General features: G+C 34.4%; 50 protein-coding genes and 7 pseudogenes (2 of these 57 running past the window's edge). 30 read left to right on the top strand and 27 right to left on the bottom strand.

Annotated elements, in window-relative coordinates; translation table 11 throughout:
- Both OPR58_RS02290 and OPR58_RS11250 read right to left on the bottom strand, forming a co-directional pair.
- Nucleotides 1–161, bottom strand: partial view of an ankyrin repeat domain-containing protein gene (locus OPR58_RS02290; RefSeq protein ID WP_320109898.1) — the 5' portion only. The gene continues 517 nt to the left of window position 1, outside the view; the window shows 161 of its 678 coding nt (coding positions 1–161); the start codon lies at nt 159–161; its stop codon lies off the left edge, out of view.
- A 9-nt stretch (nt 162–170) separates the two neighbouring features.
- Nucleotides 171–275, bottom strand: a pseudogene (locus OPR58_RS11250) (ankyrin repeat domain-containing protein); the annotation flags it as partial.
- On the opposite strand from OPR58_RS11250, the pseudogene OPR58_RS02285 reads away from it, so the two are divergent.
- The 3 genes and pseudogenes from OPR58_RS02285 to tnpC (OPR58_RS02275) all read left to right on the top strand — a co-directional run.
- Nucleotides 256–887: pseudogene (locus OPR58_RS02285) on the top strand (IS256 family transposase); the annotation flags it as partial. The pseudogenes OPR58_RS11250 and OPR58_RS02285 overlap by 20 nt on opposite strands.
- A 113-nt stretch (nt 888–1,000) precedes the next feature.
- Nucleotides 1,001–2,344 (top strand): IS66 family transposase, encoded by a 1,344-nt coding sequence (tnpC, locus tag OPR58_RS02280; protein ID WP_265022247.1) that lies wholly within the window; start codon nt 1,001–1,003, stop codon nt 2,342–2,344.
- Nucleotides 2,345–2,482: 138 nt separating this feature from the next.
- On the top strand, nt 2,483–3,442 hold the full coding sequence (gene tnpC / locus OPR58_RS02275) for an IS66 family transposase (protein ID WP_320109902.1): 960 nt from the start codon (nt 2,483–2,485) through the stop codon (nt 3,440–3,442).
- 44 nt (nt 3,443–3,486) lie between these two features.
- Here tnpC (OPR58_RS02275) and OPR58_RS02270 read toward each other — a convergent pair whose 3' ends face one another.
- The gene (locus tag OPR58_RS02270) at nt 3,487–4,728 is read right to left on the bottom strand and encodes an ankyrin repeat domain-containing protein (protein WP_265022911.1); all 1,242 of its coding nucleotides are present in this window, start codon (nt 4,726–4,728) and stop codon (nt 3,487–3,489) included.
- A 132-nt stretch (nt 4,729–4,860) separates the two neighbouring features.
- On the opposite strand from OPR58_RS02270, the gene aspS reads away from it, so the two are divergent.
- Nucleotides 4,861–6,663, top strand: a complete 1,803-nt coding sequence (gene aspS / locus OPR58_RS02265; protein WP_265022910.1) for an aspartate--tRNA ligase — start codon at nt 4,861–4,863, stop codon at nt 6,661–6,663.
- 35 nt (nt 6,664–6,698) lie between these two features.
- On the top strand, nt 6,699–7,961 hold the full coding sequence (locus OPR58_RS02260; RefSeq protein WP_265022909.1) for an MFS transporter: 1,263 nt from the start codon (nt 6,699–6,701) through the stop codon (nt 7,959–7,961).
- Nucleotides 7,962–7,968: 7 nt separating this feature from the next.
- On the opposite strand, the gene OPR58_RS02255 is transcribed toward OPR58_RS02260, so the two are convergent.
- From OPR58_RS02255 to OPR58_RS02245, 3 genes are all read right to left on the bottom strand, one after another.
- On the bottom strand, nt 7,969–8,892 hold the full coding sequence (locus OPR58_RS02255) for an RluA family pseudouridine synthase (protein WP_064085499.1): 924 nt from the start codon (nt 8,890–8,892) through the stop codon (nt 7,969–7,971).
- Nucleotides 8,893–9,000: 108 nt separating this feature from the next.
- Complete coding sequence (locus tag OPR58_RS02250; RefSeq protein ID WP_265022908.1) at nt 9,001–10,938, bottom strand: ankyrin repeat domain-containing protein; 1,938 nt, start codon at nt 10,936–10,938, stop codon at nt 9,001–9,003.
- Nucleotides 10,901–11,350, bottom strand: a complete 450-nt coding sequence (locus OPR58_RS02245) for a hypothetical protein (protein ID WP_246038533.1) — start codon at nt 11,348–11,350, stop codon at nt 10,901–10,903. The genes OPR58_RS02250 and OPR58_RS02245 overlap by 38 nt, the downstream gene beginning before the upstream one ends.
- A 173-nt stretch (nt 11,351–11,523) precedes the next feature.
- Between OPR58_RS02245 and OPR58_RS02240 the strand changes: the two genes are divergently transcribed.
- Nucleotides 11,524–12,810 (top strand): Na+/H+ antiporter NhaC family protein, encoded by a 1,287-nt coding sequence (locus tag OPR58_RS02240; protein WP_265022907.1) that lies wholly within the window; start codon nt 11,524–11,526, stop codon nt 12,808–12,810.
- 84 nt (nt 12,811–12,894) lie between these two features.
- Here OPR58_RS02240 and tnpC (OPR58_RS02235) read toward each other — a convergent pair whose 3' ends face one another.
- Nucleotides 12,895–13,833 (bottom strand): IS66 family transposase, encoded by a 939-nt coding sequence (gene tnpC / locus OPR58_RS02235; protein ID WP_265023147.1) that lies wholly within the window; start codon nt 13,831–13,833, stop codon nt 12,895–12,897.
- 123 nt (nt 13,834–13,956) lie between these two features.
- Here tnpC (OPR58_RS02235) and OPR58_RS02230 point away from each other — a divergent pair, with 123 nt between their 5' ends.
- Both OPR58_RS02230 and OPR58_RS02225 read left to right on the top strand, forming a co-directional pair.
- Nucleotides 13,957–14,916 (top strand): IS5 family transposase, encoded by a 960-nt coding sequence (locus OPR58_RS02230; RefSeq protein WP_265022212.1) that lies wholly within the window; start codon nt 13,957–13,959, stop codon nt 14,914–14,916.
- A gap of 270 nt (nt 14,917–15,186) precedes the next feature.
- The gene (locus tag OPR58_RS02225; RefSeq protein ID WP_265022277.1) at nt 15,187–16,152 is read left to right on the top strand and encodes an IS110 family RNA-guided transposase; all 966 of its coding nucleotides are present in this window, start codon (nt 15,187–15,189) and stop codon (nt 16,150–16,152) included.
- 70 nt (nt 16,153–16,222) lie between these two features.
- On the opposite strand, the gene OPR58_RS02220 is transcribed toward OPR58_RS02225, so the two are convergent.
- The 3 genes from OPR58_RS02220 to prfB form a co-directional block, all read right to left on the bottom strand.
- On the bottom strand, nt 16,223–16,399 hold the full coding sequence (locus OPR58_RS02220; RefSeq protein WP_406846499.1) for an IS66 family transposase zinc-finger binding domain-containing protein: 177 nt from the start codon (nt 16,397–16,399) through the stop codon (nt 16,223–16,225).
- A complete protein-coding gene (locus OPR58_RS02215; RefSeq protein ID WP_265022250.1) occupies nt 16,399–16,647 on the bottom strand; it encodes a DUF6444 domain-containing protein in 249 nt (82 codons plus the stop codon). The genes OPR58_RS02220 and OPR58_RS02215 overlap by 1 nt, the downstream gene beginning before the upstream one ends.
- A gap of 217 nt (nt 16,648–16,864) precedes the next feature.
- Nucleotides 16,865–17,966, bottom strand: a protein-coding gene (gene prfB / locus OPR58_RS02210; RefSeq protein ID WP_265022906.1) for a peptide chain release factor 2 whose coding sequence is annotated in 2 segments (ribosomal slippage) — nt 16,865–17,899 and nt 17,901–17,966 — 1,101 coding nt in all. Because the reading frame shifts where the segments join, the coding sequence is not laid out codon by codon here.
- Between the two features lie 155 nt (nt 17,967–18,121).
- On the opposite strand from prfB, the gene mgtE reads away from it, so the two are divergent.
- From mgtE to OPR58_RS02185, 5 genes are all read left to right on the top strand, one after another.
- Entirely contained in the window at nt 18,122–19,492 is a 1,371-nt protein-coding gene (mgtE, locus tag OPR58_RS02205) for a magnesium transporter (protein WP_265022905.1), read from the top strand.
- Between the two features lie 487 nt (nt 19,493–19,979).
- Nucleotides 19,980–21,158, top strand: coding sequence for a hypothetical protein (locus tag OPR58_RS02200; RefSeq protein ID WP_265022904.1), 1,179 nt, complete (start codon nt 19,980–19,982; stop codon nt 21,156–21,158).
- A complete protein-coding gene (locus OPR58_RS02195; protein WP_265022903.1) occupies nt 21,131–23,203 on the top strand; it encodes an ankyrin repeat domain-containing protein in 2,073 nt (690 codons plus the stop codon). Before OPR58_RS02200 ends, OPR58_RS02195 begins: the two co-directional genes overlap by 28 nt.
- Before the next feature lie 405 nt (nt 23,204–23,608).
- A complete protein-coding gene (locus OPR58_RS02190; protein ID WP_265022902.1) occupies nt 23,609–24,778 on the top strand; it encodes a hypothetical protein in 1,170 nt (389 codons plus the stop codon).
- A 78-nt stretch (nt 24,779–24,856) separates the two neighbouring features.
- A complete protein-coding gene (locus OPR58_RS02185; protein ID WP_265022212.1) occupies nt 24,857–25,816 on the top strand; it encodes an IS5 family transposase in 960 nt (319 codons plus the stop codon).
- 12 nt (nt 25,817–25,828) lie between these two features.
- Here the strand turns inward: OPR58_RS02185 and OPR58_RS02180 are convergent, their stop codons facing one another.
- From OPR58_RS02180 to OPR58_RS02170, 3 genes are all read right to left on the bottom strand, one after another.
- A complete protein-coding gene (locus OPR58_RS02180) occupies nt 25,829–26,209 on the bottom strand; it encodes a recombinase family protein (protein WP_265022244.1) in 381 nt (126 codons plus the stop codon).
- Nucleotides 26,203–26,391 carry a hypothetical protein gene (locus tag OPR58_RS02175; RefSeq protein ID WP_038249248.1) on the bottom strand — a complete coding sequence of 63 codons (189 nt, stop codon included), beginning with the start codon at nt 26,389–26,391 and terminating at the stop codon, nt 26,203–26,205. The genes OPR58_RS02180 and OPR58_RS02175 overlap by 7 nt, the downstream gene beginning before the upstream one ends.
- 232 nt (nt 26,392–26,623) lie before the next feature.
- The gene (locus OPR58_RS02170) at nt 26,624–28,399 is read right to left on the bottom strand and encodes a DUF4815 domain-containing protein (RefSeq protein WP_265022901.1); all 1,776 of its coding nucleotides are present in this window, start codon (nt 28,397–28,399) and stop codon (nt 26,624–26,626) included.
- Between the two features lie 399 nt (nt 28,400–28,798).
- Here OPR58_RS02170 and OPR58_RS02165 point away from each other — a divergent pair, with 399 nt between their 5' ends.
- Nucleotides 28,799–30,217 carry an AAA family ATPase gene (locus tag OPR58_RS02165; protein WP_265022900.1) on the top strand — a complete coding sequence of 473 codons (1,419 nt, stop codon included), beginning with the start codon at nt 28,799–28,801 and terminating at the stop codon, nt 30,215–30,217.
- A gap of 596 nt (nt 30,218–30,813) precedes the next feature.
- Here OPR58_RS02165 and OPR58_RS02160 read toward each other — a convergent pair.
- The 5 genes from OPR58_RS02160 to OPR58_RS02140 form a co-directional block, all read right to left on the bottom strand.
- Nucleotides 30,814–31,020: a hypothetical protein gene (locus OPR58_RS02160; protein ID WP_265022899.1), complete on the bottom strand. Its 207-nt coding sequence runs from the start codon at nt 31,018–31,020 to the stop codon at nt 30,814–30,816.
- Between the two features lie 31 nt (nt 31,021–31,051).
- On the bottom strand, nt 31,052–32,011 hold the full coding sequence (locus tag OPR58_RS02155) for an IS5 family transposase (protein WP_265022212.1): 960 nt from the start codon (nt 32,009–32,011) through the stop codon (nt 31,052–31,054).
- Between the two features lie 143 nt (nt 32,012–32,154).
- Nucleotides 32,155–32,940 (bottom strand): hypothetical protein, encoded by a 786-nt coding sequence (locus OPR58_RS02150; protein ID WP_265022898.1) that lies wholly within the window; start codon nt 32,938–32,940, stop codon nt 32,155–32,157.
- 64 nt (nt 32,941–33,004) lie between these two features.
- Nucleotides 33,005–33,262 carry a hypothetical protein gene (locus tag OPR58_RS02145; protein WP_265022897.1) on the bottom strand — a complete coding sequence of 86 codons (258 nt, stop codon included), beginning with the start codon at nt 33,260–33,262 and terminating at the stop codon, nt 33,005–33,007.
- A 129-nt stretch (nt 33,263–33,391) separates the two neighbouring features.
- On the bottom strand, nt 33,392–34,237 hold the full coding sequence (locus tag OPR58_RS02140; protein ID WP_265022896.1) for a hypothetical protein: 846 nt from the start codon (nt 34,235–34,237) through the stop codon (nt 33,392–33,394).
- A 225-nt stretch (nt 34,238–34,462) separates the two neighbouring features.
- On the opposite strand from OPR58_RS02140, the gene OPR58_RS02135 reads away from it, so the two are divergent.
- The 6 genes and pseudogenes from OPR58_RS02135 to OPR58_RS02110 form a co-directional block, all read left to right on the top strand.
- Nucleotides 34,463–34,930 carry a crossover junction endodeoxyribonuclease RuvC gene (locus OPR58_RS02135; protein WP_265022895.1) on the top strand — a complete coding sequence of 156 codons (468 nt, stop codon included), beginning with the start codon at nt 34,463–34,465 and terminating at the stop codon, nt 34,928–34,930.
- Nucleotides 34,931–35,033: 103 nt separating this feature from the next.
- A complete protein-coding gene (locus tag OPR58_RS02130; RefSeq protein WP_265022894.1) occupies nt 35,034–36,254 on the top strand; it encodes a DNA modification methylase in 1,221 nt (406 codons plus the stop codon).
- Between the two features lie 16 nt (nt 36,255–36,270).
- On the top strand, nt 36,271–36,756 hold the full coding sequence (locus tag OPR58_RS02125) for a hypothetical protein (protein ID WP_265022893.1): 486 nt from the start codon (nt 36,271–36,273) through the stop codon (nt 36,754–36,756).
- A 19-nt stretch (nt 36,757–36,775) separates the two neighbouring features.
- Nucleotides 36,776–38,251 (top strand): annotated as a pseudogene (locus OPR58_RS02120) (ankyrin repeat domain-containing protein).
- A pseudogene (locus OPR58_RS02115) lies at nt 38,248–38,652 on the top strand (phage terminase large subunit family protein); the annotation flags it as partial. The pseudogenes OPR58_RS02120 and OPR58_RS02115, both read left to right, overlap by 4 nt.
- 115 nt (nt 38,653–38,767) lie before the next feature.
- Nucleotides 38,768–39,675, top strand: a pseudogene (locus tag OPR58_RS02110) (terminase gpA endonuclease subunit); the annotation flags it as partial.
- A gap of 42 nt (nt 39,676–39,717) precedes the next feature.
- Here the strand turns inward: OPR58_RS02110 and OPR58_RS02105 are convergent.
- On the bottom strand, nt 39,718–40,677 hold the full coding sequence (locus OPR58_RS02105; protein WP_265022212.1) for an IS5 family transposase: 960 nt from the start codon (nt 40,675–40,677) through the stop codon (nt 39,718–39,720).
- A gap of 109 nt (nt 40,678–40,786) precedes the next feature.
- On the opposite strand from OPR58_RS02105, the pseudogene OPR58_RS02100 reads away from it, so the two are divergent.
- From OPR58_RS02100 to OPR58_RS02080, 5 genes and pseudogenes are all read left to right on the top strand, one after another.
- Nucleotides 40,787–41,314, top strand: a pseudogene (locus tag OPR58_RS02100) (terminase gpA endonuclease subunit); the annotation flags it as partial.
- A complete protein-coding gene (locus OPR58_RS02095; protein ID WP_265022892.1) occupies nt 41,307–41,540 on the top strand; it encodes a gpW family protein in 234 nt (77 codons plus the stop codon). The pseudogene OPR58_RS02100 and the gene OPR58_RS02095, both read left to right, overlap by 8 nt.
- Before the next feature lie 39 nt (nt 41,541–41,579).
- Nucleotides 41,580–41,867, top strand: a complete 288-nt coding sequence (locus OPR58_RS02090) for a hypothetical protein (protein WP_265022891.1) — start codon at nt 41,580–41,582, stop codon at nt 41,865–41,867.
- Nucleotides 41,868–42,311: 444 nt separating this feature from the next.
- Nucleotides 42,312–42,752: pseudogene (locus tag OPR58_RS02085) on the top strand (recombinase family protein); the annotation flags it as partial.
- Nucleotides 42,753–43,009: 257 nt separating this feature from the next.
- On the top strand, nt 43,010–44,365 hold the full coding sequence (locus OPR58_RS02080) for a recombinase family protein (RefSeq protein ID WP_265022284.1): 1,356 nt from the start codon (nt 43,010–43,012) through the stop codon (nt 44,363–44,365).
- A 5-nt stretch (nt 44,366–44,370) separates the two neighbouring features.
- On the opposite strand, the gene OPR58_RS02075 is transcribed toward OPR58_RS02080, so the two are convergent.
- A complete protein-coding gene (locus OPR58_RS02075) occupies nt 44,371–44,757 on the bottom strand; it encodes an ankyrin repeat domain-containing protein (protein ID WP_265022890.1) in 387 nt (128 codons plus the stop codon).
- Between the two features lie 113 nt (nt 44,758–44,870).
- On the opposite strand from OPR58_RS02075, the gene mutS reads away from it, so the two are divergent.
- Together mutS and OPR58_RS02065 are read left to right on the top strand one after the other, a co-directional pair.
- Nucleotides 44,871–47,372, top strand: a complete 2,502-nt coding sequence (gene mutS / locus OPR58_RS02070) for a DNA mismatch repair protein MutS (RefSeq protein WP_265022889.1) — start codon at nt 44,871–44,873, stop codon at nt 47,370–47,372.
- Between the two features lie 143 nt (nt 47,373–47,515).
- Nucleotides 47,516–47,938: a DUF6444 domain-containing protein gene (locus tag OPR58_RS02065; protein ID WP_265022563.1), complete on the top strand. Its 423-nt coding sequence runs from the start codon at nt 47,516–47,518 to the stop codon at nt 47,936–47,938.
- Nucleotides 47,939–48,008: 70 nt separating this feature from the next.
- On the opposite strand, the gene OPR58_RS02060 is transcribed toward OPR58_RS02065, so the two are convergent.
- Nucleotides 48,009–48,974, bottom strand: coding sequence for an IS110 family RNA-guided transposase (locus OPR58_RS02060; RefSeq protein ID WP_265022277.1), 966 nt, complete (start codon nt 48,972–48,974; stop codon nt 48,009–48,011).
- A gap of 279 nt (nt 48,975–49,253) precedes the next feature.
- Here OPR58_RS02060 and tnpC (OPR58_RS02055) point away from each other — a divergent pair, with 279 nt between their 5' ends.
- Nucleotides 49,254–50,597, top strand: a complete 1,344-nt coding sequence (tnpC, locus tag OPR58_RS02055; RefSeq protein ID WP_265022247.1) for an IS66 family transposase — start codon at nt 49,254–49,256, stop codon at nt 50,595–50,597.
- 101 nt (nt 50,598–50,698) lie between these two features.
- Here the strand turns inward: tnpC (OPR58_RS02055) and tnpC (OPR58_RS02050) are convergent, their stop codons facing one another.
- The gene (tnpC, locus tag OPR58_RS02050; RefSeq protein WP_265023147.1) at nt 50,699–51,637 is read right to left on the bottom strand and encodes an IS66 family transposase; all 939 of its coding nucleotides are present in this window, start codon (nt 51,635–51,637) and stop codon (nt 50,699–50,701) included.
- A gap of 234 nt (nt 51,638–51,871) precedes the next feature.
- Between tnpC (OPR58_RS02050) and OPR58_RS02045 the strand changes: the two genes are divergently transcribed.
- The gene (locus tag OPR58_RS02045) at nt 51,872–52,837 is read left to right on the top strand and encodes an IS110 family RNA-guided transposase (RefSeq protein ID WP_265022277.1); all 966 of its coding nucleotides are present in this window, start codon (nt 51,872–51,874) and stop codon (nt 52,835–52,837) included.
- A 70-nt stretch (nt 52,838–52,907) separates the two neighbouring features.
- Here the strand turns inward: OPR58_RS02045 and OPR58_RS02040 are convergent, their stop codons facing one another.
- Both OPR58_RS02040 and OPR58_RS02035 read right to left on the bottom strand, forming a co-directional pair.
- Nucleotides 52,908–53,084: an IS66 family transposase zinc-finger binding domain-containing protein gene (locus OPR58_RS02040; protein WP_406846499.1), complete on the bottom strand. Its 177-nt coding sequence runs from the start codon at nt 53,082–53,084 to the stop codon at nt 52,908–52,910.
- Nucleotides 53,084–53,332 carry a DUF6444 domain-containing protein gene (locus OPR58_RS02035; RefSeq protein ID WP_265022250.1) on the bottom strand — a complete coding sequence of 83 codons (249 nt, stop codon included), beginning with the start codon at nt 53,330–53,332 and terminating at the stop codon, nt 53,084–53,086. Before OPR58_RS02035 ends, OPR58_RS02040 begins: the two co-directional genes overlap by 1 nt.
- A gap of 392 nt (nt 53,333–53,724) precedes the next feature.
- Between OPR58_RS02035 and OPR58_RS02030 the strand changes: the two genes are divergently transcribed.
- Nucleotides 53,725–54,633: a hypothetical protein gene (locus OPR58_RS02030; protein WP_265022888.1), complete on the top strand. Its 909-nt coding sequence runs from the start codon at nt 53,725–53,727 to the stop codon at nt 54,631–54,633.
- A gap of 8 nt (nt 54,634–54,641) precedes the next feature.
- On the opposite strand, the gene OPR58_RS02025 is transcribed toward OPR58_RS02030, so the two are convergent.
- From OPR58_RS02025 to OPR58_RS02015, 3 genes are all read right to left on the bottom strand, one after another.
- Nucleotides 54,642–55,424 (bottom strand): exodeoxyribonuclease III, encoded by a 783-nt coding sequence (locus tag OPR58_RS02025; protein ID WP_017532452.1) that lies wholly within the window; start codon nt 55,422–55,424, stop codon nt 54,642–54,644.
- Nucleotides 55,424–56,131 (bottom strand): uroporphyrinogen-III synthase, encoded by a 708-nt coding sequence (locus OPR58_RS02020; protein WP_265022887.1) that lies wholly within the window; start codon nt 56,129–56,131, stop codon nt 55,424–55,426. Before OPR58_RS02020 ends, OPR58_RS02025 begins: the two co-directional genes overlap by 1 nt.
- Before the next feature lie 233 nt (nt 56,132–56,364).
- A protein-coding gene (locus OPR58_RS02015) for an actin-bundling T4SS effector WalE1 family protein (RefSeq protein ID WP_265022886.1) crosses the window boundary here: on the bottom strand, nt 56,365–57,671 show its 3' portion. The gene runs 223 nt beyond the window's last position; only the last 1,307 of its 1,530 coding nucleotides appear in the window; the start codon falls outside the window, past its right edge; it ends in the stop codon at nt 56,365–56,367.

Raw genomic sequence — 57,671 nt, 5'->3', positions numbered from 1 at the left:
TGTAAAGATGTCCATTTATCATCATCAGCATCATCAACTCCTATTCCTTTACTAAGAAAAAATTCCACTATATCTTTATAACCTGCTTTAGCAGCAGCATGTATAGGCTTTTTATTATCACCATTAGCTTTAGCATTAATATTAGCTTCTTTTTCATTCACAAGAAATTCAACAATTTCTTTACGGCCTTTCCATGCAGCATAGTGTAAAAGTGTCCATCCATCATCGTCTTTAGCTTCTATGTTAGCACGTTGATCAAAATGTATGTATAACATATTAGCAAAATGGCAGAAAAGAAGTTTTGGGTTTTTATTTGGCTGAAAGTGAAGTTCTGGTTGGGAGTACTAAATGACCTAAAGGAGAGAGGAGTAGATGATATTCTGATAGCTTGTGTTAAAAAGCTTTCCTACAGCTATAAATAGCGTATTTCCTAAAGCAGAAATGTATAGTACATCAGATAAGAAATTCACTGAAATATGTATCGAGCAAAAGTTTTCATGAATGATTTGAAAAAAACATATCAAGTAGAGAAATAGCCGAAAATTATTTGCTTGAGCTAGAGGAAAAATGGGAAGAAAAATATACTTTAGTTTTGGCAGAATAATTGGGAAAATTTGTCTAGTTATTTAAAATATTCTGGCCCTGTAAGAAAGTTAATTTATACCACAAATCCTATTGAGGGACTACATAGACAGATCAGAAAATTTACTAAAACCAAGGGCTCATTTACTAGCACAAATGCCTTGTATAAACAGGTATATTGTGCTATGAAGAAGGCAGGAGAGAAATGGACTATGCCTATACATGATTGGGCTTTAACTATCTCTCAACGTAACCGTTCACGCAATGGCGTCAACTTAAGAGCCTTCATTAGCAGACTCTCCTAAAGACATGATGGCGTTTAGGCTTATCAACTTTGTCCATTCACGGTATAAGAAAGTAGTTTACAAAAATTGCATAATTAGTATAAAAAACAATAAACTAGATAGATGAGGGGTTGATGATAGAGGTGCTACAAGAAAAGATTGTGGTATTGGAGTCAGAAGTTGGTACTCTGAAAGCAGAGAATGATAAGTTAAGGACAAAAATAATTGAGCTAGAGGATAAGCTGGGTTTAAATTCAAAAAATTCATCGCTGCCACCATCGCAAGATGTATATCGCAAAAAGACAAAAAAGAAGAGCGATAAAAAACCAGGCGGGCAGCCAGGACATGAAGCGCACAAGCGGGAATTGATGGTAGCAGATGAGGTGGTAAAATGTTCAATTGATACAATTTGCATGTGTGGAAGCCAAGTTATTTTAGAAGAAGAAACTGTGCATCAAAAGGTTGAATTGCCAAAAATTAAACCGATAGTGACTGAATATAGGCTACAAAAAGGCTACTGTAAGGCGTGTAAGAAAAGGATCTCAGCTAGTCTGCCTGAAGGTGTGACAAGGGATCTTTTAGGAGCTAATGCAAAAGCAGTAATTAGCAGTTTTAGTGGATTTTTTATCAATTCAAAAAGGGAAGTACAGCAAATTTTGAGCAGCATATTTAATCTGAATATAAGCCTAGGTTTGGTATCAAAGACCGAGGGTAGAGTATCAGAAAAATGTATATCTGAATACGAAAAAATAAGAGAAGAGCTACGGAAAAGCAAGTATTTACATATAGATGAAACAAGCCATAGGAACCAGGGAAAGAAAGGTTGGAGTTGGGTAGTAACGAATAAAACAGCAACACTTATGAAGTTAGTTGGATCTCGCGGAAAGAAGATATTAAAAGGGCTATTGCCAGAGTATGATGGAATAGTTATAAGCGATAGGTATGCTGCGTATAATTACTTTAATCGTGAAAACAGACAGATATGCTGGGCCCATTTAGCAAGGGACTTTGAAAGGTTTTTTTACAGTAAAAATGTTGAAGTGAGCAGAATTGGCGCAGCATTAAAATCGCTGAGCAACAGGGTATTTGTGGTAGATAGAGCACGTAAACAAAACCTGATAGACAATTTAAGATTTTTCCGGTTAATGAGGAAGATTCGAAAAAGGGTGAAACATTTTTTGCGAGAGATAACAAGGGTTGCAAAAGGAACTCAGGCCTCGAGAATGGCTGCCAATATACTACGTTCTGAAGATATGATGTGGAGATTCGTGCGCAATCCTGATCTGATCGAGACAACCAATAACCTTGCAGAACGTCAGGCTAGACGGTACGTCATTTATCGTAAAAATAGTTTTTTCACTTGGTCAGAACGTGGAGAAAAGTTCATTGAAAGAATGCTTTCGATATTTTTGACTGCACGTTTGAATGATCAGAATCCTGTCCAGAAACTACAGAATTTAGTCGCTATTCCTGCCTAATTGGGAATATTCCGTGAACGGTTACAGGAGAACCTTGCTGCAAAACGGTCCTTATGACCAAGAGTATGTACGGTTCCTCCTCTCTGCGTGTCTTTATACCGCCATTTCGTGACATTTATAAAGACTTGTTTTTAACATATAAGAGTATGTAATAAAAGAATTACAGCAAATTTACCCGAAGGTGTTGCAAGAGATTTTCTAGGACCCAATGCTAAAACAGTTATAAGCAGCCTTAGCGGCTTTTTTATTAACTCAAAAAGAGAGGTACAGCAAATTTTGGGCAGTATTTTTAATCTAAATATAAGCCTTGGTTTAGTCTCAAATACTGAACGCAGGGTATCGAAGAAGTGTGCATCTGAATATGAGAAAATGAAGGAAGAGTTGCAAGGAAGCGAGTATTTGCATATAGACGAAACAGGGCACAGAAATCAAGGAAAGAGAGGCTGGAGTTGGGTAATAACAAACAAAGCGTTGACACTTCTGAAGGTAAGCGAGTCTCGTGGTAAGAAGGTGTTGAAGAGTTTACTGCCAGAATATGATGGTATAGTTGTGAGCGATAGATACGCTGTATACAATTACTTCAATCGTGAAAATAGACAGATATGTTGGGCACATCTGGCAAGAGATTTTGAGAGATTTGCCCATAGTAAAAATGTTGAAGTGAGCAAAATTGGCCAAGCACTAAAATCGCTCAGCAATAAGGTGTTTGTAGTAGATAAGGCAAAAAAACAAAATTTGATAGATAATTTGAGATTTTATCGACTGGTGCGAAAAATTCGGAAAAGGGTAAAACATTTTTTACGTAAAATGACGAGGGTTGCAAATAGCACTCAAGCTTCAAGAATGGCCGCTAAGATGTTACGATCTGAGGATATGATGTGGAAGTTTTTAAGAAAACCTGAAGTGATAGAAACAACTAATAACCTTGCAGAACGGCAAATTAGACGGTACGTAATTTATCGTAAAAACAGCTTTTTCACCTGGTCAGAACGTGGAGAAAGATTCGTGGAAAGAATGTTGTCGATATTTTTGACATCACGTCTAAATGGCCAGAACCCCTTTCAAAAGCTACAGAATCTAGTAGCTGTCACTGCTTAGTTCTTTAATTCATTCTCACAATCCGTGAACGGTTACCTTTAATTTTAGTCAGCTTGCTGAGTAGCTGAATTAACGTAGCATTGATCTATTGCCACATTGGTCAAGATTCCAATTCCACCACCTACAACTGCACCTACAGCTCCTAATGCTAGTTGAGTACCAATTCCAGCAGAAGACCCAATGATTAATGGAGCAAGAAAATATAATGCTAAAGCACAAGATATTGCAGCTACGCTTATAACAGCCAGTTTTCTTGGGCAAAAATCTTCTGATGCATTAACTTGAGCTTTATATTCGTCCCAGTAGACTGATAACTCTTCTTGATTATTAAGAAGATCTAGTTTATTTGACCGTGAGTTATGTTCCAAAATATATCGAATTGCAGCTTTTCCTATATCTGTATGCCCTTTAGTAACGGCATAATTTAAAACACCTTCTGCTTTTTCCCTTCCAACATTAAGATTAGCACCAGCTTTTATTAATAATTCTACTATCTCTGGAGTGTCAAAAAATATAGCAGTATCTAGAGGAGTTTTTTCATTACAATCTTTGATATTTGAGTTTGCTTTTTTTTCTATTAAATAACTTATAAATCCTAAAGCTTCATTAGCTTTTTCAGGGTTTAGGATTGTATTTTCTGCTGTATTTATATTCTTTTTGTATGCTCGAATTGCAAAAAATAGTGCTGTCTGACCTTTTAGTGCACCACTATCTATACTTGACATCCAATAACCATCTTCCTCTTGATTTACTATGTTTACATCTGCAACGTTTTCTATTAAAGCCTTAGCTCCTTTTAAATTGCCTTGTGCAATTTGCAGATGAAGTAAGTAACGACCAAGATGATCAGTTGCATTAGGATTTGCACCTTGTTCAATCAAATACCTTGCAATTTTATCATTAAATTTGTGATCATAAGTTGCAGATTCTAGAGGCTTAGAATTTTGCTGTAACTCATCTTTACCTATTAAGCTATTCATCTGACAGATTGATTTTACTGACTCTAAATCTCTGCTTTGAACTGCCTTTGTGACTGCAGCGCTAAAACTTATACCCTTTTCTATTAGATATTTAGCCATTTCACTATCAACAGCATAACCTAATAAATTTGTACTGTTTGCAGAATTAACCTCAGCAACAACATCTTTAATAATAGGACTATTTCCCTCGAAAATTGATTTTACTTTTTCTAAGTCGTTCTTGGTAACAGCGCTAGAAAGTTCCTTTAATAAAGAACCTTTCTTCTTATTTTCAGCTAGAATTTTCTGTAGTTCTTCAGAATTCATAAATACACCTCAACATACATAATAAAGAGAGTATACCCAAATCAGAATCACTTGTGAAGGATTTTTGGATATTAGCTTGCCCAAAGGTTAATTTATTTTATAATCTTTCTGTATTCTAGAAATTTCAATTAAATGAACTGCTATAAAACTCACGCGTGTAATGAATTAAGGAAGAATGATGTAGAAAAGGAAGTTACTCTCTCTGGGTGGCTGTACCGTAAACGTGACCATGGTAACCTAATCTTTGTTGATTTAAGAGATTTTTATGGAATTACTCAACTGGTATTCAATAATGACAAAGACTTTTTTGGTGAAATTTCAAATTTAAAATCGGAAAGTGTGATTACTGTCACAGGAACAGTCAAAGCTAGAACTGAAGATACGGTAAACAGCTCTATTTCCACAGGAGAAATTGAAGTTATAGTTAGTAATTTACAAGTTGAATCGGAAGTTGAGTTCCACTGTGATGAAGAAATAGCAAAAGAAGAAAGGAGTATATTAGCAAGTATCGCCGGCGAGCAAGAATACCCAGAAAACATGAGATTTAAATACCGTTTTCTTGATTTAAGACGTGAAAAGGTTCGTAATAACATTATTCTGCGTTCACAGATCATTTCAGAGCTCAGGAGGCTCATGATAGAGCAAGGATTTTTGGAAATTCAAACTCCAATACTTACTGCCTCTTCTCCTGAAGGTGCACGTGACTACTTAGTGCCAAGCAGACTAAATCCTGGTAAATTCTATGCATTACCACAAGCTCCACAGATTTTTAAGCAGTTGCTTATGGTTTCAGGGTTTGATAAATATTTTCAAATTGCACCTTGTTTTCGTGATGAGGACGCAAGGGCTGACCGTTCTCCTGGGGAGTTTTATCAGCTCGACCTTGAAATGTCTTTTGTGACTCAAGAAGATATATTTCAGGTTATTGAATCTACTTTATATAAAGTGTTCGCGAAATTTTCTCGCAAGTCTGTCGATAAAGATTTTCCACGTATTACATACAAAGAAGCAATGCTCAAATATGGATCTGATAAGCCAGATTTGCGTAATCCATTATTAATTAGCGATGTAACAGAAATTTTCCGTGATTCAGAGTTCAATATTTTCAAAAGCAATATTGAACGCGGTATGGTAGTGAGAGCCATTCCTGCTCCTAAAACAGCAGAGGAACCTCGTAGCTTTTTTGATAAAAAAATAGAACATGCACAAAAGGAATTCGGTGCTAAAGGTCTTGGATATATAACGTTCGATAAAGATGGAATTGCAAAAGGACCAATTGCTAAATTCCTTGATGACAATAGGTTAAATTCCATAAAAGAAATAACAAATATAGAACCTGGAGATAGTGTATTTTTTGCTTCTGATAAGGAAAATGAAGCAGCAATAATTGCAGGGAAAGTGCGTATTCTTTTGGGATCAGAACTAGGTCTTATAGATGACAATATCTTCAAATTCTGTTGGGTGATTGATTTTCCTTACTTTGCGTATGACGATAAAAGTAAAAAAATTGATTTCTTTCATAATCCATTTTCTATGCCACATGGTGGCTTGAAAGATTTAGAAGAAAAGAATCCACTGGATATCCTTGCTTACCAATATGATCTTGTTTGCAATGGAATAGAGCTGTCAAGTGGAGCAATTCGTAATAACAAACTAGATATTATGTACAGAGCTTTTGCCATTGCAGGCTACAGTAAAGAAGAAGTTGATACAAAATTTGGTGCGCTTGTGCGTGCATTTAGGTTTGGAGTGCCACCTCATAGTGGAATAGCACCAGGAGTTGATAGAATGGTTATGCTACTTGCTGATGAGCCGAACATTCGTGAAGTAATCTGTTTTCCTATGAATCAGCAAGGTGAAGATGTTCTAATGGGTGCTCCTTCTAAAGTAGAGGATAAGCATTTACGTGAGTTGTCTTTAAAGGTTGTTGAATAAAAATTTTTATAGCGGAGTGTGGTAAACTGGAAGTTATGAACAATATTCAAAAAGCAATACTATCAAGCATAATCTGCAATATGATTATATGGTATGAAGTAACTCTGTTTGGAGTTTTAACGCATATAATAAGCAACGTTTTTTTTCCTTCAGAAAGTGATTCTTTAAGCACAATCAAATTTCTTGGCAGTTTTGCAATTGGATTTGGATTTAGACCACTTGGTGCATTTATTTTTGGTTACATTGGAGATAAATACGGCAGAAGGAAAATTTTGCTGACTTCCGTAATATTAGCTTCGATATCATCTACTGCAATTGCGATTATACCAAGCTTTAAAGAAATAGGAATATTTTCTCCTATACTGCTTCTGCTTTGTAGAATAACACAAGGAATGGCAGCAGGTGGAGAAACAAGTATCAATTCAGCTTTTTTAATAGAGCATTCAAGCGATAAAAAAAATCTAGGCTTTTTAGGTAGCATGAAAGCTTTTAGTGGTGCTCTTGGTTCTATTACATGCTTTGTAATGATAGCTGTTTGCAAAAAGTTTACAGGTGAAAATTATGAAATTTGGGGCTGGAGGTTGCTCTTCTATTTCTGCTCTGTTATGGGTGTAATAGGCTTTTTAATAAGGTACATAATGGAAGAGAGTCTAGCATATAAAACTCATGACCAAAATAAAAGCTTATCTAATTCTCCCTTTTTAGAATTAATCAAGAATTATAAAAGAGCATTTGTGATAGCAATTGGACTTGGCATTGCTCAAAACGCAATTGTTTATTCAGTAATCATGTTTTACAACATATCTGTAAAAGAGCTTATTCTTTCAGATATTGATATTAAAAATGTAGTAAGGATTATGGTTGAAATTACATTTGGGACGTCTGCAGTGCTGTTTGCAATACTGTCTGATAAAGTTGGAAGAAAAAACGTGATCATTCCTACGTTATTAGCTTTAGCTTGTGTCAGTTTGCCGGTACTTTCGCTATTATCAAATGATAACCACTATATTGTAACGCTCACTTTTCTATTAATAAGTGTGCCGATAGGCGCATCTTTTGGAATATATAATTCTCTCGCCTGCGAGTTATTTCCAACAAAAGTTAGATGCACTGGCTTTAGCCTCGCACATAACATATCTGCAGGTATTTTTGGCGGCCTTTCTCCATCGATATGCATGTGGCTTATAGAAAAAACTGAAACAAAACTTGCAGCAGGCATTTATCTTACTATCTGTGCATTAATTAGCCTAATATCTGTACTTCAAATTAAAGCCAAAGATAGAAAAGTTGATTGGTGAAATCGTTTCAGTTGAAAGATAGCACTTCAATAGATTTTTCGATGTGCCTAGGGATAGGTGCAGTAATAGTGATTTCTTTATTGCTTGGTAATTTTAAAGATAAAGAATGCGAATGAAGGTGGATCTGATTTACTACCCCATCGATAAAAGCTTTTTTACCACCATATTTACCGTCACCAAGAATAGGGCAATTTATATGAGCTAAATGTGCACGCAACTGATGTGTCCTGCCGGTAATTGGTTGTAATTTTAAATAAGCAACATTATGTTTTAATCTTGATATAATTGAAAAATGCGTAGTGGCATTTTGAGGTGAGTCTTCATCAATAACTACTTTTTCTTGCCCTGAAATATATTTTTTCACCAACGGGTAGTCTATTATTCCATTATCTTTGCTCGGTATACCAGAAGTTAATGCTAGGTAAGTTTTTTTTATCCTCCGTCCTTTAAATTCTTCCATAAGGTATCTTGCAACACTGGCATTGCGCGCGAATATTATTACTCCGCTTGTATCTCTATCAAGTCTATGGACAATTTTAAATACTTCCCCTTCTCTTATTTGGTCAAGCAAGTCACTAATGCTAATTTTTACCTTTATACCGCCTTGAACGATTATTCCTGCTGACTTGTTTATAGCTAATATATACTCGTCTTCATATAGTATGTTGTCTCTCAGTAAATTTACTAATTTTTCATTATATTTACGATCAGAATTAGTGTTTTCAATATAATCTAAGTATCTTATCGTTATAGTTTGCCCAGAATTCACTCTATCGCTGGATTTTGCCGTGCAATTATCAACCTTGATTAATCCTTTCCTTAAAGACTTCTCAATTGCAGATTGTTTCAAATTGGGAAAAATTCTTCTAATGTACCTATCGAGCCTAACGTTATTGTCTTCTACTAATATGGTTTTGATACCTTCTGACATCTTACTTATAAAAATTTTATTGTGTAAACTAAAATCTAACATACCTAATGTACTCCTCAGTTTCAGCTACTTGCATCGAGTGCTGCGTGCTGGAATTTAGAGGATTATTTAACTCTTTATAACAGCTTCATATTTTCCTACAGCTGAGTAAAGTGGTAACAATGATAGTTTCTCGATCATAGAGAGGTGAGTATTAGGCTCTTTAGTACTATGGCCTGGACACGCTTCAGTGTTAGGCCCTGACTTCATACACTCAATGCCGTTAGCTAAAGATGTTACTCTTCCTACATTAACATTTTTAGTGCGATATGACCACCTGTAAGGACTATGTAATATTTGTTCTTTTACTCCATCCATTTCATCTGGACACGCTTTAGTGTTAGTCCCTAACTGCACACATTTAATGCGGTCAGTTATAAGTGCTACTCCTTTTCCATTAAGTTTAGCGTTATACTGTAATTGTTCAATTTGATTAGCTTGATCTCTTATCATACGTTCAAAGCTGATAGATAGATTATGTGATTCTATTTCTCTCAACATATGTGATTCTATGTGTTGCACTGTCATTAATTTTTTGTTTCTGAGTATACTTGATTCTAAGTCAAGCTGTGTAAGTATAGCTATTGCTCTTTGTTCTGCTTCCACTAGAAGATTACTTATACCTTGACGTTCAGCTAAATCTCTTACAGTTTCACCACAGTGATCAGGCAATGAAGTATTTGCGCGATAACATAGTAAGGTCATTACTACTATCCAGTGTCTACGTTCGACAGCATAAGCTAAAGGAGATTGCCCAGAGCTATCCTGTGCATTAACATCTACTCCATATAAAATTAAGATCCTTACTACTTCCGGATGGTTATACTTGGCAGCTTTATGTAAAGCAGTTGATCCTAAATCATCATCTGCATTAGCATTTACTCCAGCTTCTAATAGAGCATGTACCATTAGTGTATCACCATGTCTGGCAGCACAACGTAAAAACTCAGCTCCCATCAATTTCATCACATCCTTCCATATTCCAAGTTGTATCATAGTAGTTACTGCTTCTAGATAATTATATGGACAAATAGAAAGTAATATTTTCTGTGAATCATTCGTCTCAATACTTGCTCCATGGGCTATTAGATAATACATTACTTTTCTATTGCCTTTTGTAGCAGCACAATTAAAAGGAGTCCATCCCCATGCATCCTTATGGTTAACATTTGCTCCATATTTTATTAAGAGCTCTACTGCTCCCACATTACCATTCGTAGCAGCAATATGTAAGGGAGATCGTCCAATTAAATTATCCTCTAGATTAACATCTGCTCCATGTTCTGATATGCACTTTAATAGGTCTTCTAATATTGAAATATCGTTCTTTGTAACAGCCCAATATAGAGGAGTCCATCCAAATACATCTACTATCTCAATATTTTTGTCGATATTCTTGTCGTTTTTTATTATACAATCCACCATTGCTCTATCAACATTTGCAACAGCAATATGTAAAGGAGTAAGTTTAAGCGCCCCATTCTTCTTAACATCTGCTCCATTATTCATTAAGAACCTTACTACTTCTTTATGGCCATTCCTGGCAGCTTCATATAAAGCAGTCAAGTTCATCAGATCTTCCACATTAGGATTTACCTTCTTCGTTACTAAGATTTTTATTATTTCTATATCGCCATTTACAGCTGGCTGATATAAAGTAGTCAGTTGAGATGAATCCAACAGATTAACATCTGCCCCTTTTTCTATTAGCTTGCGTGCTACTTCTATGTTCCTATCTTCAACAGCCCAATGTAAAGCAGTCCATTTGAACAACGGACTTGTTGCATTAATATCGACTCCTTTTACTTTAAGCATAGCATTGATTAAATTGTTCAGCTCAAAATCAATAGCTAAATATAATAACGTGTATGAAAAGCGTTCATGCAAACGATCTATTTCAAACCAATAATTTACATTAAACTCATTTTCTTCCCACTCTTTATACACATTTCCACTTTCTTTCTTTAGTCTATTTAGTGTTTCTAGTATCTTTTGTGTATCTAGCATCACTGGTACCTTTTTTGAGATCTTTCGTGCATTTAGCACATCCTCTAGCGCCACTGCTTTTGATTCTTCTGATGTCTCTTGTACACCTAACCTTTTTAGCATTCTTTTTACCATCTGTTGCGCATTTGATACACTTGACTCCTTTAGTATCTTTTTTACTTCTTCTTTTGTCTGCGGTACATTTACCACCTTTAGTCTCTTTTTTAATGGCTCTTGTGTCTCTTGTACTCTCGCCTGATACTTCTAATCCATGCGATATCTCTTCTAACATTCTTGATGTTTCTGCTTGCCCTAGTATCTTTACTTCCTTTAATAGCTCTTTTATTCTTTCAATTACATTGTCTTTACTTAAATTTACCTCTTGATCAATTACACCTAATATTATGTTACACTGTTCATATGTCATTACCATAGCTTTACCTCATACTATAGAGTATTTTTTGATGCTATATATTATGGTAGAATAGTCAACGCATTTTCCATAGCGTAACTTGAGAGTCTAAAAGGACTGTTATTAACTTACAGAAAACCAAGCTTGCCTGAAACCACTTAATTGATTATAATCATAGGTTTTAAGGCAGTAAAATGACAGCTTTTTTTCCTTTGGTTATTTTTTTAATCTTATACCTTGGAAGTGGTGTCTATTTTTCCTTTATTGGAATTGATAATCCGCTTCGCCAAGTTTCACCGGTAATTTGCCTACTACCGGCGCTATTTTTTGCTGTTGCATGCAGTGCAGGTAAAATTCAACGTAACATCGATACTGTCATCGAGGGTATGGGCGATAAAAACACCCTTACTATGTGTTTAACTTTTCTATTTTCTGGAGCATTTTCTGTGGTGACTCAATCAATTGGTAGTGCAGATACTGTTGCTGATTTAATTCTCAATTTCCTTCCAGCAAGATTACTACTGCCTGGAGTATTTTTGGCTTCTGCTTTTATATCAACTGCAATTGGTACGTCTATGGGAGTTGTTGTATTAATGGTACCAATAGCTGTTAACTTAGCAAAAAGTGGGGCTTTTGGTCTTAAAATAGGAACTGCAACTGTAGTTGGAGGTGCCGTATTTGGTGATAATCTTTCAATGATATCTGACACTACTATTGCATCTGTTTCTTCACAGGGGGCCACGATAAAGGATAAACTTAAAGTGAATTCTAAAGTAGCATTTGTTGCCAGCATTATAACGCTTGTCTATCTGGCAATTATGGCAGATAGTACAAAAATTATTCCTACATCAAATTTAGATTATTTATCAGTAATAAAGATTATTCCTTATATTTCTTTAATAATCATGGGGTTATTTGAAGTTACTACTTTAGTAACAATAACTATAAATATAATTGTTGCTAGTGTATTAGGGATGACTTTTTTTGACTATACTATCATTCAACTCTCTCATGACATATATGACGGTTTCAAAAAAGTAAACGAGATAGTGATATTTGCTCTATTTATTGGCGGATTGAGTCATATAATGTACAAGCAGGGTCAAAAGGCATTACACAAACTTATCGATGAAAGCAATATCACAAAAACTAAAGCTGAATTTGTAATAGCGGGCATAGCATCTATGTTTACTGTTTTAGTTGCTAATAATACCATTGCTATTTTATTAAGTGGCGATATTGCAAAAAGGCTCGCGCAAAAGCATAATATTCCGTCATACCGTAGTGCATACTTGTTAGACATTTTTGCTTGCGTTACAAAAGGCATTTTGCCTTATGGTTCCCAGCTGCTGCTAGCAGGTAGCATTGCTTCTGTCTCACCTATTTCTTTGTTAACACAAGTGTATTACTGCTTTATTTTAGCAGCAGTTACAGTAGGTGAAATAATCATCAATGGCAGACGTTGCGCGGCTACAACTTAATGTACGAAGATTTCTCTTCATATTACATTTTTGTGCCCATAAGAAATGGTAACCGTTCACGGATTGTGAGAATGAATTAAAGAACTAAGCAGTGACAGCTACTAGATTCTGTAGCTTTTGAAAGGGGTTCTGGCCATTTAGACGTGATGTCAAAAATATCGACAACATTCTTTCCACGAATCTTTCTCCACGTTCTGACCAGGTGAAAAAGCTGTTTTTACGATAAATTACGTACCGTCTAATTTGCCGTTCTGCAAGGTTATTAGTTGTTTCTATCACTTCAGGTTTTCTTAAAAACTTCCACATCATATCCTCAGATCGTAACATCTTAGCGGCCATTCTTGAAGCTTGAGTGCTATTTGCAACCCTCGTCATTTTACGTAAAAAATGTTTTACCCTTTTCCGAATTTTTCGCACCAGTCGATAAAATCTCAAATTATCTATCAAATTTTGTTTTTTTGCCTTATCTACTACAAACACCTTATTGCTGAGCGATTTTAGTGCTTGGCCAATTTTGCTCACTTCAACATTTTTACTATGGGCAAATCTCTCAAAATCTCTTGCCAGATGTGCCCAACATATCTGTCTATTTTCACGATTGAAGTAATTGTATACAGCGTATCTATCGCTCACAACTATACCATCATATTCTGGCAGTAAACTCTTCAACACCTTCTTACCACGAGACTCGCTTACCTTCAGAAGTGTCAACGCTTTGTTTGTTATTACCCAACTCCAGCCTCTCTTTCCTTGATTTCTGTGCCCTGTTTCGTCTATATGCAAATACTCGCTTCCTTGCAACTCTTCCTTCATTTTCTCATATTCAGATGCACACTTCTTCGATACCCTGCGTTCAGTATTTGAGACTAAACCAAGGCTTATATTTAGATTAAAAATACTGCCCAAAATTTGCTGTACCTCTCTTTTTGAGTTAATAAAAAAGCCGCTAAGGCTGCTTATAACTGTTTTAGCATTGGGTCCTAGAAAATCTCTTGCAACACCTTCGGGTAAATTTGCTGTAATTCTTTTATTACATACTGGCTTTGTTGCATAGCTAGTGTTGGTTGAGGTTATTGTAAGGAGAAAAGCTTATGGTTACTAACGCATTTTGTTGTAAAATAGGCATTTTTCAAACAAGTATAACTTATGCCACAAAAAATGAGAGTAAGTAACCAAAGAGAATATAATGAGTTTCTAAAAAAAAGAGGAAATGTTTTTCATTTTGTTAATCAAGCCATAGAAAATTGGTATGAAAATAGTCCAAAAGTTGCAGGTGGCAATAACACTTATAGTGATAAAGTTGTAATTTTAATACACATAATAGTTCATCTTTTTAGAATTGGCTTGAGACAAGCTGTAGGTTTTGTAAAAGGTTATATGGTACAAATAGGCAAAAAACTTAAGATTATCAGCTATACACAAGCTTCCAGAAGATTTAAAAAGCTTAATTTGAAGATTGATGACCATAGAAGCAATAAAGATGATCTGGAAAATGTTGAAATTGCCGTAGATAGCACTAGAGTTAGTATCTACAATAATAACGGTGGGCATAGTAAGCTTAATATTCGAAAAAGAAAATACAGTGGTTATGGTCAAGTAAGAAAATTACATGTTATTTTAAACATAAATGATAAGAAAGCAATAAGCATGAACTACACTAGTGGTGTTGCTGTAGACTATTTGCCGGTCTGCGATATGTTAGAAGAAGTCAGTGATAAATATAACATTTGTTCTATTCGAGCAGATGCGGCTTATGATATAAAAAGTGTGTATAAAGAATGCAGAAAATACAATATTGTGCCTATTATTCGCCCTAGGAAGGATACTAAAATTTGTTTAGCTGACTACTTATCAGAAAGAAACAAGTATATTAGTAGAATTAGGTCATATGAGAATTATGAAGATGGTATTAATGAATGGAAGAAAAAAGTTAAGTATGGAGCACGGTCTTATATTGAAGTCTTTTTCTATAGGTTGAAGCAAATATTTGGGTTTGGCTTGAAAAATAAATCAGAGGTAAATCGTGAAAAAGAGCTGTTAATTAAGTGCTACTTACTGAACAAATTTACTGATATTGGTATGGCTAAATTTAAATTAGCTGCGTAAGTTCATTGTGATTTACATGCCTATCAGTGCTATGCAACAAAGCCTACATACTCTTATATGTTAAAAACAAGTCTTTATAAATGTCACGAAATGGCGGTATAAAGACACGCAGAGAGGAGGAACCGTACATACTCTTGGTCATAAGGACCGTTTTGCAGCAAGGTTCTCCTCTCTGGTTTATTATACTGAAAGTTCCGAACAACTGGTTGAGCTTTTAGGCTCGTATATAAGGGTGGAAAATGCAGTATACACATTATTTATGGAGGGATTATGAATTTATCAAATATTATTACTGGCATTGATATTAGCAAAAATAAACTAGATATCCATATTCATCCACTTGGACATCATAAAGTATTTGAAAATAACGTTCAAGCTATTGATCAAATAATCGACTTTTTGCGTTTACATAACGTAACCAAAGTTCGACTTGAAGCAACTGGTGGGTACGAAAAATTATGTGCTTATACTTTATTAAGCCATGGTTTTGAAGTATATGTCATTCAACCAAGATGGGTGAGAGATTATGCAAAAAGCCTTGGTATTGCTACTAAAACTGATAAAATAGACTGTAGCATCATCTCACGTTATGTTAGTAATACAGACATGCGTGTCACTCCTTTAAAAGTTAGTAGTATTGACTGTTTGAAGCAAAAATTATCTCGCAGGAATCAACTAGTAGAAATAGCAAAAATACAAAAAACCCAAGCTCATCAAGTAACCGATTTATCTATAATCAAACAAATGGAAGAGCTACTTGCAGTTTTACAAAATCAAATTCAAGTCTTAGAAGATGAGGTAATGGAATTAGTCGATAAAAATCAAGAGCTTAAAAAAAAGTACATGTCAATAACTAGTATACCTGGTGTAGGTGCAATAACAGCTATTACTTTTATTTGTTATCTACCCGAGCTTGGAACTCTCCAACATAAAGAAATATCCAGCCTTTCCGGAGTTGCACCTTTTAATCGAGATAGTGGTTTTAGTAAGGGAAAAAGGTGTATTCAGGGTGGTAGATCACAAATTAGAAAGGTTTTACATATGTGCATTCTTAGTGCGCAAAGGTACAATTCTTATATAAAAATCTTCTTTGATAGGCTATACAATCAATATAAAAAACCATATAAAGTTACCTCTACTGCTGCAATGAGAAAATTACTTATCCTTGCTAACTCTTTAGTAAGAGACGGTAGACTGTTTACTGAGGAGTATAGCCCTAAAACTGCTTCTATATAGCAATAGCATAGCTGTGAATAAGTACGCCCACACAAATTTTAAGTACTTATTCACAGCTACATCAATTTTTCTATTGACTTTTAACACAACTGCTACAATGTCCTCTTTGCAACCTGTACTCAGTTACAATTGGCTTAATTTCTGGCAACTCTGCCTTCTGATGAATAATTTCATCTTCTAAAGTAATCTTACCTCCACACATACAAATTGTATCAATTGTGCATCTCACTACCTCGTCTGCAGCCATTAATTCACGCTTATGCACCTTATGTCCTGGCTGACCTCCTGGTTTTTTATCACTTTTCTTTTTTGCTTTCTTACGATATATATCTCGTGATGGTGGCAGCGATGAGAATTTTGCGAATTTAAGCCCAATTTGTCTTCTAATTCAACTATTTTTGCTTTCAAGCTATCATTTTCTCTGATCAGTGCTTTTATTTCTTCCTTGAGATTAGCCTTTTCTGCTACAACCTTTTCTTGCAGCACTGTTGTCATTTACCCATTCCATATTTAGCTTCCTATCTCTTTACACTTTTATACTTACTTTGTAAACCACCTTATCTCCGTGAACGGTTACTAAGAAATGAGTTGCCATTTTCATCAGCTACTTGGATAATAGATATATTCACAAAATTGTTCCATTTTTCTCAATAGGTTTTGGTTTTCTTTTCCCCTTATTAGCAGAGCATAAAACTTAGCTTTTTAATAAATCTCATTTTAACTCCAATACACTAACTATGAAACAATCTATATTGCCATCAAAAACGGAATTTATATTGCCAACTTCATGTCCAGTCCTTAAATCCTTTACCATTTGATACGGATGCATAACATACGATCTGATCTGACTGCCCCAACCTATATCGCATTTCTTGCCATATTCTTCGGCCATTTTCTGTTCTTTTTTTTCCAATTCAATTTGATATAAACGTCCTTTAAGTAGTTTAAGTGCTTCATCTTTATTTTTATGTTGAGAACGACCATTTTGGCATTGAGCTACAACGCCTGTTGGAATATGCGTAATACGTACCGCGCTTTCAGTCTTATTTACATGCTGACCACCTGCTCCAGAAGCACGGTAAGTGTCGATCTTTAAATCCTTTTCATCCACAACAATATCTATTGAATCTTCAATCACTGGAGTTACTCCTACACTTGCAAAACTGGTATGACGTTTACCATTTGAATCAAATGGTGATATTCTAACCAATCTATGAACTCCACTTTCGCTTTTTGCCCACCCGTAAGCTTTTTCTCCGATGATCTTTATTGTTGTAGATTTTATACCAACTGCATCACCATCTAATTTTTCTACAACTTCAACTTTAAAATTGTGATAAATTTCTGCCCATCTTGTATACATGCGCATAAGCATCTCAGTCCAATCATTGCTCTCTGTTCCACCAGCTCCTGAGTGGATTTCTAAAAAGCAGTTATTGTTATCTGCTTCACCAGTAAATAAGGATTCTGTCTCTTTAAGTTTGATTAATTTCTCTAGCTTTACTAACTCACCTTTAACTTCAGAAAAAAATTCTTCATCATTCTCATCAATAGCAGATTTCATCAAGCTGATAGAATCGTTGTAATCGCTTTCTAGCTTTGAAAACGATTCTATTTCATGCTTAATTTTAGAGCGTTCTTTTAAAATCTCTTGTGCTTTTTGATTGTCTTGCCACAGATTATCATTCGACGCTTGAGAATCCAGCTCTTCAAGACGCAACTTCAATTTTTCTATGTCAAAGACACCTCCTGATAAGAGAAATACTTTTATTTAAGCCTTGAAAGTATTCAAGGATTTCTGGATGGGTTTTCATTATACTTTAGACTTTAATATATTTATTATCACTAACAATAACAGCAAACAAAATAGAAATTTAACCATATAATAGTTAATTCAAAATAATTTTATTATACTTGAATGTTCAATAAAATCAAGTGTGTATATTTATTAAAAAAATAAGGTAAAGTAATGAATATTAAAACAAGTTCTCATTATGGTTTAGACAAAAAGGCTATTGATGATTTAATAGAGTCTCTCGATAATCAAGAATTAGAGAATGTTCGTAATATTGTAAAAACGATAGATAGCGTTCAGTTAGCTTATTTTTTATCTACTTCGATCAGTGATCACAGGGAGAAATTAGTTAATATCCTCGATCAACATTTGTTAAGTGATGCCTTAGTACATGTAGTACCAGATTTACAAGTAGAGATCATAGAAATATTGGGAATAGAAAATACAGCAAAGTTACTAATGCTTCTTGATATAGAAGACATAGTAGCTATAGTGAAAGATTTAGATAGAAAGTCTATAGAAAATATACTTAACTACTTACCCAATGCAACTCAAAAATTAGTAGAGGAATTGTTATCATACCCAGAAGAAAGTGCAGGAAGGTTGATACATAAAAATATGGTTATAGCTCCATATTATTGGAAGATAAATCAGCTAATGGAATTCTTGCGCAACTATAAAAAAATACCAGAAACATTTTATCAAATTTTCATCATTAACTCAAAATTAGAACCCATAGGCATTTTCAACTTAAATAAGGTAATATCTCACTCAGGAGAAACAATAATAAAAGAGATAATGAGTCAAGATATAAAAATAATTAAAACTGGAATGGACCAAGAAGAAGTAGCAAGAATATTTAAAGATTACTCTCTATTATCAGCTCCAGTAGTAAATAAGAATGGTAAAATTATAGGTGTAATCCTTATTGAAGATGTAATCAAAATTGTTCAACAAGAAGCAGAAGAGGATGTGCTTAAAATAAGCGGTGTATCTTCTAAATCTGATATAAATGCCCCTATACATAAAACTATAATTAAAAGACTACCTTGGTTACTGTTTAACCTCTTAGCTGCAACAATATGTTCTATAGTAGTTGGCTTTTTCGATAACGTAATACAAAGTTTTATAGTACTGCCAATAATTATGCCAATCATTGCATCGATGGGCGGAAATGCAGGATCCCAAACAGTAACACTAACTATCCGGGCAATCGCAACAAAATATCTAACTGAGCAAAATGCAAAAAGAATACTGATGAAAGAATTTTTAATAGGTCTTATAAACGGGGTGATCTTATCTACTATTTCATTAGTAGTGTTAGCAATAAGGTTTCACAATGTCAAAGTGGAGATGATTTTTGTGGTCTCCATGATTATAATGTCAATTATTGCAACGTTCATCGGAACTTTCATTCCTATAATGCTTCATCGTTTAAGATCCGATCCTGCTGTTTCGTCTTCAATCTTAACATCAGCAACAACTGATATTCTCTCAGCTCTTATATTTTTTGGTCTAGCCACGATCTTTTTATTAAATAGCTGAATCTTGCTATATAAAAAAATTGCTTTACAAGCTTTACCGTCCACGTTATCATTACTCATAGATGCATTGAAGAAGAAAATAACAGTCGATAAAGAAATAAAAGTACATGAAACTGAGCTGCTTTAGTTTTAAAATAAAAACTAAAATAAGATGCTAAAGTATGCAAAAAATTCTTGCTTTGCTAGATCTTTTTAGCTACAATGCAGTCTAACGTAATGAAAACATGGGGTGTGAGTTAGATGCATTGTATTATGTATATCACTCAGAAAGCAATTCTCGATTTTTTAAGAATATATCTATTTTAGTCAGAAGTCAAAAGAAAAGCACACTGTTACTCAGCAATTAAAGTTACTTAGGATTACCGTAAGGTTTCTACAGCAAATTGGTTTGGTACAGCTGCATAAGAATCAAATGTTGAAATCAATCTTCAGAAAAGAGGTTTACGACAAAACAATCAAAATATGAATATTAAAATATAGGCGGCTTTATGTTAGGTAAAGAAAATATAGGAGAACAAGTAGCAGATAATCAAATGGATTATGTAGATGCTGGATCAGCAATAGTTGATTATGAAAATATATTATCTAGTGAAGAACTTCAGTGTGGACGAAGTCAGGAGAGCCCTAGAGTAACAAGATCTTCATCTATAGGCAGCAGTAGTACATCGACTGATGATGAAGAAATGTTTAGCTGTATAAGCATTACAAGTGATGAAATAGTGAAAAAAGCAACTTTTTTTGTTAAGACTTTTGTTAAAGAATTCGAGGAAAAACTATCTGAATGTTCTAAAGAAGCAAAACCAGGTTCAAAAGTACGTAAAACAGGTAAAGTAGTAGCTAAGGTTGTATCAACTGTGGGTAATTATATTCCACCAAGTGTGGAGAAAGTAGGTACTTCTCAAGTTATGGAGTGTGTGAGTTTTGTTTCTACAAACCAACATAGGAAAAAAGCAAAAATATTTTCTACAATAGTTGCGCCTTCAGAAGGTAACTTAAGAAAGATTTTAATAGAAGCTGGCTTGGAAATTTTTCAAAGTTTTGAGAAGCAATTCACTAAAATTGTGGATACTAATCAGTTGTCTTGTAATAGGGGGATTGAGAAGTTAGCAATGGATACTGTATCCAGAGTAATAAATTACACTACATCTTGCAACGAGAAAGGAGAATTTCCTAATCTTCACATAACTAAAGGTGTTATTTTAGGTAAATCAAAAAGAAAGTACCCGTTTACTACACGTACTGGACATCAAGTAAAAGATAAACAAAGTGGTGAAATGTTGATGACTTCAGAGTTATATGAAAAGGTGGGAATAGAGAAAGCAGAGGGTGAGATTATTAAGTATTATCAATTGAAGGAGCATGACTTTGCTGAAAAATACGGCTATCGGCTTCCCTTTACGTGGGAATTAGAAAATTGGGAAGAGTTAGAACAAAAATATGTACTTAGTGCAACATCTAAAAAAAGAGAGTATGTGCGTATTTTAGATGAGGAAAAAAAGAAAGGATTGGCTAGTAGTATATTAAAAGAGATCAATGAAAACGATTCAGCAAAAAAAAGGATATACAAGAACTGCGTGAAGAAATCAGAAATTTACGAATACTTCATGAAAAAGAAGGTAAAAATACATTTTCCTTTAATTTGGGCTATTTACCAAAATTCTTTATAAAAAGAGAAGTGATGTTAGACGAATTAAAAAAGAAGTTAGATAGTAAAAATCAAGAAGTAGAACTGTCACGAATGGTCTTGATTAATGGAGAATATGGAACAGGAAAAAGTGAATTAGCTAGAAGCTACGCATATAGTAAGGAGAGTAATATTTGGACAAAAGTTATATGGATAAATGCTAAAACATATGACACTCTTTTCAATTCATTTCGTAATTTAGCTAAAGAATTAGAAATTCCTACAGAAAATGATAATGATATGGATTTTAATGTTGTTCGAGATAGAGAAATAGAATCTATTGTCCAGGATGTATACCAGTATTTTCGAGACGTAAAAAGTCTTTTCATCTTTGATAACACCAGTAAGTATAAGGAGATCGAAAAATTTTTACCATCCTATTTTCCTAATTTGTTTTTTCATGGAGAAAAGCCTTACGTTTTAATTACTTCTCGTAGCAAGAATTGGGAAAAAGAAATAGAAAAGACACAGTTGAATGATGGATTTTCTCTAGGAGAAGCTATAACATTTATTGAAAGGGCCTTAGGGATAAAAGATAAATTAGAGAATCGCTATCTAGTAGAGTTAGCAGAAGCGTTGAATTATCTACCATTAGCTTTGGTGCAAGGAGCAGCATATATAAAACAAGAAAAGATTAGTATTAGCGAATATCTAAAACGCTATAATGAAGCAATACAAAAATCAAATCCTGATCTTTTGGAAGCATTAGGTATCACCAAAGAATTATTTACAACTTTGAAGCTTAACCTTAATAAAATAAGAAGAGAAAAAAATGTTGGGCAGCAATCGCATGATATTGTATCATATATGGCTTACTTGGATCCCAATCAAATTGATATAGAAGAAATTTTCCTCCAGAAGAAATCAGAAAAAGGTAAGCAACAAGTTTTGGATGCTCTTAATCTACTCAATAAGTTTTCAGTGATTGAGCTAGAGGAGTCAATAGCAAGAGTTCATAAAGGGATACAAAAAACAGTAAGAGTAGAGAAAGAACGAACAGGAATAGAAGAAGAAACTTTAAGAGAAATGATGACATCATTTTGCCTTACGAATCCAAATCACGTTAAGTCTGTTTGGAGTCATGCAAGTAAATATAGTAGATTAGTTAATGAATTTATTGATTCTATTTATGATGGAGGTACTACCTTACATTTGCTAGCCAAAGATGGTAATGAAAAGGTTATTAAGCTGATATTAGAGAAAATATATCCTGATAAATTAAGTAAAGTTATTAATGCTATTGATGAAAAGAATTTTACTTCTTTAGATTATGCTATCATACATGGTCACTTAGGTACTGTTCAGCATCTTGTAAGGAAAGGGGGTGATGTAAATCTAAATAACACAAAAGGTATGAATCCTTTGCACTTTGCTGCCGTATATGGTCACTTAGATATTGCTAAATACCTTGTAGCGCAAGGGGCTATAATAAAATCATTAAACAAAGATAGTATGTGTCCTTTGCACTTTGCTGCTATATATGGTCACTTAGATATTATTAAATACCTTGTAGAGGAAGGAGCTAGTATAAATATAAAGGATAAAAATAACATGCGTCCTTTGCACTTTGCTGTTATATATGGTAGATTGGATATTGTGAAATATCTTGTAGAGAAAAGAGCTAATATAAATCTACGTAGCAAAGAAGGTGAGAGTCCTTTGCATTTTGCTGTTATGCATGGTCAGTTAGATATTGTTGAATACCTTATAGAGAAAGGAGCTAGTATAGATAGACAAGATGAAAAAAATATGAGTCCTTTGGACTATGTTATTGTATATTCTAACTCAGAAGAAATTATTTATTATCTTGAAGATATGCACTTAGCTCCAGACTTAAAAACACAATCACATAAAAGAAACCTAGAGACATTTGATGAACATACACTACCTAAAAAAAGAAAATTAAAAAATATAAGTGAAGCATTGCAATTTGAAGATAAAAGCACAGTTAACTTAACTCATAGGTCACCTATATCTTCATTTAACAGCGTCTCTGTACAACCTGCAAACAAGGACTTAAGACTATAATTTTACAGTAAGCTATTTAATTTCATGAGGGGAATTTCAAAAAAACAGAGAAATAAAGTAATAAATTGATATAAATTCGCGTAGAACAAGTGGTAGACCAAGATCCCAAAACAAATTCTTCTCTCACTAGCTAATGTTGTTTGCTGGAAATGGTTATATTGTTTAAATTTTTAGCAATATGTAATACTAATTCATTAAAAAATGGAAAAGAAGAATTATGGTAAGAAAAGTTTATGCTTATCTTATAATAAAAGTGCAATAGAAATTTTCCTAAAGAAAGCAAAAATCGCAGAAGTATACAAAAAAAATATAAGCATTTATAGTACTCAAAAATGTAAGTACAGTAATGTTAAGAACTATTAAGTATTTATGCTGCATAATGTATCTATAGGTTAGAGGTAATTTATGAACAGAAACACACAATCACAGAAAAATATTCAATATAAAATGTTAATAGCGGCTGCTAATTATAAAGCATTTAGGGAAGCTGCTACTGAAGGTAATATTGAAACGTTGAAATTTCTATTGGACAGAGCGAAACTACTAGATTTACAGTGTAAAATGTTGGCAGTTAATGATTATGAAGTATTTAGAGAAGCTGCCGGTAATGATAATGCTGAAGTATTAGAGCTGCTGCTGAATAGAGTAGAATTACCAGAAGAACTACATACAATGTTAGCAGTGAAGAATTATGAAGCATTTAGAGAAGCTGCTGTTGAAAGTAATATTAAAGTATTGGAGCTTCTATTGGACAAAGCAAAATTACTAGATGTACAGTATAAAATGTTGGCAGCTAATAATTATGAAGCATTTAGAGTAGCTGCTTATGCAGGGCACACTGAAGTACTGAAACTCTTATTGAATAGAACAGAATCATCAAATGTACAGCGTGAAATGTTGGCGGCTAATAATTATGAAGCGTTTAGAGTAGCTGCAGATGATGATGGTGATATTGAAACGTTGGAGTTTCTATTGGACAGAGCGAAACTACTAGATTTACAGTGTGAAATGTTGGCGGCTAATAATTACGAAGCGTTTTGGGAAGCTATCAGTGAAGGTAATATTAAAGTGTCGAAGTTGCTCCTGGATAGAGCAGGATCACTAGAAGAACAACATGCAATGTTAGCAGTGGAGAATTATGAAGCATTTAGGGCAGCTGCTGACAGTGGTAATATTAAAACGTTGGAGTTTCTATTGGATAAAGCGAAATTACTAGATGTACAGAGTAAAATATTGGCAGCTAATAATTATGAAGTATTTAGAGTAGCTGCTACCGGTAATGGTAATATTGAAGTGTTGAAACTACTGCTGGATAGAGTAGAATTACCAGAAGAACGACATACAATGTTGGTGGCTAATAATTATGAAGCATTTAGAGAAGCTGCTGCTGAAAGTAATATTAAAGCATTGGAGTTTTTATTGGATAGAGCAGGATTGCCAGAAGAACAATATGCAATGTTGGTGGCTAATGATTGTCAAGCACTCAGAATAGCTGCCAGTGAAGGTAATATTGAAGTGTTGGAGCTACTATTGGATAAAGCAGGATGGCTTTGTTGCATAGCTAGTGTTGGTTGAGGTTATTGTAAGGAGAAAAGCTTATGGTTACTAACGCATTTTGTTGTAAAATAGGCATTTTTCAAACAAGTATAACTTATGCCACAAAAAATGAGAGTAAGTAACCAAAGAGAATATAATGAGTTTCTAAAAAAAAGAGGAAATGTTTTTCATTTTGTTAATCAAGCCATAGAAAATTGGTATGAAAATAGTCCAAAAGTTGCAGGTGGCAATAACACTTATAGTGATAAAGTTGTAATTTTAATACACATAATAGTTCATCTTTTTAGAATTGGCTTGAGACAAGCTGTAGGTTTTGTAAAAGGTTATATGGTACAAATAGGCAAAAAACTTAAGATTATCAGCTATACACAAGCTTCCAGAAGATTTAAAAAGCTTAATTTGAAGATTGATGACCATAGAAGCAATAAAGATGATCTGGAAAATGTTGAAATTGCCGTAGATAGCACTAGAGTTAGTATCTACAATAATAACGGTGGGCATAGTAAGCTTAATATTCGAAAAAGAAAATACAGTGGTTATGGTCAAGTAAGAAAATTACATGTTATTTTAAACATAAATGATAAGAAAGCAATAAGCATGAACTACACTAGTGGTGTTGCTGTAGACTATTTGCCGGTCTGCGATATGTTAGAAGAAGTCAGTGATAAATATAACATTTGTTCTATTCGAGCAGATGCGGCTTATGATATAAAAAGTGTGTATAAAGAATGCAGAAAATACAATATTGTGCCTATTATTCGCCCTAGGAAGGATACTAAAATTTGTTTAGCTGACTACTTATCAGAAAGAAACAAGTATATTAGTAGAATTAGGTCATATGAGAATTATGAAGATGGTATTAATGAATGGAAGAAAAAAGTTAAGTATGGAGCACGGTCTTATATTGAAGTCTTTTTCTATAGGTTGAAGCAAATATTTGGGTTTGGCTTGAAAAATAAATCAGAGGTAAATCGTGAAAAAGAGCTGTTAATTAAGTGCTACTTACTGAACAAATTTACTGATATTGGTATGGCTAAATTTAAATTAGCTGCGTAAGTTCATTGTGATTTACATGCCTATCAGTGCTATGCAACAAAGCCATTCTGGATTATCGCTAATTTGATAATTTAAAAAAATGACTTCCACTCCTAATTTCTTAAACTCTTCAAGTAATATCATCTGATATGCATACTTACGAGATAAACGATCAGGAGAATGAATATAAACCTTATCAATGTTACCTTCTGCTATTTTATCACGTAATTTTTCCAAACCAGGACGGATTATGTTAGAACCACTATAACCATTATCAATAAATTTATATTCATTTAATAATTTATGTCCATCCATACTAATTTGATTCTCTATAGCAGCAATTTGGCTTGCTATTGTATCTTCTTGTGCTTGCCTCCCTGAAGAAACTCTTGCATATAAACTAACTGTTACCATTTTACCGTCCTCAAATCTACTTTCTTATATTCAGAGTTTTCTTCCTTTTTGCTCGCTTTTATTGGTTTACTTAACACTAATTTTTCATATGCATCTAATAGATACAACTCTGCTAATCGATTTACTTCATAACTACAACTAATCCGCACTATTAATTTCTTGTTGCCCATGAGCTCTACCATATATTATCCATCGAGACATATGGTTATTTGATCATTAGCTCTATAAATAAATTCAACTCTCCGTTCTTTTTGTAGAAGCTTTCGAGAAATAGTCTTCTCAAGTTTCAGGTTTATTGCAATATTGTTGGCGGAGTCCCTGCAGGAATGTTTCTTGGTACAGTAAATCTTCCTTTTATTTTTCCTCTGTTATCAGCAATAAATGTTGCGATCATGTTTTTCTTTCAAATATTTTCTATGCTTGAGGTTGAATAAAAATTCCATCAAACTTTAATTCCTTAAGCTTTTCACCAGTTGCAAAACCTTCAATCTCAAAATTTTGAGTTGCTTCTCTCATAAATTCAGTTTCGTATGAAGTACTTGACAGCAGCTCTGTCGTTTCTTTAACATTAAATACTCTGGTTACTGGACTTTTCCAATTAGTGGTAACCTCGGTCCAGTGGTCAATGTTTTTATTTAGAGTAATTTGTGCCGGGACTGGATCAAAAGCTTGATATGGATTAATCTTTTCTCCTTTAGTCTGTAAAAGCTGCTCCAGTACCGGTTCAAGTTCATATGGCAAAAGATATCTTTCCCCACCTTTTTCAATATCTGCAACTTCTACATCTATTGGCAGAACTAGCTCCCTATTTACTATCGCTGCAGTCTGCAAAATTCCTTGATCACGCATATCATCGTCAAAAAACGAATCAACAAATACTCCTTTTTTGGTGGTAGGTTCTCTTGAATTTGCATCATTGCGTAGACGTTCCTGTGCAACCAGTGCATAAAGATCATTTATTCCTTTTTTCATTGCTTCAAGCTCATTCATCGTTACAGCATGAATAGCATTATTCACTATTTTTACCCCTTCTTTTTCTCCGTTTTTCCATGTCTGATGAATGTAGCAGAGCAAAAGTTGTCCGCTAGGTGCTTTAGGCATTGATGGTCGCCAAGGGTGAGCTATGCCTTTTATCCTTCTTATTGCGCCTTTTGCATCTATAGTGATTAAATCATAACGCGGCATTTTCCAGGTGTAGTCAATCAGAACCAAGCTGTTATCAACTGCACCTCTTACTTTACATCCCTCTTCGCTTATATCTTCAGGACTTATATGAGTGCGACAGCGGTAAGTTATTTGATAACTGCTTCCAGAAGCTGGTTCTTTACCTGGTAATGACCAATCAACGTTCCCGGCATTTAGTTTATAATCTACACTGTTTTCATAAATAACATTACCTTGTTTAATTTGAATAATTTCAAGTACTGCAGAGTCAGGTATCGGATCAACAGCTCCTGAATATGAACCGTGAGTCACAGTAATGGTTTTTTGAACAGTTATATCTACTTTTTTAATTTCACTTATTGGAAAATCATTAACTTTAAGTTCCATTACTCTTTGGCTATTTGGCTGAAAAGTATGTGGTTCTGATTCAACTGATTTTATATCCGGATCTTCATCAAAAGAAACACGAATACTGTGAGGAAGTTCAATCTCATAGCCATCAACATGGGCTTTGCCCTCATTAATCACAAATATTTTTTTTCCTCCTTCTCCCTCTTCCTTTTGCAGGAACATTACTTCAAGACCATTTACGACGTAGGAACCATTTGCTTCTTTGTCATAACGAGCAAGCGCAGTAGTTACTATATTTGCTTGTGGTGGCGGTGAATGTTCTATCAATACTCCATTTTCAATGTTATAAATTGGATAAAATTCCCCTGAAGCATTAGTAGTCACACCCTCAGCTTGATAACTCCAAGTGGTGGAAACTTTAAGCCTTGCAGCCCCTACTTCTTGATAATTACGTGTACCAACAGCAGGATCACGAAGGTTTTCATCCTCAAGTTCTGTAATGGTAGATTCTAGGTAATAAACACCTATACGCACTGTGGTACTTAGTGGAATAGTAAATTCTTCTTTTTCAACTTTTCTAACTGCTCCACGAAGATAGATTTTTCCTGACTCAAGCGTAACTTTACCAGTTTCTCTATCTATAATACAATTGCTTCCTATTATATTACTAGCCACACTAAAGAACGCTTATAATGCCCTCTAAAACGCAAATAAAGGCATCTTTAGTAAACTTACTGGTAAGTTTAACACATTTTTTACACTTTGCAAAGAAAATTTTTCAAAAAAGATTGAACAACTTATGGTGAGTATAAGGGGTTATGGAGACTATTATGGGAATACAACAACTTTTATCGCAAACCTCTGAGCAATTAATTGCAAAACTCTCAGTAATGAAATTAGCAAATTGTAGAGGTAGCTCAAGGAAAAAAGTTTGAAGTTACTGCCATAGAAGAAGAAACAGAAGCTCGTAAAACTTGATTGCCCCTTAAAATGGAGACAAAGATCTAAATTTATTTGTTTACGTCTCCAATTTTATCTAGTATGACGGAGACAAAGATTTATATTTCGTATTTTATGTCTCCATCATTTATTGGTAGGCAAACTGAGTTAAAACAACTACTGGAGCTTACAGAAAAAAATACTGCATCTTTTGTAGTAGTCAAAGGAAGGCGTCGTATAGGAAAAAGTCGTTTAATTCAAGAGTTTGGTAAGTATTTTGAACAATATTACTCCTTTATAGGTTTGCCACCAGAAAAGCATACTACAATGTCCTACCAACTTAATGAATTTTCTAGACAAGTTGCTAGACAATTTAATACATCTTTTGCTAGGTATGATGACTGGAGCGATTTACTATGGGCAGTTGGTGAACGTCTACTATCAGGAAAAACATTATTGCTGTTTGATGAAATTTCTTGGATGGGCTCAAAAGATCCAACCTTTTTAGGCAAAATAAAAAATTTTTGGGATACGCAGCTAAAAAATAATAACAAGCTAATTTTTGTTGTTTGTGGATCAGCTTCATCCTGGATCGAGAAAAATATACTTAGCAGCACTGGTTTCGTAGGGAGAATATCGTTAACTTTAACACTCGGAGAATTATCACTTTCTGATTGCAATGAATTTTGGCCGAAAAATATTTCAGCATATGAAAAATTTAAGGTGCTTGCAGTAACTGGCGGAATTCCAAAGTATTTAGAGGAGGTAAATTTTAAACATAGCGCTGAAGAAAATATTAAAAGGCTTTGTTTTACAAAAGGTGGGTTTTTAGTTGAAGAATTTAATCAAATATTCTCAGATTTATTCATGCGAAAAACGGCTTTTTATAAGCAAATAGTCAGAGCTCTTTCTACTGGAGCTAAAGAACAAGAAGAAATTTGTGCTACTTTAAATATCGTAAGACATGGACGCATTTCTGAGTATCTACATGAGCTTGAGCTTGCTGGTTTTATTGCAAAAGATCATACTTGGAGTATAAAAACTGGTACTGATTCACGACTCAGGAGATACAGACTTCAAGATAATTATTTAAGGTTTTATCTAAAATATATCGAAAAAGATCTAGGAAAAATTAGTCGTGACACCTATTCTATAGGGTTCTTACCAGAGTGGTATACAATTATTGGGCTTCAATTTGAAAATTTGGTGCTGAACAATAGAAAGAGTATACATAATATCTTAGGAATTGATGGAATAATAAGCGAGAATCCATTTTTTCAGAAAAGAACGCGTAATAGTGCAGGTTGTCAAATTGATTATATGATTCAAACGAAGTTTAACACTCTCTACATTTGCGAAATCAAATTTTCAAAAGATAAAATTGGTCATTCAATAATACAAGAGGTACAAAAGAAAATAGATGAACTGAATCGTCCAAAAGGCTTTTCATGTCGTCCAGTCCTTATCCACGTTAATAATGTAAGTGATGATGTTATAGATAGTGGTTACTTTTCACATATAATTGATTTTGGAAAATTATTGAATTGTAAGTAATGTTTCTTCTGACTGAAAAAATAGTAGTTTCTACAGTTATTCTTAAGTTTATAGAGTTTGCTAACATTAGTATCTTTGGCTTTAAAAGAAGGGGATGGAGCCAAAACAATCTCTCTACTACAACACAATTCTTTAAGATGTTTTAAAGGGCTATTATAGCGTTATCTAGATAGGGGATTAGTGTTTTTATCAAAAGCTCGTGTAATCTCCTCTCAACTCAAATAAGCAGTTATTTCCAAAATAGAAACAACTCAAATAGCAAAGAAGCTGCTGTAAAAGATTATAGCTGGTTTTCAAAGCTCTTTAATTCCTTAGCTGTCTTAAAATTATTTTAACTTTTTTTGAGAAAATCCCGGAAAAAGTAGTAAGAAATCCGGTATATATTAGTATAGGGTCATTGAGTGTAGATGTGCTTCAAACACAAAAGTCGGCAAACGAACAGAGTAGAAAAGATTGAAGAAAGCAAAAGAAATTTAGGCTTTTGGTAAGTTACATAATTGAGAATTTATATTTTTTTAAATAAGACAAAAACTGTATTTTAAAGCTAGATGTGACTTTAGGGTAAAATATACTACTTTTACTTCTCGTCAACACAGTTAACGAACTACCACAGTAAAAGGGTTAATACGGTAACCATAATCTCTACGCGATGATCCAGGCCAACCAACTGTTTGAATCACATCATTACGTTCGATGTTTAGTCCTAACTTTTTGGCTAATGTAGTTTTTATTGTTCTTTGAATTGTGTTTATTGGTTTTCTAATGTAATGTTCTGGATCTGCTTCTGGATGGCTTTGTTGCATAGCACTGATAGGCATGTAAATCACAATGAACTTACGCAGCTAATTTAAATTTAGCCATACCAATATCAGTAAATTTGTTCAGTAAGTAGCACTTAATTAACAGCTCTTTTTCACGATTTACCTCTGATTTATTTTTCAAGCCAAACCCAAATATTTGCTTCAACCTATAGAAAAAGACTTCAATATAAGACCGTGCTCCATACTTAACTTTTTTCTTCCATTCATTAATACCATCTTCATAATTCTCATATGACCTAATTCTACTAATATACTTGTTTCTTTCTGATAAGTAGTCAGCTAAACAAATTTTAGTATCCTTCCTAGGGCGAATAATAGGCACAATATTGTATTTTCTGCATTCTTTATACACACTTTTTATATCATAAGCCGCATCTGCTCGAATAGAACAAATGTTATATTTATCACTGACTTCTTCTAACATATCGCAGACCGGCAAATAGTCTACAGCAACACCACTAGTGTAGTTCATGCTTATTGCTTTCTTATCATTTATGTTTAAAATAACATGTAATTTTCTTACTTGACCATAACCACTGTATTTTCTTTTTCGAATATTAAGCTTACTATGCCCACCGTTATTATTGTAGATACTAACTCTAGTGCTATCTACGGCAATTTCAACATTTTCCAGATCATCTTTATTGCTTCTATGGTCATCAATCTTCAAATTAAGCTTTTTAAATCTTCTGGAAGCTTGTGTATAGCTGATAATCTTAAGTTTTTTGCCTATTTGTACCATATAACCTTTTACAAAACCTACAGCTTGTCTCAAGCCAATTCTAAAAAGATGAACTATTATGTGTATTAAAATTACAACTTTATCACTATAAGTGTTATTGCCACCTGCAACTTTTGGACTATTTTCATACCAATTTTCTATGGCTTGATTAACAAAATGAAAAACATTTCCTCTTTTTTTTAGAAACTCATTATATTCTCTTTGGTTACTTACTCTCATTTTTTGTGGCATAAGTTATACTTGTTTGAAAAATGCCTATTTTACAACAAAATGCGTTAGTAACCATAAGCTTTTCTCCTTACAATAACCTCAACCAACACTAGCTATGCAACAAAGCCCTTCTGGATCGAGATTTAGGCGCTTTTCTATTTCAGTTATGCTAAGCAACATGTGTTTTTCAGGAGGTAATTCTTTTTTACAATCATGCAAAAATTGTTCAAATAATATGCGAAAACCCTCATACATGCTACAGCTTTCTTATTTAGAATCTCTATATTGTTTACGTAAAGTGAGCCCTCTATCAATTGCAACTTTAGTAATTCCTTCTCTTTAGGAGGTTCAATTAGATTAAGTGAAGTATGCAAAATTTGCATTGAAGTATTTGGTATTAACTCTGGTACTCCTCTTTGTATTGCTTCTTGAAATACTTCAATTAAAGTCTGATGCTGAAAGAAAAGGTCAACCATTTTTACTATGGGCAAATCAAGAGGTATGTTTGATGGATTTTTTCTCAGTATTATTAATACAGTTGGATTAGCTTTAAGCTTATCTATCGTTAAGAATGTTGGATTGGTGCAAAAATCAAGTATGATTAAACTTACAATCTTACCTTGTCTACCAACATGATAAACTCCTCTTTCCACTTTTTGCCACATAAAATTTGTATCACTTAGCTGACCTTCAAACCAATGCATAAATTTCTCTGGGTTTAAATATGCAGATAAGCGGTGAAATCTTTGCTTCTTGTAGGTATTAGGTAAAATATCACGGTTGCAGTTTTCACAAATTATATTATCGCATGCTTCGTTAAAGTCCTCATCAATGAAAATCTCATTGTTACAGTATGGATCAACTATATTTGGCCAATCTAATTTATCTTGTCTACGAGAGCAGATAATGTAAGACCTCTCTTGCATCTGAATTAATTTAAGATCTGACAAATACCTTGCTGCTTTGATGTAATTTTGATTTGGATTAACCCAAGAGCTGCCAGAATTAAGAAGATCAGAGATTTGCTCTTGGCAAGATTGTAAGACCATAAAATTGTTTTATGTATGCTTTAAAATCCTCTCTTTCCCTTTTATTCAGAGGATGTTCAGAGTAGTAAATTGCTATATACTCATCACTTCGCTTGAAAAATAAGCCTATCTTTTTGCCTTGAAATATTACTTTAATCGACTCTATAAATGGCACTATGTTTCCTACAAATGGCTTTAAAACATGCAATTCCGGTGCAATAGGATCATATGGAGCAACAGTCAAAGTGATATTAGTATAGCTGTAATTGAAACGATTTGACTGAAACTTTAACTCAAAAACACGAATATTTGAATCAGATTCATTAATACAAGTTTCTATAAATTTATGTACCTGTTCCGCGAAGTTTTTATCCTACACATCTACAAAAATACATTCGCAGCCAAAGTAACAACTTGCAATGCTATTTGCTATTTCTATAGCTTGATCAATATTTCTAGCACCAAGATCTACCTGAGTGCCATTTAGTAGAAAATCCAAAATCATCCACTCTGCCTTATGGCCATGAATAACTTTGTTTGAATTTAACAACAAATCTATATCGCTAGCTTTGCGTATTAACACATATAAACGATTCTGATGATAGAAGAAACCTTGTAATTGATTCTCGAAACTGTCATTTTTCTTAATGTTATCTTCTTTCAGTATTTGTTGTATGATTTCCTCTGAGATAAAGTCTTTAAATGGAGTACTTGGTCGTCTTGGTATTTTTTGTAAGGCAAAAGACATGAAACTCTTTCTTTGTATTTTTTCAAAGTGATAGACAGACTTTAAAAGATTGTAATCTGCATGAAACAGTAGAAACAGCAAAGACTTCTTATCATATTTATTATTATTTTTTACAAGGTAGGATTTCATGAGTTCCGTAGTTAATGCAGATCTTGCAATTTCACTGACAGTAACCTCTAGTTTTGCACGGTCAAAACAGGTAATCAAGTAGTAAGTAACGAGAGAATCGGAATAATTAGCAATCACTTTACGTTTGTATTGTACAGATGTATTATCGTAACTTTCATCATCAAAGAGTTGAGCATTTAATTTATCTTTAAAGGAGTTTTGAAAAATAATATTTAATTGCTTACCAGAAAGTGAATCTATCCAAGACTGACGTATTTTTGTATTGTGAAAACGATCAAGCAAATGGTTAACAGGGACTTCTAAATCATCTTCCCAAAATTTACGATTTGGATAAATGTTCATAAGAAACTAACCACACCATAATAGCATAATAGACTATTTAAATAGTTAAGATAGAAATTTGAAAGTCTTGACCAATAATTATGCAATGGCTGTTTACTAATTTTTAACCAAGTTTTTTCTAAAAAGTTTGCTTAAGAAGAAGATTTTTTGGACAAAAATTTTTCAAATCCTGAATATATATTATATGGGTATTTTACACTCTAGCGAAACAAACTCTGAATATAAATGTCCGTTTTAACATTAGATCTCGGCAAACAAACTGGCTGGGCAATTCTAACAGATGGAGTAATTGAAAGTGGAAGCAAAAGTTTTCATGGTAGTCGTTTCAGTGGAGGTGGCATGCACTTCTTAAATTTTCGTAATTGGCTTAATTCTTTGAAATATGAGTTCACTGCAGTGTATTTTGAAGAAGTGAGAAGACATCTAGGAACTGATGCAGCGCATTGTTATGGTGGTTTTCTTGCAGTGCTGTCTGCTTGGTGTGAAGAGAACAATATTCCCTACCAAGGTGTTAATGTTAAAACTATAAAACGCTTTATAACGGGCAAAGGCAATGCAAGTAAGAGTGAAGTTATTGAGTCTGTAAAGGAAAAAGGATTTTCACCTAGAGATGATAATGAGGCCGATGCTTTGGCATTAATGTTCTATATTATGGATTTCAGTAAAAATATTAATAAGACGAAAAATCCATAAAAAGTGGGTCCTTTCGGCCATACTGGCGGATTTGGTGGGTTTGACCCCAGGCCTTCTTTAGCGTCAGAGATATTTTGAATATTAACTTTTTAATTATTAAGATATGAATTTAGCAATCCACTACTATCCTGTTGAAAACCTCGTCGAATATAAGCGTAATCCTCGTAAAAATGATGATGTAGTAAATAGAATGTGTGCTTCAATCAGGGAATTCGGCTTTCGTATACCAATAGTTGCAAAAAGCGATGGAACTGTGGTTGATGGTCATTTAAGACTTAAAGCAGCAAGAAAGCTTGGTATGGAGAGTATTCCAGTGGTTTTAAGTGATAATTTAAATGAACCACAAACCAAAGCTTTTCGATTACTGGCCAATCAATCAGCTAATTGGGCAAAGTGGGACGATGAGCTTTTAAAAGTGGAAATTCAGGAGCTAGAAGATTTACAGTTTGATCTTAAAATGACAGGATTTGAATTGGAAAAAGTTCAAAACTTTCTTGATGATTTAGATAGAGAAGAAGAAGATTTTTCTGACTTGGTTGGTGATGAAAAAAGGGTAGAAATAACAAAACCAGGTGATTTATGGATTTTAGGTGATCATCGAATCTATTGCGGTGATAGCTGCGTAGTTGAATCATTTAAAGCAGTATTAGATGATAAAATGGCAGACATTACTGTTTGTGATCCTCCATATAACGTTGATTACGGTAGCAGTCAGGAAAGAGAAGAGAAAAAAATATTAAACGATAATCAAGGTGAAAAGTACGAACTTTTTCTCTACGACATCTGTTCCCATATTTTAGCATATACGAAAGGTGCAATTTACATCTGCATATCATCATCAGAGTTTTCAACGTTACAAAAAGTATTTGAGGAAGCGGGAGGGAAATGGTCAACATTTATCATTTGGGCAAAGAATCACTTTACGCTAGGAAGATCAGATTATCAAAGACAATACGAAGCAATGCTCTATGGATGGAAAAGCGGCAATAAACGTGAGTGGCATGGGGGTAGAAATCAAAGTGATCTGTGGTTTTATGATAAGCCAACGCACAATACACTACATCCAACAATGAAGCCAGTAGAGCTAATGGAAAGAGCAATAGTTAATAGCAGTAGATCAGGAGATATCGTACTTGATCCATTTAGCGGCTCTGGAAGTACACTGATTGCATGCGAGAGAACAGGAAGAATTTGTAGGACAATAGAGCTAGATTCAAAATTTGTAGATGTAACTATAAAACGTTGGCAAATATATACCGGAAGAGATGCCATTTTAGCCGGTACTGGCAAAACCTTTTCAGAGATTCAAGAAGAAAATTTGTAAAAAAGAAGCAAAAAAAGTGGAAAAGATCACACAAACAGAATGGGCAAGAGAGATAGGAGTATCAAAGCAATATGTCTGTTATTTAGTAAAAAAAGGAATAGTTAAGTTGGAGGATGGTTTGATCAATAGAGAGCAAGCAAATGAAGCAGTAGCGGCAATAAGAGATCCAAGTCAGCCACTTAGGAGGAAAAATCCAGAAAACGAAAATACAAATAACCTTTCTACAATGTTGCTAAAAACTAGAATAAAAAATGAAATGGAACGAGGTAAACTTCTTGAGGCAAAGGCAAAAGCTGAGATTGGTGAACTTGTAGCAGTAGAGGAAGTAAAGCGCGAAGCATTTAATGTAGCAAGAGTTGTCCGTAATAATTTACTTAATATTCCAAATAGAGTTTCAGCATTGCTTGCATCACTGAGTGACACTGAAAAGATTCATATGGCACTAACCGAAGAGATTACAAACTCATTACAAGAATTATCTAATACTAAATTTCAAATATAAAAAAGATTTTGAATATAAAATGGCTGATAACTTAAGTTTGGAGTTAATAAAGTGTCTCATCAATCAACCTGGATTAGATGTTAATGTCAGAGGATTAAATGGAAAGACACCACTGCATTATGCAGTAGAAATTAACGAGTTTGGTATGGTTGCACTCTTACTGAACAGGAAAAATATTAATCCACTGATCACTGATGATGATGGTAAAAGTGCGCTCTCTTGTGCAAGAGAAGAAATATTACAGGCGCTAATTAATAACAAATACGGATCAGAGCAAGATAGCTTACTCCACTTAGCTGCGATGTTGAATGAAGCAAATGCTGTAAGGTTTTTACTCGACAAAGGGGTTAATGTTAATGAGCAGAATGCTCTACTACATACAGCATTACACTTAGCAGCAGGAGCTGGAAATGAAGAAATAGTAGAAATTTTAATTAGAGAAGGAAATGCGGATAAGGACATTCTTGATGCGAGAAATCACGCAGCAATTCATTATGCAGTAAACAACAAGAAAATAGGAGTAGTAAAAAAACTAGTAGACCTCGATGCAAATGTAAATAGGACCGGTAGTGGAGAAAATGCAACAAAGTTATCACCTCTTCACAATGCTGTAAGCGTTAGCAATTATGATGAACGAGATTTGTGTTTGGATATTGTAAGGTGTTTAACAAATGCTCCAAACTCCAAGGTCAATTTATAAGACTATGAAAATAAAACACCATTACATTATGCTGAAAGACTTAAAACAATAGAGGTTTTACTAACGCGAGAAGATATAGATCCTTTGATTAGAGATGATAAAGGCAAAACACCATTTTGTTATGCAAGAGAAAGGAATAAACAAGATATAGTGGAAATTTTAATGAGTAGTAAATATGGAGAAGATAAAAACAGTTTACTTCATTTAGCTGCAAAAAAAGGATATGAGGAGTTCCTAGAAGAGATTTTAGAAGAGGGAGTTGAAGTAGATATTTTAAACAATAAAGGAGAATCAGCGATATATCTTGCAGCAATAAATAGACATTTTAATATAGTAAAATTACTGCTAAAGAAAAGAGCAGATGCTACAGATGTTTTTCAGTACGCAATAACAACAAATAACGTAAGACTGATAAAGTTATTAAGCAAAGAAAAAGATATAGTTTTATTTGGAAAAAATGACAACTTTCCAACGTTTCATTTATTGAGCAATAAATATTTTGAAGAAAGGAAAATAGCAGACAAAAAAATAAAGAAATATATCAATATCATCTGTGTTTCTATAACAGTATGTGCAATAGCGATAGTGGGAATTTACCCTAACATTATAGCTGCAGTAATGGTGGGAATAGTTGCACTCATAGCTGCAATAGTAATGAGTAATTTAATTCAGAAGTATATAGAAGAAGCGCTTGAAAAGAAAATGTTTATTGAACTCGAAAGTGAGAAAACAAGTAGTCCTAATTTAAGTGATGTGGAAATATCATCTAATGATGGTGAAGAGCTAGCAATATGATATACGCCACATCATTTTCTGAAGGTTTAAAACCAGATCCAGAGCTTAAAGTATCAGAGTGGGCAAATGAGTATCGAGTTTTAGCACCAACTGCAGCATCAGAGCCAGGAAAGTGGAGAACGGAAAGAACTCCTTATTTAAAAGAAATAATGGATTCACTATCACCATCTTCACCTGCAGAAAAAGTAGTATTCATGAAAGGAGCGCAGATTGGAGGAACAGAAGCTGGTAACAATTGGATAGGCTATATTATAGATCAGACTCCTGGTCCAATGTTAGTTGTGCAGCCAACAGTTGAAATGGGAAAGCGTTGGTCAAAAGGAAGATTTGCGCCGTTAATAGAGAGTACGCCATGTTTAAAGAGTAAAGTAAAAGACCCAAGGTCAAGAGACTCAGGCAATATAGCTCTTTCTACAATAATCCGAACAGATCATAATAATATACTGCTGTCCTCCTGGCTTATAATAGCTATAAAGACGTTTTCACCCCCGTTCGGACTATTATAAGAAGGGCTATACTGTACAAAGTAAGGAATTTCCAGGTGGAATAGTAGTAATAACTGGAGCAAATAGCAGTGTAGCACTGAGATCTATGCCAGTAAAATATCTCTTTCTTGATGAAATAGACGCCTATCCAGGAGATTCAGGTGGTGAAGGAGATCCAGTGCTGCTCAGTATTGCTCGAACTAATACATTTGCACGGCGAAAGATTTTTTTAGTATCAACACCAACGATTCATGGAATAAGCAGAATTGAGAAAGAATTTGAAGCAACAGATAAGCAGTACTTTTTTGTACCATGTCCGTATTGTAATTACTATCAAGTTCTAAAATGGTCACAAATTAAATGGGAAAACAACGACTCAAGAACAGCACATTATGTCTGCACTGAATGTAGCGGCAAAATAGAAAATCATCAAAAGACAGAGATGCTTGAGCGTGGAGAATGGAGACCTACTAATAGAGTAAAAGGTGAGAAAAAAGGATTTCATCTTTCAAGTCTTTATAGTCCAGTAGGCTGGTATAGCTGGACTCAAGCAGTAGAAGATTTCTTCATGCAAAAGAAAGTGAACAATTACTAAAAGTATGGATAAATACTACGCTTGGAGAAACCTGGGTAGACAAAGGAGAAGTACCAGATTGGAAGCAATTATTTAACAGGAGAGAATTTTTTCCCGTAGGCACAGTACCTAGGAGAGAAGTGGTGCTTACTGCAGGAGTAGATGTCCAAAAAGATCGTTTAGAAGTAGAAGTTGTAGCATGGGGAAAAAGCCGCGAAAGTTGGTCAATAGAATACCGAGTATTTGAAGGTGATACTGGAAGAGGAAAAGTATGGGGAAAACTCTCTGAGCTCTTAAATCATCATTTTATCGGTGAAAATGGTCTTGAATACATGATAAGTATGATGGCGGTTGATGCTGGGTGGCTTTGTTGCATAGCACTGATAGGCATGTAAATCACAATGAACTTACGCAGCTAATTTAAATTTAGCCATACCAATATCAGTAAATTTGTTCAGTAAGTAGCACTTAATTAACAGCTCTTTTTCACGATTTACCTCTGATTTATTTTTCAAGCCAAACCCAAATATTTGCTTCAACCTATAGAAAAAGACTTCAATATAAGACCGTGCTCCATACTTAACTTTTTTCTTCCATTCATTAATACCATCTTCATAATTCTCATATGACCTAATTCTACTAATATACTTGTTTCTTTCTGATAAGTAGTCAGCTAAACAAATTTTAGTATCCTTCCTAGGGCGAATAATAGGCACAATATTGTATTTTCTGCATTCTTTATACACACTTTTTATATCATAAGCCGCATCTGCTCGAATAGAACAAATGTTATATTTATCACTGACTTCTTCTAACATATCGCAGACCGGCAAATAGTCTACAGCAACACCACTAGTGTAGTTCATGCTTATTGCTTTCTTATCATTTATGTTTAAAATAACATGTAATTTTCTTACTTGACCATAACCACTGTATTTTCTTTTTCGAATATTAAGCTTACTATGCCCACCGTTATTATTGTAGATACTAACTCTAGTGCTATCTACGGCAATTTCAACATTTTCCAGATCATCTTTATTGCTTCTATGGTCATCAATCTTCAAATTAAGCTTTTTAAATCTTCTGGAAGCTTGTGTATAGCTGATAATCTTAAGTTTTTTGCCTATTTGTACCATATAACCTTTTACAAAACCTACAGCTTGTCTCAAGCCAATTCTAAAAAGATGAACTATTATGTGTATTAAAATTACAACTTTATCACTATAAGTGTTATTGCCACCTGCAACTTTTGGACTATTTTCATACCAATTTTCTATGGCTTGATTAACAAAATGAAAAACATTTCCTCTTTTTTTTAGAAACTCATTATATTCTCTTTGGTTACTTACTCTCATTTTTTGTGGCATAAGTTATACTTGTTTGAAAAATGCCTATTTTACAACAAAATGCGTTAGTAACCATAAGCTTTTCTCCTTACAATAACCTCAACCAACACTAGCTATGCAACAAAGCCATCCTGGGTATGCGACATAAGAAGTATACAATTGGGTAAGAGGTCATCAAGGCTCTGGAAGAGTAATGGCAGTGAAAGGTGTAAATAAAGCACTAGTGCCGCTGAGTAGCCCAAGTAGAGTTGATATAACAGTTGGTGGTCAAAAGCTAAAGAGAGGAATAAAGCTCTGGCCAGTAGGAGTATCGATATTAAAGTCAGAGCTTTTTCAGCTACTTAATGTTTTAAAAAACGGGGAAAAAGAAAAAGTGCCAGCAGGATATTGTCATTTTCCTGAGTATGCACCTGAATATTTTAAGCAACTAACGGCAGAGCAATTAGTCAGCAAAGTAGTAAAAGGATACACTAAACAAGAGTGGCAAAAGGTAAGAGAAAGAAATGAAGTACTAGATTGCCGAATTTATGCGAGAGCAGCATCTATTGCACTTGGGATTGATCGTTGGCCAGAGAGTAAATGGAATAGTTTAAGTGGAAAAATGGAAAGCAAAAAGCCCAAAAAATTAAGACAGAGTAAGTGGTTGAAAAATGTATAACGAAGAGTATTTGTTTCAAGTTGAACAAGCAATAAAGAAGCTGCAAAACGGAGAGCGAGTAGTATCAATTGCATATGGTGACCATGTTGTGAGATATGCTGAAGTTCAGATAAAGGATCTACTAAGCTTAAGACAACGTATTAAAGCTGAACTGAAAGTTGCAGGTGTGAGACCGAAGAGAAGAATTGTGATTGCGACAAGTAAGGGGATTGACAAAATTGTGTAAAAATGTTATAGTTTAAAATTGGTATTTTATAGTTAAAATATGGATCAAAATCAAGAAAGGCTTAATGTTAATGTAAATTTTGAGGGGGAGTTTGCTCACTACCTTATAGAAATGGCAAAAGTTCAAAATAGAACTATAGAAGAAGTTGTAAAGGACCTAGTGGAAGAAGAAATTGAAGCAAGTAAATTATCTGAAGAAGATGATGAAATAGATGAAGTAGATATAAAGTTGGCTAAGCTTTCTCTTGAGCGTGATGCTAGAGGTGATGAAGAAATTAGAAGTGAGGATGTAGATTGGAGTAGAATATTATCTGCAAAAACAGTCTAAAGGTGGAGATACAAGCTGGGATACGATATTATCTATTCAAAAAGAGTTCTTGAGGAGGACTTTCTTGCATTACCACCAACGATCAATCACCTTAATACCCTCTTCAATAATCAAGTAACTAAGGAAATTACAGTTACAGATTCAACACATCCACTATTTGGCAGAACATTTCCAATATCTTCTGTCAGCTCAAAAGTCCACAATGTATTTGTTACTTATCGCAATTACATCATTCTACGTATTCCGTTTTCTGCTACCAACTTAGCTAGTAAGCAAAACTTTCTCACCAGCAAGTTAACGTGGTCTTCATTATACGAATTTGTTTCTCTAGCAAAGGAGTATAAATTATGCCATGTAAACCATGTCAAGTGTGGCAGAAAATGTCGCAACGTTTCAAGTCAGAAGTTTTAGAAAATATATTATTAGTGTCCAAAGAGGTTATCTATGAGTACATCAGAGCTAATTACAGCACAACATTTAGCACGCGAAGCAATAATTTATATCAGACAATCAACACCTCATCAAGCATTGAGCAACCAAGAAAGTTTGGAGTTACAGTATGCACTAAAACAAAGAGCAATTGACCTTGGATGGAAAGCTGATAACGTTGTAATCATCGATAGTGATCTTGGTTTAACTGGTGCTAGTGCTGAAAAGCGTGAAGGGTTTAAAGAGATTGTCACTAAAGTCACTTTATCAAAGGTAGGAATTATTCTCTCCTACGATGTGACTCGCTTATCACGTAATTGTTCTGACTGGTATCCTTTACTGGATATATGTGGCTATAAACAGTGTTTAATAGCTGACCGGGATGGTGTTTATGGTCCTGGTACTATTAATGGTCGGCTGTTACTTGGTCTGAAAGGGCAACTTGCTGAAATGGAGTTATCTACTATAAGAGCTAGACTAAATGCTGGACTATTAAATAAAGCAACCAGAGGTGATTTAGCCTTATCTCTCCCAGTTGGTCTTGTTCGTAACATTGATGGTTCTGCGAGCAAGGATCCTAACCTTGAAGTTCAGTCTCGTATCAATCTTATTTTTGAAACTTTTCTAGAAAAACGAACAGCATCAAAGGTTTTAAGACATTTTAATGATCATCAACTAACTCTTCCTAGATATAATAATTTCAAAGAACTACAGTGGAAAAAGCCAACTGTTGCAGCAATTACCTCAATACTAAAAACCCAGCCTATGCTGGAGCATTTGTTTATGGGCGTTCCCGTACTACATACCATAAGCCATCTTCTGCTGACAAAACAACAAAAAAATTACCAATGGAGGAATGGAAAGTTCTGATCAAAGGTAAATACTCAGCTTACATAGATTGGGAAACTTTTACAAAGATTGAGATGATGCTAAAAGATAATTATGCAGAATACGATCGCAATAAAACACGTGGTATAGCAAGACCAGGTGCAGCATTATTACATGGAATAATTTATTGTGGAGAATGTGGACATAAAATGTTGGTACAGTATAAAGGAGGAAATCGTTATTTATGCAACTATCTACGTCAGCAGTATCGTGTACCTGTATGTCAGCTTTTACCAGCTGATATTATTGATAATGAAGTAGTTCCCAAATTTTTTGCTGCACTTGGTCAAATTGAGCTTGATGCTTATACTCAGGCGATTAACTCACAATTGCAATCTGAGCAAGCAATTAATAAAGCACATTTACAACAATTAGAGCGCCTAAAGTACCAAGTTAGATTGGCAGAAAGACAATTTAATCAAGTAGACCCTGACAATCGTCTTGTAGCTGCAGAACTTGAAAGACGCTGGGAGAAAGCATTGAAAGAACTCCAACAAGCAGAAATTATGTTCGAACGTCAGCGTCCAAGTGATCCAACACCTCAATTACCTGAAGAACTGAAAACAGTATTTTTAGATGTAGGCAAAAGATTACCTGAAATTTGGTATGAATCAATTCTATCACGTCAACAACAAAAGTCCTTTCTTCGTTGTCTCATTGATAAAGTGGTAGCACACAGAATCAGACGCGATTGTCTTCAGGTACGCATTATATGGCATGGTGGCGAAACTACTACTTCTCATGTTCCCATTCCAGTAAACTCTTTTCGCGAGTTGACTAAAGCAAAAGAAATGGAACAGTCTATAATAAAGTTAAGTAAAGAAGGTAAAACAGATGCAGAAATTGCTAAGTACTTAGAAAAACAGGGACATCGCTCCCCCACAAAAAACATCGTTTTAGAAAATACAGTAAAAACTATTCGGTTAAAAAATAACATTATGCGAGCAAGGAATCAGTCACATCCGCTTAAAGTATCTGGATATCTTACCGTTCCACAAATTGCAAAAATCCTCAATGTTACTACACATTGGATTTATGATAGAATTAATAATGGTCAAATCAAAGTACGAAAAGATGACAGTAAAACCAGAGGAAAATATTTATTTGAGAATACGCCAGAGACTGTTAGAATCCTTATGGATTTTAAACATGGTAAACTCAACAATCCAAATTTTTTATAGGAGTATCAATATGCATAATCAAAAGGAGTACACCCATCTTGATCTGCTGCATTAACATTAGCCCCGTTTGCTACGAGAATCTCTACCACTCCTATACTACCACTTGCAGCAGCAAAGTGTAAAGGATTCCATCCATCTTGATCTGCTGTATTAACATTACCCCCTTTTTTTATTAAAAGCTCTGCTATCTTTACAAGATCATTTCTAGCAGCTATATGTAACAATGTACTTTGATCATCGAACGTATAATTTATGTTAAATCCATTATCTTGCCACTTTTTATACGTGTCTGGATCTTCTTTTTCCAATTCCTCTTTTACCCTTTCGATTATATTGTTCTCATTTAAGTCACTTATTGTCCTTAATATTTTTAACAACCGTTCATATTCCATAATTCTACCTCAAACTATTTGTTTTTGTACTATAGCTAAAAAAAATTATTGATCCATAATAAAATAACCAACACCAGAGTAAGTGGTTTGCTGCTAACATATTTAAAAATGTTATGAACTTAATAAGAGAAAAAAATACCCCTGTAATGGAGCAATATTTAAATTTGAAAGCTCAATACACGGATCATCTATTGTTTTATAGACTGGGCGATTTTTATGAATTGTTTTTCGATGATGCTATTAAAGCTGCGAAATTGCTGAATATAGTGCTAACCAAGAGGGGCAATTCAAATGGGCAAGAAATACCAATGTGTGGAGTGCCAGCACACAGTAGTGAGTCTTACCTGCACAAGCTAATAGATTTAGGATTCAAAGTAGCAATCTGTGACCAATTAGAAACTGCTGATGAAGCAAAAAAGAGGGGCTATAAATCCATAGTAAAACGTGATGTAGTGCGAGTTGTAACTCCAGGTACAATTATAGAAGATTCACTACTGGAGGATAAAAGCAATAATTATCTCGCATCCATAGTTGAACAAAATGACGAATATGCTATTAGTTGGCTTGAATTATCGACGGGAAAATTTTTTCACACTTTAACGAGTTTGAAAGCTCTAGATAGTGATTTATTGCGTATATCACCAAGAGAATTATTAATTTCTGAAAAATTCATTGAGGACGAAAAAATTAGATCGATTTTAAAAAATTATAAAATATCAATTACACAACACGTACAGAGTTTTTTTGAGTATAGTAAATCTCACAGAACGTTATGCGAGTTTTATAAAATCAGGGAACTTGGGAGTATAGGAAATTTCAGCAAAGTAGAAATCATGGCGTGCGGTGCACTGCTTGAATATGTCAGAGTAACACAAAGGGGCTCCATTCCAAGGCTTGAATTCCCGAAAACCTATAAGCAACAAAATTTCATGCTTATTGATGCTTCAGCAAGGAGAAATCTTGAGTTATTCTCAACTCAATTTGGTGAAAAGAAAGGTTCACTAATTTCAGTTATTGATCACACAGTTACAGCTTCTGGTGGACGCCTGCTCAAACAAATGCTTGCTTCACCACTTGCTTGCTCCAAGGCAATCAATTTGAGGCTCAACACCACTCAATTTTTTGTAAATAATTATGAGCCACGTAGAAAAATACGAGAGATATTATCTAACATTCCGGATATTGAGAGGTCTTTATCGCGCTTAATACTAGGACGTGGTTCGCCAAAGGATATGGACCTATTAAAAATAGGCCTAGGAAAAACTTTAGAGTTATCTGAGTTTCTGTCTACCTTGCATAATTATTGTTTAAGTGAAGAACCGGCAGCTAACTCTCAGATGTCATTCCAATGCTTGAACAGAGAAAAGTCTACTACTCAGGTGATAAGTAGTAACGAAAGTGAACTAAGCACAATACATAAAAGTCTTGGTAATCATAAAGATCTATTCGAGCTTCTAAACAGTGCTATACTTGATAACAACCTCAGTTCCGTAAAAGAAGGAGGATTTATCAATCCAAAATATGATCAAGAATTATCCGAATTATATTATATATTGAACAACAGTAACAAGTTGGTAACTAAGCTCCGTGAGTCTTATCGCGACCTAACTGGCATTGCTGCACTCAAAATATTACACAACAATATACTTGGTTACTACGTTGAAGTGTCGGCAAATCACAAAATAACTTCGGATATATTTATTCATAGACAAAGCTTAGCAAATAGCATGCGCTACACTACTAATGAATTGAAAGAACTAGAAAATAAAATTCTTACGGCACGTGATGCTGCAATCGGCTTAGAAATGAAAATTTTTAGTGAACTGTGTAGTGAAGTCGCTAAAGAATCTGAAAAAATTGCTCTTGCTGCAAATGCTTTGGCAAAACTTGATATTAGAACCTCGTTTGCAGAGCTTGCAGTGCAAAATAATTACGTAAAACCCATCATTGATGACAGCAAAGAGTTCAATATCTGTAGTGGAAGACATCCAGTGGTTGAAGTTAACGATAAATTCATTTCAAATAGCATCAATTTAGCTGGTATACATCTAATTACTGGGCCTAATATGGCGGGAAAAAGCACTTTTTTGAGGCAAAACGCTCTCATTGCAGTTTTAGCTCACATGGGGTCATTTGTGCCAGCAGAGAGTGCGCATATTGGAGTGATTGACAAGATATTCAGCAGGGTTAGCGCAACGGATAATATAACAGCTGGTTATTCTACCTTCATGGTAGAGATGATCGAAACAGCAACGATAGTAAATCAGGCAACGGACCGTTCCTTGGTGATACTTGATGAAATTGGTAGGGGCACAGGGGTGTATGATGGATTATCTATTGCACAGGCGGTGATTGAACATATTCACAATGTAAATAAGTGCCGCGCCATTTTTGCAACTCATTATCATGAATTGACTAAAGTAGGTGAATACTTAGAAAATGTGAAATGTTTTTGTATGAAAATAAAAGAATGGAAAGGAGAAGTCATCTTTTTACATGAAGTAATTGAAGGCATTGCAGATGAGTCATATGGAATACATGTAGCAAAACTTGCTGGTTTTCCTGATTCTGTTTTAAACAGAGCAAGAGAAGTATTTGAGGAGCTAAAGGCTTGAGGAAAGTAACATTATATTACTCCACAATTATGGAGTTTTAGCAATCTATGGCGCTTTAATTGTAACCGTTCACGGAGATAAGGTGGTTTACAAAGTAAGTATAAAAGTGTAAAGAGATAGGAAGCTAAATATGGAATGGGTAAATGACAACAGTGCTGCAAGAAAAGGTTGTAGCAGAAAACGCTAATCTCAAGGAAGAAATAAAAGCACTGATCAGAGAAAATGATAGCTTGAAAGCAAAAATAGTTGAATTAGAAGACAAATTGGGCTTAAATTCGCAAAATTCATCGCTGCCACCATCACGAGATATATATCGTAAGAAAGCAAAAAAGAAAAGTGATAAAAAACCAGGAGGTCAGCCAGGACATAAGGTGCATAAGCGTGAATTAATGGCTGCAGACGAGGTAGTGAGATGCACAATTGATACAATTTGTATGTGTGGAGGTAAGATTACTTTAGAAGATGAAATTATTCATCAGAAGGCAGAGTTGCCAGAAATTAAGCCAATTGTAACTGAGTACAGGTTGCAAAGAGGACATTGTAGCAGTTGTGTTAAAAGTCAATAGAAAAATTGATGTAGCTGTGAATAAGTACTTAAAATTTGTGTGGGCGTACTTATTCACAGCTATGCTATTGCTATATAGAAGCAGTTTTAGGGCTATACTCCTCAGTAAACAGTCTACCGTCTCTTACTAAAGAGTTAGCAAGGATAAGTAATTTTCTCATTGCAGCAGTAGAGGTAACTTTATATGGTTTTTTATATTGATTGTATAGCCTATCAAAGAAGATTTTTATATAAGAATTGTACCTTTGCGCACTAAGAATGCACATATGTAAAACCTTTCTAATTTGTGATCTACCACCCTGAATACACCTTTTTCCCTTACTAAAACCACTATCTCGATTAAAAGGTGCAACTCCGGAAAGGCTGGATATTTCTTTATGTTGGAGAGTTCCAAGCTCGGGTAGATAACAAATAAAAGTAATAGCTGTTATTGCACCTACACCAGGTATACTAGTTATTGACATGTACTTTTTTTTAAGCTCTTGATTTTTATCGACTAATTCCATTACCTCATCTTCTAAGACTTGAATTTGATTTTGTAAAACTGCAAGTAGCTCTTCCATTTGTTTGATTATAGATAAATCGGTTACTTGATGAGCTTGGGTTTTTTGTATTTTTGCTATTTCTACTAGTTGATTCCTGCGAGATAATTTTTGCTTCAAACAGTCAATACTACTAACTTTTAAAGGAGTGACACGCATGTCTGTATTACTAACATAACGTGAGATGATGCTACAGTCTATTTTATCAGTTTTAGTAGCAATACCAAGGCTTTTTGCATAATCTCTCACCCATCTTGGTTGAATGACATATACTTCAAAACCATGGCTTAATAAAGTATAAGCACATAATTTTTCGTACCCACCAGTTGCTTCAAGTCGAACTTTGGTTACGTTATGTAAACGCAAAAAGTCGATTATTTGATCAATAGCTTGAACGTTATTTTCAAATACTTTATGATGTCCAAGTGGATGAATATGGATATCTAGTTTATTTTTGCTAATATCAATGCCAGTAATAATATTTGATAAATTCATAATCCCTCCATAAATAATGTGTATACTGCATTTTCCACCCTTATATACGAGCCTAAAAGCTCAACCAGTTGTTCGGAACTTTCAGTATAATAAACCAGAGAGGAGAACCTGTAACCGTTCACGCAATGGCGTCAACTTAAGAGCCTTCATTAGCAGACTCTCCTAAAGACATGATGGCGTTTAGGCTTATCAACTTTGTCCATTCACGGTATAAGAAAGTAGTTTACAAAAATTGCATAATTAGTATAAAAAACAATAAACTAGATAGATGAGGGGTTGATGATAGAGGTGCTACAAGAAAAGATTGTGGTATTGGAGTCAGAAGTTGGTACTCTGAAAGCAGAGAATGATAAGTTAAGGACAAAAATAATTGAGCTAGAGGATAAGCTGGGTTTAAATTCAAAAAATTCATCGCTGCCACCATCGCAAGATGTATATCGCAAAAAGACAAAAAAGAAGAGCGATAAAAAACCAGGCGGGCAGCCAGGACATGAAGCGCACAAGCGGGAATTGATGGTAGCAGATGAGGTGGTAAAATGTTCAATTGATACAATTTGCATGTGTGGAAGCCAAGTTATTTTAGAAGAAGAAACTGTGCATCAAAAGGTTGAATTGCCAAAAATTAAACCGATAGTGACTGAATATAGGCTACAAAAAGGCTACTGTAAGGCGTGTAAGAAAAGGATCTCAGCTAGTCTGCCTGAAGGTGTGACAAGGGATCTTTTAGGAGCTAATGCAAAAGCAGTAATTAGCAGTTTTAGTGGATTTTTTATCAATTCAAAAAGGGAAGTACAGCAAATTTTGAGCAGCATATTTAATCTGAATATAAGCCTAGGTTTGGTATCAAAGACCGAGGGTAGAGTATCAGAAAAATGTATATCTGAATACGAAAAAATAAGAGAAGAGCTACGGAAAAGCAAGTATTTACATATAGATGAAACAAGCCATAGGAACCAGGGAAAGAAAGGTTGGAGTTGGGTAGTAACGAATAAAACAGCAACACTTATGAAGTTAGTTGGATCTCGCGGAAAGAAGATATTAAAAGGGCTATTGCCAGAGTATGATGGAATAGTTATAAGCGATAGGTATGCTGCGTATAATTACTTTAATCGTGAAAACAGACAGATATGCTGGGCCCATTTAGCAAGGGACTTTGAAAGGTTTTTTTACAGTAAAAATGTTGAAGTGAGCAGAATTGGCGCAGCATTAAAATCGCTGAGCAACAGGGTATTTGTGGTAGATAGAGCACGTAAACAAAACCTGATAGACAATTTAAGATTTTTCCGGTTAATGAGGAAGATTCGAAAAAGGGTGAAACATTTTTTGCGAGAGATAACAAGGGTTGCAAAAGGAACTCAGGCCTCGAGAATGGCTGCCAATATACTACGTTCTGAAGATATGATGTGGAGATTCGTGCGCAATCCTGATCTGATCGAGACAACCAATAACCTTGCAGAACGTCAGGCTAGACGGTACGTCATTTATCGTAAAAATAGTTTTTTCACTTGGTCAGAACGTGGAGAAAAGTTCATTGAAAGAATGCTTTCGATATTTTTGACTGCACGTTTGAATGATCAGAATCCTGTCCAGAAACTACAGAATTTAGTCGCTATTCCTGCCTAATTGGGAATATTCCGTGAACGGTTACCTCTCAACTTGATATCTTTTTTCCTGGTAGGTTAAAAATAGTAACCGTTCACGGATTGTGAGAATGAATTAAAGAACTAAGCAGTGACAGCTACTAGATTCTGTAGCTTTTGAAAGGGGTTCTGGCCATTTAGACGTGATGTCAAAAATATCGACAACATTCTTTCCACGAATCTTTCTCCACGTTCTGACCAGGTGAAAAAGCTGTTTTTACGATAAATTACGTACCGTCTAATTTGCCGTTCTGCAAGGTTATTAGTTGTTTCTATCACTTCAGGTTTTCTTAAAAACTTCCACATCATATCCTCAGATCGTAACATCTTAGCGGCCATTCTTGAAGCTTGAGTGCTATTTGCAACCCTCGTCATTTTACGTAAAAAATGTTTTACCCTTTTCCGAATTTTTCGCACCAGTCGATAAAATCTCAAATTATCTATCAAATTTTGTTTTTTTGCCTTATCTACTACAAACACCTTATTGCTGAGCGATTTTAGTGCTTGGCCAATTTTGCTCACTTCAACATTTTTACTATGGGCAAATCTCTCAAAATCTCTTGCCAGATGTGCCCAACATATCTGTCTATTTTCACGATTGAAGTAATTGTATACAGCGTATCTATCGCTCACAACTATACCATCATATTCTGGCAGTAAACTCTTCAACACCTTCTTACCACGAGACTCGCTTACCTTCAGAAGTGTCAACGCTTTGTTTGTTATTACCCAACTCCAGCCTCTCTTTCCTTGATTTCTGTGCCCTGTTTCGTCTATATGCAAATACTCGCTTCCTTGCAACTCTTCCTTCATTTTCTCATATTCAGATGCACACTTCTTCGATACCCTGCGTTCAGTATTTGAGACTAAACCAAGGCTTATATTTAGATTAAAAATACTGCCCAAAATTTGCTGTACCTCTCTTTTTGAGTTAATAAAAAAGCCGCTAAGGCTGCTTATAACTGTTTTAGCATTGGGTCCTAGAAAATCTCTTGCAACACCTTCGGGTAAATTTGCTGTAATTCTTTTATTACATACTCTTATATGTTAAAAACAAGTCTTTATAAATGTCACGAAATGGCGGTATAAAGACACGCAGAGAGGAGGAACCGTACATACTCTTGGTCATAAGGACCGTTTTGCAGCAAGGTTCTCCTCTCTGGTTTATTATACTGAAAGTTCCGAACAACTGGTTGAGCTTTTAGGCTCGTATATAAGGGTGGAAAATGCAGTATACACATTATTTATGGAGGGATTATGAATTTATCAAATATTATTACTGGCATTGATATTAGCAAAAATAAACTAGATATCCATATTCATCCACTTGGACATCATAAAGTATTTGAAAATAACGTTCAAGCTATTGATCAAATAATCGACTTTTTGCGTTTACATAACGTAACCAAAGTTCGACTTGAAGCAACTGGTGGGTACGAAAAATTATGTGCTTATACTTTATTAAGCCATGGTTTTGAAGTATATGTCATTCAACCAAGATGGGTGAGAGATTATGCAAAAAGCCTTGGTATTGCTACTAAAACTGATAAAATAGACTGTAGCATCATCTCACGTTATGTTAGTAATACAGACATGCGTGTCACTCCTTTAAAAGTTAGTAGTATTGACTGTTTGAAGCAAAAATTATCTCGCAGGAATCAACTAGTAGAAATAGCAAAAATACAAAAAACCCAAGCTCATCAAGTAACCGATTTATCTATAATCAAACAAATGGAAGAGCTACTTGCAGTTTTACAAAATCAAATTCAAGTCTTAGAAGATGAGGTAATGGAATTAGTCGATAAAAATCAAGAGCTTAAAAAAAAGTACATGTCAATAACTAGTATACCTGGTGTAGGTGCAATAACAGCTATTACTTTTATTTGTTATCTACCCGAGCTTGGAACTCTCCAACATAAAGAAATATCCAGCCTTTCCGGAGTTGCACCTTTTAATCGAGATAGTGGTTTTAGTAAGGGAAAAAGGTGTATTCAGGGTGGTAGATCACAAATTAGAAAGGTTTTACATATGTGCATTCTTAGTGCGCAAAGGTACAATTCTTATATAAAAATCTTCTTTGATAGGCTATACAATCAATATAAAAAACCATATAAAGTTACCTCTACTGCTGCAATGAGAAAATTACTTATCCTTGCTAACTCTTTAGTAAGAGACGGTAGACTGTTTACTGAGGAGTATAGCCCTAAAACTGCTTCTATATAGCAATAGCATAGCTGTGAATAAGTACGCCCACACAAATTTTAAGTACTTATTCACAGCTACATCAATTTTTCTATTGACTTTTAACACAACTGCTACAATGTCCTCTTTGCAACCTGTACTCAGTTACAATTGGCTTAATTTCTGGCAACTCTGCCTTCTGATGAATAATTTCATCTTCTAAAGTAATCTTACCTCCACACATACAAATTGTATCAATTGTGCATCTCACTACCTCGTCTGCAGCCATTAATTCACGCTTATGCACCTTATGTCCTGGCTGACCTCCTGGTTTTTTATCACTTTTCTTTTTTGCTTTCTTACGATATATATCTCGTGATGGTGGCAGCGATGAGAATTTTGCGAATTTAAGCCCAATTTGTCTTCTAATTCAACTATTTTTGCTTTCAAGCTATCATTTTCTCTGATCAGTGCTTTTATTTCTTCCTTGAGATTAGCCTTTTCTGCTACAACCTTTTCTTGCAGCACTGTTGTCATTTACCCATTCCATATTTAGCTTCCTATCTCTTTACACTTTTATACTTACTTTGTAAACCACCTTATCTCCGTGAACGGTTACGATTAAGTATACGTGTATACACTGAAGAAGATACACTACATTTTTTAATTAATTTGATTGTTTAGTGGAAAAAGTCTGCAGACAAAGATAAGTTTTTGAGCTCTCAAAATATCTCTAATTGTCATTATAATCAGATTTGAAATATGCGCAAGCAATTTTTTACATTCCCTTATCACTTATATCATTTGTTACTCTTCTATTTTTTGCTTTATTCTTTTCTTTTTCCCCTTTCGATACAGGTTTTAGGAAATTTGAACTAATGCGAAAAATATGCTATAATTAAAACATAGGTTAGTACGAATAGATCATTATGAATGAGATACTTTTCAAGAAGGAACATAAGGAAATTTACGATTACTTTGTGAAAGTATTAGAAGGTAAAGCCAAATTAAGGGAGAGCAAAGGAATAACTGATTATTTTATATTAGATTATAAGAAGATACTACTAACTAATGTCAATCCAGAAGAGATAAGACCACTCAGTGAAGAGAATTTTTGTCAGTTTTTACTTTCTGTATTTAAAGAAGTTAGAGAGAAAAAATTAGCGAACAAAGAGAATGTCAAGAATGTTGAAATAAAGAAATTAGTAGATGATTGTGTAGCTGATATACGTGGTACAGAAGCTAAGGATTCACTAATAAAACTTGTTGGGTTACCATTGGGAATAAAAATAGACCCGAAAAATATTTCTGATTCTTGTATGAGTGGGCTAAAAGAGAAAATACCATTCTTAGGCGGTGGTAAAAAAGAGGATGATGAACCACCACTTAGTGATGAAGAGATGGTAACAAAGTTCTTACGTAAAGTTTTTCTTCCTATTCTTTTTTCCATTGCTTCAATATTAATTTTTGGTCCTACTACACTTGCAATAGTTGCTGCTGTTATTGGTACAATATTTGCCGTAAAGGGAGGAGTTGAGGTTCTTTTTTCAAATAATAGGCCAGGTACTTTATATGACCCTAGCTCACCAGATAAAGATGATACAGAAAAGAGAGAAAAATTGAATGAAAAAATTCGCAATGGCATTGATGATATTTTAAAAACCGAAATCAAAGAGATTACTGAACAAATTTCTCAGGGAGACGGAGAGAATAAACAGCATTTTACTTCTGAGCGAGTTTGCAGTCCACGAAAAGAAACACCTGCTACCCTTAAACAACCTACTTTAGATCAGCCAGCTAAAAGTACAGGACAGCAAACAGATTTACCAAATATGTAAGAGGTCTTTTATTGTTTTATAACGCATACAACAGGAGTATGATCAGATGGGTTTTCTAGTTTACGCAACCTATCATCTATGTAACATGTTTCCAATTTATCTGCAGCTTGTGGCGATAGCAGCATATGATCTATTCGCATTCCTTGATTGTTTCTGAGTGAATTACCTTGATAATGCCACCAAGTGAATTGTTGTAAGTTGAGGTGAGATATTCTAAATGCATCTTTAAAACCAAGATTCAAGATCGCTCTTAATTTCTCACGCTCTTTTATATGAAAGCACACTTGGCCATTTAATAAATTTGAATCAAAAACATCAATTTCATCCAGTGCAACATTATAATCGCCAGCTATAATAGTTAACTCTTCATTTTTCAACAAAGTGCCCATCCTTTCATATAGGTTATCAAAAAACTTGAGTTTATACTCAAAAGTATGAGAGTCTGGGCTTTGACCGTTTGGAACGTATACACTTCCTACCCTTACCTTATTATTGGTGTGTTTTATCACACACTCTATATAACGTGCTTCTTGATGACTCTCTACAATATCAATTTTAAACTTCTCCAGTATTGGATATTTAGATAAAACACAAACACCATTTCTTGCAACCTGTCCATAGACAGCATATTCATATCCTAATTCTTCTATCTCTGCATAAGGAAATTGCTCTTCTGTACATTTTATCTCTTGCAGCAAAACTATATCTATCTGACTATCAACTATAAAACTACAAAGTTGGTTAATTCTTTTACGTATGGAGTTTACATTCCAAGTTGCAATCTTTAGCATCAACAATCCTTATTAATTATATCAATTAAACTCTCCCCTGTAGGCAACCTCGATGTTATAATTTTTTTCCACTTGATTAACTTTAAACTATCAGCAATGTTTTTACTCATGGTATATGCAACTGTATTATTCATCACAGGAGATAGCCCACTTTTTAGAACTAATGAACAAAATACCCTTGCAGTTTGTGAGGAAAAAAAAGCAACGCTATCAATTTTACCGTCCAATAGTAAATTTTTACACCTATTAGTTAGACTCCTTTTAGTAATTGTTTTATAGAGTACAACTTCTCTTACGTTAAAACCTTCTTCAGATAATCTTTTTTTTAGGTCACATGATACTTCTTGTCCCCTTATATATAAGAACTTTATTGCATTTGAATAATGAGATTTTATGAATGATATCAGACCATCAACGTTGCTGTCTGCTGAGATTATATCGGAAAATCCCAAATTTTTTGCAGCCTGCATAGTTGAATTACCAACTGTAATAATCGAAAAGTTATCCTCTTTGCATATTTGACTGAAAGCCTTTACACTGTTTTTACTTGTAGATATCACAACGTCAAATTCATACGTAGATATATCAGGATTTAAGTACTTTATTGTGAATACTGGCTCTATAAAAACTTTGTATCCATATTTTTTTAGCGTGCTTCTTGTGCTCAACGAATCTAATAAAGGCCTTGTCAATAAAATAGACTTCATTCTGGTTTATTTCGCTAGCAGTAAAATGATATCCCTTATACACAAATTATTGAATAAAAATTTTATTTTTCAAGTTTCTTGCATAACCTAGAAAAAAGGCAAAAGAAACTTCATAATTGGCCCAGTGCTAGAAAACTGATCTTAAATAAGCGAATGTTTTTGATCAAATGAAAAAAAGATGTTACTCACTGAGTAACATCTTTTTTAAGAAGATAGATAGTTTTGTTTACTCTCTATATCTTCATTTTTGGAGCTTGATGCTCTACATCGACTTCAGCAGTTACTGTTGAAGAAGGTCCCACCAATTTGTCCAAAGAACCTGTCTTTCTTAAGTCAGCTTGGGTTTTTAACTTGCTATTTTTCTCAGTGAACATACCATGTTGCGGAGAAGAACTTGGTGAATTGAACCCACTATCAGAATTACGACGGTAACTGGCAAAGCTAGAAGTTGTAGCAGTACTGTCAGTGCTTAAAGAACCCGTTGAATTGCTTCTTGGCGGTTTCTCCGGAGCAACATAAAAACGGCTATTTCCTATCTCCGCAGATTGTATCTGATCCAACTCAGAATCTTGATATCTTATATAAGTAGCTTCCTCTGGCTTTTTGCCACCTTTTAGTGATGATGACAACTTGCTCCAAAGTGAAGTAGGTGCTTTTACTTCCTTATGCTCATTAGGATTTAATAATTCTGCTTTGCTGCTAACAGTACTTATAGAACTCGTTGAACTACTACCTGATAAGCTATTTTCCAGTGAATTCATAGAACTTGCTTTATGCCTTTTTGCTGACTTATTAAGCCTTTCTAAAGTATTAAAACGAGTATGCTCTTCCTTGCATTCTTTAATAACTTCCTTAATCTCATCATGATGTTCAGAAAAAATTTCATATAGGCTGCTATTATCTTTAGCTAACAAATGTTGCAACTTCTTAGCATCTAATTTATTGATAAAATCTATTTGCTGCTTCAATCGGTTGATCAACTGGTCCTTTTTGGCACTGTGTTGACCATCAACAGAATAAGCTTTCTCTAATATTTTTTCCCCCAGCTTAGAAAATATTTTCCTAGTTAAAGCAGAGCTATTCACACCTTTGTCTTCAAAAACTTCCTTGACAAACATTTCCTTTACACTATTAAAACTTCTCGTTTTTTCTTTTGTTTTCAAAATAACAGTTTGATCTTCATTACCTATTGAATATGCGATGCCATCTAAACTAGACATGCTTGCACCACTATCACTCATCTTCCTTCCAAGGTTTTGAATGTTATCCCCCTTTTTTCTTAATGTAGAGCTAGCTCTCTCTTGTGTTGCCTGTTTTACAGAACTTGCAGTTTCTTTTACCGAATTCTTGGCATATACAGCACCATCTTTGATTTTTCCGCCAATATGCTTCGCTCCTTCAACTGTTTTTTCTGCTGACCATTTGAGCCCTTTATATCCAGATTGAACTGCTTTTACAGCAACTTTCGCAGCGAAAAATAGAGTAAGACCAACTATAGCACTTGGTATAGCAAGTGTTGCACCAACTGCCAAAAATGGTA

Source organism: Wolbachia endosymbiont (group B) of Ischnura elegans, assembly GCF_947251585.1.
Classification (GTDB): Bacteria; Pseudomonadota; Alphaproteobacteria; order Rickettsiales; family Anaplasmataceae; genus Wolbachia.
Note: the sequence above shows the minus strand (reverse complement) of the source record. Positions and strands in the feature narration are given on the sequence as shown.

Bases quoted from the DNA above. Each gene is read 5' to 3' on its own strand.
- tnpC (WP_265022247.1), top strand. From the start codon at position 1,001: ATGATAGAGGTGCTACAAGAAAAGATTGTGGTATTGGAGTCAGAAGTT.
- OPR58_RS02270 (WP_265022911.1), bottom strand. From the start codon at position 4,728: ATGAATTCTGAAGAACTACAGAAAATTCTAGCTGAAAATAAGAAGAAA.
- aspS (WP_265022910.1), top strand. From the start codon at position 4,861: ATGAACTGCTATAAAACTCACGCGTGTAATGAATTAAGGAAGAATGAT.
- OPR58_RS02260 (WP_265022909.1), top strand. From the start codon at position 6,699: ATGAACAATATTCAAAAAGCAATACTATCAAGCATAATCTGCAATATG.
- OPR58_RS02255 (WP_064085499.1), bottom strand. From the start codon at position 8,892: ATGTCAGAAGGTATCAAAACCATATTAGTAGAAGACAATAACGTTAGG.
- OPR58_RS02250 (WP_265022908.1), bottom strand. From the start codon at position 10,938: ATGCTAGATACACAAAAGATACTAGAAACACTAAATAGACTAAAGAAA.
- OPR58_RS02245 (WP_246038533.1), bottom strand. From the start codon at position 11,350: ATGGTAATGACATATGAACAGTGTAACATAATATTAGGTGTAATTGAT.
- OPR58_RS02240 (WP_265022907.1), top strand. From the start codon at position 11,524: ATGACAGCTTTTTTTCCTTTGGTTATTTTTTTAATCTTATACCTTGGA.
- OPR58_RS02230 (WP_265022212.1), top strand. From the start codon at position 13,957: ATGCCACAAAAAATGAGAGTAAGTAACCAAAGAGAATATAATGAGTTT.
- OPR58_RS02225 (WP_265022277.1), top strand. From the start codon at position 15,187: ATGAATTTATCAAATATTATTACTGGCATTGATATTAGCAAAAATAAA.
- OPR58_RS02220 (WP_406846499.1), bottom strand. From the start codon at position 16,399: ATGGCTGCAGACGAGGTAGTGAGATGCACAATTGATACAATTTGTATG.
- OPR58_RS02215 (WP_265022250.1), bottom strand. From the start codon at position 16,647: ATGACAACAGTGCTGCAAGAAAAGGTTGTAGCAGAAAAGGCTAATCTC.
- mgtE (WP_265022905.1), top strand. From the start codon at position 18,122: ATGAATATTAAAACAAGTTCTCATTATGGTTTAGACAAAAAGGCTATT.
- OPR58_RS02200 (WP_265022904.1), top strand. From the start codon at position 19,980: ATGTTAGGTAAAGAAAATATAGGAGAACAAGTAGCAGATAATCAAATG.
- OPR58_RS02190 (WP_265022902.1), top strand. From the start codon at position 23,609: ATGAACAGAAACACACAATCACAGAAAAATATTCAATATAAAATGTTA.
- OPR58_RS02185 (WP_265022212.1), top strand. From the start codon at position 24,857: ATGCCACAAAAAATGAGAGTAAGTAACCAAAGAGAATATAATGAGTTT.
- OPR58_RS02180 (WP_265022244.1), bottom strand. From the start codon at position 26,209: ATGGTAACAGTTAGTTTATATGCAAGAGTTTCTTCAGGGAGGCAAGCA.
- OPR58_RS02175 (WP_038249248.1), bottom strand. From the start codon at position 26,391: ATGGTAGAGCTCATGGGCAACAAGAAATTAATAGTGCGGATTAGTTGT.
- OPR58_RS02165 (WP_265022900.1), top strand. From the start codon at position 28,799: ATGTCTCCATCATTTATTGGTAGGCAAACTGAGTTAAAACAACTACTG.
- OPR58_RS02160 (WP_265022899.1), bottom strand. From the start codon at position 31,020: ATGCAACAAAGCCATCCAGAAGCAGATCCAGAACATTACATTAGAAAA.
- OPR58_RS02155 (WP_265022212.1), bottom strand. From the start codon at position 32,011: ATGCCACAAAAAATGAGAGTAAGTAACCAAAGAGAATATAATGAGTTT.
- OPR58_RS02140 (WP_265022896.1), bottom strand. From the start codon at position 34,237: ATGAACATTTATCCAAATCGTAAATTTTGGGAAGATGATTTAGAAGTC.
- OPR58_RS02135 (WP_265022895.1), top strand. From the start codon at position 34,463: ATGTCCGTTTTAACATTAGATCTCGGCAAACAAACTGGCTGGGCAATT.
- OPR58_RS02130 (WP_265022894.1), top strand. From the start codon at position 35,034: ATGAATTTAGCAATCCACTACTATCCTGTTGAAAACCTCGTCGAATAT.
- OPR58_RS02105 (WP_265022212.1), bottom strand. From the start codon at position 40,677: ATGCCACAAAAAATGAGAGTAAGTAACCAAAGAGAATATAATGAGTTT.
- OPR58_RS02095 (WP_265022892.1), top strand. From the start codon at position 41,307: ATGTATAACGAAGAGTATTTGTTTCAAGTTGAACAAGCAATAAAGAAG.
- OPR58_RS02090 (WP_265022891.1), top strand. From the start codon at position 41,580: ATGGATCAAAATCAAGAAAGGCTTAATGTTAATGTAAATTTTGAGGGG.
- OPR58_RS02075 (WP_265022890.1), bottom strand. From the start codon at position 44,757: ATGGAATATGAACGGTTGTTAAAAATATTAAGGACAATAAGTGACTTA.
- mutS (WP_265022889.1), top strand. From the start codon at position 44,871: ATGAACTTAATAAGAGAAAAAAATACCCCTGTAATGGAGCAATATTTA.
- OPR58_RS02065 (WP_265022563.1), top strand. From the start codon at position 47,516: ATGACAACAGTGCTGCAAGAAAAGGTTGTAGCAGAAAACGCTAATCTC.
- OPR58_RS02060 (WP_265022277.1), bottom strand. From the start codon at position 48,974: ATGAATTTATCAAATATTATTACTGGCATTGATATTAGCAAAAATAAA.
- tnpC (WP_265022247.1), top strand. From the start codon at position 49,254: ATGATAGAGGTGCTACAAGAAAAGATTGTGGTATTGGAGTCAGAAGTT.
- OPR58_RS02045 (WP_265022277.1), top strand. From the start codon at position 51,872: ATGAATTTATCAAATATTATTACTGGCATTGATATTAGCAAAAATAAA.
- OPR58_RS02040 (WP_406846499.1), bottom strand. From the start codon at position 53,084: ATGGCTGCAGACGAGGTAGTGAGATGCACAATTGATACAATTTGTATG.
- OPR58_RS02035 (WP_265022250.1), bottom strand. From the start codon at position 53,332: ATGACAACAGTGCTGCAAGAAAAGGTTGTAGCAGAAAAGGCTAATCTC.
- OPR58_RS02030 (WP_265022888.1), top strand. From the start codon at position 53,725: ATGAATGAGATACTTTTCAAGAAGGAACATAAGGAAATTTACGATTAC.
- OPR58_RS02025 (WP_017532452.1), bottom strand. From the start codon at position 55,424: ATGCTAAAGATTGCAACTTGGAATGTAAACTCCATACGTAAAAGAATT.
- OPR58_RS02020 (WP_265022887.1), bottom strand. From the start codon at position 56,131: ATGAAGTCTATTTTATTGACAAGGCCTTTATTAGATTCGTTGAGCACA.